Origin of the sequence: Paraburkholderia tropica (assembly GCF_014171495.1) — a bacterium.
Taxonomy (GTDB): domain Bacteria; phylum Pseudomonadota; class Gammaproteobacteria; order Burkholderiales; family Burkholderiaceae; genus Paraburkholderia; species Paraburkholderia tropica.
Map to the genome: position 1 here is coordinate 806,884 of NZ_CP049137.1, position 56,273 is coordinate 863,156.

Here is a 56,273-nt window from a genome sequence, read left to right on the forward strand (position 1 = left end):
GCATCCGTAGCGATACGGAGGCGACGGCAAGGGCAGAGATGCAATGACTGAAACCATGACACAGGCAGATGCCGCGAACGCGGCCGGTACGCGCCAGGCGGGGAATCAACAGGGGAAGCGCGCGTATCTGGAGCTCGACGGCATCACCGTGAGCTTTCCGGGCGTGAAGGCGCTCGACCGCGTGGCGCTCGACGTGCGCGCGGGCGAGGTGCACGGCCTGATGGGCGAGAACGGCGCGGGCAAGTCCACGCTGCTCAAGGTGCTCTCGGGCGTGAACCAGCCGCAGGCGGGCACGTTGAGCCTGAACGGCGTGGAGCAGCGCTTCACGACCACGCGCGCCGCGCTCGACGCGGGCATCGCGATCATCTATCAGGAATTGCATCTCGTGCCCGAGCTGACCGTGGCCGACAACCTGATGCTCGGGCAGTTGCCCAACCGCTTCGGCGTGCTCGACGAGCAGACGCTCGTCAAGCGCGCGATGGCGGAACTTCAGCGGCTCGGCGAGCGCATCGATCCGCGCACGCCGGTGAAGAATCTCTCGATCGGCCAGCGCCAGATGATCGAGATCGGCAAGGCGTTGATGCGCGACGCGCGCGTGATCGCCTTCGACGAGCCGACGAGTTCGCTCTCGGCGCGCGAAACCGAAAACCTCTTTCGCATCATCAACGCGCTGCGCGCGGACGGCCGCGCGATCATCTACGTCACGCACCGCATGGACGAAGTCTACGAGCTGTGCGACCGCGTGACGGTGTTCCGCGACGGCAAGCGCATCGAGACTTTCGATTCGGTCGCCGACCTCGACCGCAATCGGCTGATCGCGGCGATGGTGGGGCGCTCGATCGAGGACGTCTACGGCTATCGCGCGCGCAAGGCCGGTCCGGTGCTGATCGAGGCGAAAGGGCTGATGGGTCCGGGGCTCGCCGAACCCGTGTCGTTCCAGGCGCGGCGCGGCGAGATCGTCGGCTTCTTCGGGCTCGTGGGCGCGGGACGTTCCGAACTGATGAAGCTGCTCTACGGCGCCGAGCGCCCGAGCGCGGGTCACGTCGAACTCGACGGCAAGCGCGTGAATTTCGCGAGTCCGCGCGACGCGGTGCGGGCGGGCATGGCGCTGTGTCCCGAGGATCGCAAGCAGGAAGGCATCGTGGCGATCGCCTCGGTGGCCGACAACCTGAACATCAGCGCGCGCCGCCATTTCAGCCCCGCGCGCTTCCTGCTCGACGCGAAGCGCGAACGCGCGCTGACCGACGACTACATCAAGAAGCTCGCGATCAAGACGCGCAATGGCGACACCGCGATCGGCACGCTCTCGGGCGGCAATCAGCAGAAGGTGATTCTGTCGCGCTGGCTCGCCGAGCGCATCGAAGTGTTCCTGATGGACGAACCCACGCGCGGCATCGACGTGGGCGCGCGCGCCGAGATCTACAACCTGCTGTACGAACTCGCGGAAGCGGGACGCAGCGTGATCATGGTGTCGAGCGACCTGGCCGAAGTGATCGGCGTGGCCGATCGCATCATCGTGATGCGCGAGGGGCGCATCGCGGGCAGCGTCATGAAGGCCGACGCCTCGCCGGACGAACTGATCAAGCTGGCGTTGCCGCGCTAAACCCCTTAATTGACGTTGTTTTCCGGACGCACGCCACCTTACGCAACACGCGGCGAAGCGCGCGTCCGATCCGTAACGATGAACCAGAGATGAGTGAAGCCATGCAGCCACAGGGCACGCCTACCGTCAACGAAGCCGCCGCGCCGATCACGCCCTCGCGTGCGCGCGCGTGGGACATGATCAACAAGTCGGGCATCGTCGTGGTGTTCGTGGTGCTGTTCGCGGTGCTTTCCGCGACGGTGCCGGATTTCCTCACGACCCGCAATATTCAGGGCCTTTTGCTCTCCGTGACGCTGATCGGCTCGATCGCCGTCACCATGATGTTCGTGCTCGCGCTGGGCGAAGTCGACCTGTCGGTCGCGTCCATCGTGGCGTTCTCGGGCGTGGTCGCGTCCACCGTCATCACGCAGTCGCATAGCGTGATCCTCGGCATCGTCGCGGGCGTGCTCGCGGGCGGCGCCGTGGGTCTCGTCAACGGCGTGCTGATCGCGCGCTTCAAGATCAATTCGCTGATCGCCACGCTCGCGATGATGGAAGCCGTGCGCGGTCTCGCCTTCCTCACCTCGAACGGCGACGCCGTGATGATCTCGGAAGAGCGCTTCTTCGATCTCGGCGGCGGCTCCTTCCTCGGCATCTCGTTTCCGATCTGGAGCAACATCATCGGCTTCGTGGTGTTCGGCTTTCTGCTGAAGAAAACCGTGTTCGGCAAGAACGTGCTCGCGGTGGGCGGCAACGGCGAGGCCGCGCGTCTCGCGGGCCTGCCGGTCACGCGCATCAAGATCACCGTGTTCGTGCTGCAAGGACTCGTCACGGGCTTCGCGGGCGTGATGCTGGCGTCGCGCATGAGCCTCGGCGATCCGAAGACTTCGGTCGGCCTCGAACTGGGCGTGATCTCGGCGTGCGTGCTCGGCGGGGTGTCGCTCACGGGCGGCGTGGCGACCATCTCGGGCGTGCTGGTGGGCGTGCTGATCATGGGCGCGGTGCAGGACGCCATGAGCCTCATGAACGTCCCCACGTTCTATCAGTACCTGATTCGCGGCGGCATTCTGCTGCTCGCCGTGCTGTTCGACCAGTTCCGCCGCAGCAAGCGGGCAGTCTGAGCATGACGCACGGCGGCGCACGCATGAACGCCCACCTGAGCAGCGCAGCTTGCTCAGGTCGTTCAGCTCGCTCAGGTTTCGAGCGCCGCGCCGCCGAGTATGGAATTGGCGTCCTGCCGCGCGTTGTCGAGCTGCACCACGCTCGCCTGGCGCGCGGCCAGCGCGTCGCGATGCTCGATCGCCGTGAGGATCGCCTTGTGACGCGGCAGCGACAACGCGTGCGTGTTCGGATGCCGGCTCGTGAACTTGATCGACTCGGTCAGTGCGAGCGACAGCATGTTGCCGATGTAGGCGAGCATGTCGTTGTGCGTCGCGGCCATGATCGCGCGATGGAATTCGAGGTCGGGTTCGAGCAGATCGGTGGCCGTTTTGGCCTGCTCCATGCGCGCGTAGGCCTTGGCGATGCGCACGCGTTCCTCGTCGGTCGCGGAGATGGCGGCGAGCGCGGCGGCCGCCGGTTCGATGATCTGCCGCACCGTGAGCAGCGCGCGGAAGAACTCGCCCTCGGGAATGCTGTTGACGGTCCAGAACAGCACGTCGGGATCGAGCATGTGCCATTCGTCGCGCGGACGCACGATGCTGCCCACGCGCGGCTTCGACACCACGAGACCCTTGGCCACGAGCACGCGCGTGGCTTCGCGCAGCACCGGGCGGCTCACGCCGTAGGTTTCGCACAGGCTGGGTTCGGCGGGCAGACGCTGGCCCGGCAGCAGCGTGCCGCCGACGATCTGCATGCCGAGTTCCTGCACGATGCGCCCGTGCTGGCTCTTGCGTTTCTCTAGATTGCGGTAATCCATATTCGTCCTGCCGGAAGCCCGGCGAGGGGTTCCGATCAGGCGTCCCCCTGTTGTGAGAGCCTACGGCGCGCTGGTAGCGCGCATGGCCCGATATTCCCGCCGCACGATGTCCATGAGCTCCGCCACCGAAGTGAGCGCGCTCTTTTGTTCATAAGTTACACGGCCACGCTGCATCAACATCACGCGATCCGCGATATCGAGGGTCTGCGCATAGTTGTGCATGATCATGATAATGGATAGCCCGCCTTTTTCCTTCAGACGAAGGATCAGGTCGATGATGAGCCCCGCCTCGCGCGCGCCCATCGCGGCGAGCGGTTCGTCGAGCAGCAGGATTTTCGCATTCGAGTGCACGGCGCGCGCCACCGCGATCGCCTGGCGCTGACCGCCCGAGAGCCGTTCCACCGGCAGATCCACCGACGGCACGTGCACGCCGATATCGTCGAGACATTGCGCCGCGCGCTCGCGCATCTGCTTGTGATCGAGCAGCTTGAACGGACCGCGCCGCACCAGCTCGCGGTTCAGGAACATGTTGTGATAGATGCTCAGCGAATTCGCGAGCGCGAGATCCTGATAAACGCATTCGATGCCGAGCGAGCGCGCGTGATCGACGGAACGCAGCAGCGTTTCCTGGCCGTCGATAGAGAGCGTGCCGCCGGTCTGCTGATGAAAGCCCGTGAGGATTTTCACGAGCGTGGATTTGCCCGCGCCGTTGTCGCCGAGCACGCCGAGAATCTCGCCCTTGCCGAGCGTGAGCGACACGCCGTCGAGCGCGGTCACCGCGCCGAAGCGCTTCACGAGCTTGTCGCCGCGCAGCGCGAGCGGCGCGTTGGCCACATCCGTGGCCACGTCCGCGCTGCCCTTGAATGCCTGCGATTCGTCCATCAGCCTGCTCCCCGGCGGCGAATGCGGCCCACGTGGATATTGAAGATCATCGCGGCCAGAATCGCGGCGCCGAGGATGATGTTGAACGTGAACGCGTTGATGCCGATGAGCGTGAAGCCGTCGTTCAGAATGCCGAGCACCGCCGCGCCGATCAGGCCGCCCACGATCGTGCCCGAGCCGCCCGTGAGCGGTGTGCCGCCGATCACGGCCGCCGCCACGGCGAGGAACATGATCTGGTTGCCGCCCGCCTGCGGATCGATCGAGGTGATGCGAAAGCCTTCGAGGATGCCCGTGAAGCCCGCGAGCACGGCGGCCAGCACGAAGTTGCCGAGCCGCAGCCGGTTCACGCGGATGCCGGCCTCGCTCGCGCCGATGGGATTCGCGCCCGCCGCCTGCGTATGCAGACCCCAGCGCGTGTGCCGCAACAGCACGTGCATGACGAAGGCGAGCGCGATCGTCCAGAGGATTTCGCTGTAGCCCCACGCGCCCATGAAGTTCGCGAACCCGGGCGACCCCGGCGTGGCGGCGGGCGTGCCGCGCGACACGGTCAGCGTGATGCCGTTGATGAGGAACAGCGTGCCGAGCGTGGTGACGAAAGAGGGCAGGCGCAGCCACACCGTCACCGCGCCGTTCACGAAGCCGATCACGGCGGCGGCCACGAGCCCGGCGATCACGGCGAGCCACATGGGCGCACCCGCGTCGTTCGCGAACACCATCATGAACGGCGCGAACGCGAACACCATGCCCGCCGAGAGATCGATGTCGCCGCCGATCATCAGCATGATTTCGCCGAACGCGATGATCGCCACCGGCGCGATGAACTGCGAGAGGTTGACGAGGCTCGCGTTGGTGAACAGGAAGTCGTGGTTCGCGAATTCGAACCAGGCGGCCAGCAGCACGGCCACGAGCAGGATGCGCAGCTCGGGCGCCCAGTGCGATGCGAACGAAACCCCCGCGCGTTTCGGCGCGCGGGCGGTATCCAGCTTGCGAGGTTCGTTCACCGTATCCATCACGACTTGATCGCGCCGCTCATCGGCACGATTTGCGGCTTGGTGGTCTTGCCTTCATAACGCGTCGAGGTGTTCAGGTACGGCTCGACGGTCGCCTTCGTCACGAACTTCAGACCCGTGTTGATGTTGGCCGGCCCGACGAGGCCGCCCGAGGCGAGGAACACGAACGCCTCCATCACGGTGTAGAAGCCTTGCACGTAAGGCTGCTGGTCGATGGTGAAATCGAGGAAGCCTTCGTGAATGAGCTGGATCGTGGTGGGCAGCAGGTCGAAGCCGCCGCCGTGCACGCCCTTCGAAGGCAGATTCGATTCCTTCATCACCTGCGCGACGCCCTGCGTGCTGCCCGCATCGACGGCGAACATGCCTTTCAGATCCTGGTGGCCCAGATAGAACGACTTGATCTTCGAGAGTTCTTCGTTGACGGTCGCGCCGGTGGCGACGGTCTGAATGTCGATCTTCTTGCCGGACTTCTTGATGGCGTCGCTCGCGCCGTCCAGACGCGGCTGGATGTTGAGCTGACCCGGCGTGGCGATGAACAGCGCGACCATGCCGCTGTCGATCAGACTGACGATGCGCTCGCCCATCTGATACCCCGACAGATACAGATCCTGGCCGATATACGCGAGACGCGGATTGGTCTTGCCGCGCGGTGCGTCGGCGTTATAGGCGAACACCGGAATGCCGGCATCGAGCGCGGCCTGAATAGGCTTGTCGAAGGCGCTCGGATCGACGATCGGCACGGCGATGGCGTCGGCCTTCGCGGCGATCGCCGAGTTCACGGCACGCACCATTTCGCCCGCGTCGGAGGTGGCCGAGCCGGTCCACTGATAATCCATGCCGAGCAATGAGCAGGCATCCTGAATACCGTACTGCGTGGGCACGAAGAACGGATTCGTCGTGACGTGATTCACGAACACGATCTTCCATTTCTTGTGCGAGGGAAACGCCGCTTCCGCCGCTTGTGCCGACGAAATCAGTCCGCCCGCGCCGCCTGCTGCGCCGAGCAGCGAGAGCGCCGCGCCCAGTCCCGCGCCTTGCATGAGGCCGCGCCGCGCGCTGCTGAACACGCCGCCTGGCGCGCTGTTGTTTGCGCTGTTGTTTGCATTGTCTGCGTTGTCGTTGTTGCCTTGTTTGCCGCTGTGCTCGTCATCCCGTTGCTGCGCCATGTCTTCCTCCGGCTCTCTTCTTCGTGGTCGATGTGGTCGACTGTGCGTCGATCGCGTGCGTGCAGATGCTGGACGGCACCGGGAACTCGCAGACGGTCGGCTTTCACGGCGCAAGCGCGGCGAAAGCACCGAAAGGATCGTGAGCAGGACAGCGGCGCGTGTCGCGTTCAGGCATGTTCGGCAACATGCGTCGTGCGCCGTGCGGTACCGCAAAAAATCTTAGTGCAGCGCTGATGCGCCTCCTAATCCATGTATACCCCTAACTAGTCCGACTATTGGCTTGCAGCGCGCCGGGGCGATCACATGCTGGGACAACACGACGTTCAAGCCAGTGTGTTTCAAGCGCGATGCGGCGGCGGCGGCGCGGCGGCCAGCTTCGCCTGATCGAGCGGCGCGGCCGGTTGCGTGCGCGCGTTGCGCGTGCGCGGCGCGCTGCGTCCGCCGCCGGTCGATTTGCGCCGCGCCGCGTGGCGTTCGGTGGCGCGCTGCATCAGACAGAACGCGCAGAGCAGGGCGCCGATCACGATGCGCGTCCACCACGAACTGAGCGTGCCGTCGAAGGTGATCAGCGTCTGGATCGTGCCGAGAATGCCCACGCCGAACACGGAGCCGATCACGTAGCCCACGCCGCCCGTGAGCAGCGTGCCGCCGATCACCGTCGCGGCGATGGCGTCGAGTTCCATCCCTTGCGCCTGCAAGCCGTAACCCGAGAGCACATAGAGCGTGAACACCACGCCGCCGAGCGCCGAGCAGAAACCGGAGAGCGCATACACGCCGATCTTGGTGCGCGCGACCGGCAGACCCATCAGCAGCGCCGAGCGCTCGTTGCCGCCGATCGCGTAGACGTTGCGGCCGAAGCGCGTGAAATGCGCGATCACGATGGCCGCGGCCAGCATCGCCAGCGCCGTGAGCGAACCGGTTGTGAGCGAGCCGCTGCCGACCGCAATGTTGAATTCGGAGAGCGCGTGAAAGCCGGGGTCGTTGATCTGGATGGATTCGGTCGTGATCAGGAAGCATGCGCCGCGCGCTAGGAACATGCCCGCGAGCGTGATGATGAACGGTTGCAAACGAAAGAAGTGAATCAGCGCGCCCATCGCCGCGCCGTAGAGCGCGCCGCACAGCAGCACGAGCGGCACGACCACGTAGACGGGCCAGTGCAGTTTCTCGGTGCCGACGGCGCACAGAATGGTCGTGAGCGCGACGACCGCGCCCACCGACAGATCGATGCCGCCCGAGATGATCACGAACGTCATGCCGATGGCGACGATCAGCAGGAAGGCGTTATCGACGAGCAGGCCGAACAGCACTTGCAGCGAGAAAAAGCCGGTGTACATCACCGAGCCGAAACCGAACAGCGCGGCGAACAGCACCACGGTCACGACGATGGGCAGCACGCGCGGATCGACGACGCGCGCGACGCCGCGCCGGAGCGCGGCGAGCGGGTTCGAATCGGTGGCTTGCGGAGGGCGGTTCATGCTTGACATCCCCGAAATAGTCCTTGTTTGATGCGGTATTTCATGTGGAGGCCGGTCAGGCGCGCGCCCGGCGGCTCACGGCGAGACGCTTGAGTTGCAGCGCCGCGAAACCGCGCGCGGCCGGCGACTGGATCACGCAGACGCAGAGCACGACAATCGCCTTGACGACGAGCGTCGCCTCGGGCGGCACGCCGATCGAATAGGTGGTGTAGGTGAGCGTCTGGATGATCAGCGCGCCGAGCACCGTGCCCGCGAGGCTGAAGCGCCCGCCCGCGAGCGAGGTGCCGCCGAGCGTCACGGCGAGGATCGCGTCGAGTTCGAGCAGCAGGCCCGCGTTGTTGCCGTCGGCGCTGCGCACGTTCGAGCTGATCAGGATGCCGGCGATGGACGCCGTCAAGCCGCAGAACGCATATGCGCCGAACACCACCGCTTGCGAGGACAGACCCGCGAGCCGCGCGGCGACCGGATTCACGCCGATCGAGCGGATGAAGAGGCCGAGCGCGGTGCGGTTGACGATCAGCACGGTCAGCAGCGTCACGGCGATGGCGATCCACACGGCGCAGGGCACGAGCGCGAAATAGCCGCCGCCCGCGTACAGATAGCCCTTCGCGCCGATGGGGATGATCTGGCCGCCCGTGAGCAGCTGCGCGACGCCGCGTCCGGCCACCATCAGGATCAGCGTGGCGATGATCGGCTGCATGCCCACGAAGGCGACCAGCAGGCCGTTCCACATGCCCGCGGCGAGGCCCACGAGCAGCGCCGCGCCGAACGCCACGCCCACGCGCGAGGGGTCGGCGGCCAGCACTGTGGCGGCCGCCGCGCCCGCGATGGCGACCACGGCGCCGACCGAAATGTCGATGCCGCGCGTGGCGATCACGAGCGTCATGCCGAGCGAGACCACCACGAGCGGCGCGGCGCGCATCAGAATGTCGATGGGTGCGCCGAACAGATGGCCGCCGAGCAGCGTGATGGACAGAAAATTCGCGCGGTGGATCACGTCCACGGCGAACAGCGCGATCAATGTGAGCGCGGGCCACACGAGCGGATGCTTGAGCAGCAGCGAGAGCCACGCGGGCAGTGCGCCGCGTTTGGGCGGATCGATGGGCGGCAGGGTCATCGGCGATCTCCGGCGATGAGGTCGTAGACCTCGTGTTCCGAGCGCTTCGCGCCCGCGAGTTCCGCCACCTTGCGGCGGTCGCGCAGCACGGCGATGCGGTCGCTCACGCGCACCACTTCGCTGATCTCCGACGAAATGAACAGGATGCCCAGCCCTTTCGCGCAGAGCGCGCGCACGCGGTCCATGATTTCGAATTTCGCGGCCACGTCGATGCCGCGCGTGGGTTCGTCGAGAATCAGCAGGCGCGGGTTGGTCGCGAGCCAGCGCGCGAGCAGCACCTTCTGCTGATTGCCGCCCGACAGCAGGCCGATGGGCTGTTCGGCGTCGCGCGCCTTGATGCCCAGTTGCTCGATGTAGTCGTTGGCGAGTTCGCGCTGACGCGCGCGGCTGATCATGCGCCACCAACCGCGCTGCGCCTGTAGTGCGAGCACGATGTTTTCGCGGATCGACAGATCGGCGACGATGCCCTCCTTTTTGCGGTCCTCCGGGCAATAGGCCATGCCGTGGCGCACCGCGTCGCGCGGCGAAGACAGCTTGACGGTCTTGCCGTCGATACGCACGTCGCCCGCATCGGCGCGGTCGGCGCCAAACAGCAGACGCGCCGTTTCCGTGCGCCCCGAACCGAGCAGGCCCGCGAGGCCCAGAATCTGCCCCGGCTGCACTTCGAGATCGAGCGGATTGAGCACGCCGCGTCGCGCCACGCCCTGCGCGGCGAGATAGGGCGCTTGCGCCTGCGCGGCTTCGTTTGGCGTCTCGGCGCGCGGCGGTTCGGGATGCACGAGCCGCTCGCCCGCGTCCTTCAGGCCCACCATCTTCGCGACGAGCGTCTGCACGGGCAGATCGGCTGCGAGATATTCGCCCTCGCGCTCGCCGTTGCGCATCACCGTGATTCGGTCGGAGATCGCGTAGGTCTGCTCCAGAAAATGCGTGACGAACAGAATCGCGATGCCCGACGCCTTGAGCTTGCGCAGCACGTCGAACAGGCGCGCGACTTCGCCTTCGTCGAGGCTCGACGTCGGTTCGTCGAGAATCAGAATGCGCGCGTCCACCGACACCGCGCGCGCGATCGCCACCATTTGCTGCATCGCGATCGGATAGGTGTCGAGCGACTGCGTGACGTCGAGCGAGAGATTGAGTTCGGCGAGCGCCTCGGCGGCGCGACGGTGGATCGACTTCCAGTCGATCAGGCCGCGTTTGCGCGGCTGGCGGCCCGCGAAAATATTCTCGGCGACCGAGAGATTCGGGCAGAGATTGACTTCCTGATAGAGCGTCTGGATGCCCGCCGCCTCGGCCTCCTGCGGCGTGGCGAAACGCACGGCCTGGCCCGCGAGACGGATCTCGCCCGCCTCGGGTTCGTGCACGCCGGTGAGCACGTTGATCAGCGTGGATTTGCCCGCGCCGTTCTGGCCCATTAGCGTGTGAATCTCGCCGGGGAACAAACGAAAATCGACCCGGTCGAGCGCACGCACGCCGGGGAAAGTTCGCGACAAACCGAGGGTTTCGAGTAGGGGCGGGGCGCTCATGGGCAGGAACGGAATGATCCGGAATGATCCGAAGTGCTAATCAAATTCTGCGGATGCTGAAATCGGGCGGCGAGCGGCATTGCGTGTTCAGCGAGCGCCGAAAAAATCCGGGCGCGCATCACGCCATGCACGTGACGCGCGCCGGGCGCGTAACTTCCGCGCTCAATGATCGCTTGCTACCTGGTACAGCCTGCTGCGCTTCAATTTCGCTTCAAACTGGCTACAAACTCGCGTGAAGTTTAGTACTTGCGCGACGGCAGCACTTGCGCCGCCACGTCCATCGGGAACACCGTTTCGTTGGTGACGATGCGTTTGGGCAGCTGCTTGCCCGCGACGATGTCCTTCACCGCCGACATCAGTTGCGGCCCGAGCAGCGGGCTGCATTCCACGTCGACGTTCATCTTGCCCGCGATCATCGCCTCGAAGCCACCCTTGGTCGCGTCGAACGACACCACGCTCACGTCCTTGCCCGGCTTCATGCCGGCTTCTTCCATCGCCTGGATCGCGCCGAGCGCCATGTCGTCGTTATGCGCGTAGACCACGTTGATCTTGTTGCCATACGTCTTGGCGAACGCTTCCATCACCTGCTTGCCGCCCGCGAGCGTGAAGTCGCCGCTTTGCGACGCGATGATCTTGAACTTCGGATCGTTCTTGATCACCTCGATCAGACCGGCATGACGGTCGTTGGCGGGCGCCGAACCCACCGTGCCCTGCAACTCGACGATATTGATCGGGCCGGGGTTGCTCTTGTAGTGATCTTCGAGCCATTTGCCCGCGCGGCGGCCTTCTTCCATGAAGTCCGAGCCGATCATCGTCACGTAGAGCGACTGGTCTTTCACGTCGATGTTGCGGTCCGTGAGAATGACCGGAATCTTCGCGCGTTTGGCTTCCTGCAGCACCGGCTCCCAGCCCGATTCCACGACCGGCGAGAACGCGATCACATCGACTTTCTGCGCGATATACGAGCGAATCGCCTTGATCTGGTTTTCCTGCTTTTGCTGTGCGTCGGAGAACTTGAGATTGATGCCGGCGTCCTTGGCGGCGGCTTTCACCGACACCGTGTTGGCCGTGCGCCAGGCGCTTTCGGCCCCCACCTGCGCGAAACCGAGCGTAATCTGTTTATCTTCGGCGTGGGCGACGCCCGCGGCCATCGAGAAAGCCGCCGCTGCAGCGACGAGCCCGCTCACCATACGTGTAGCGAATTTCATGCGTGTCTCCGATGTGTAGCTCTGTAGTTTTTTAATTCATGGCGCTACACCCGCGTCCATCACGGCCGGACAGTGTCACGAGTATGTTCGCGCCATCCCACGCCGCCGGTTGGAGACCGGCAGCCGTTCGCCTGCAATTTGAATAGCCAAACTATATGCGACGCTATTTGCGGTTTTTATTAGCGTTTTCCCGATCCTCGTGACTTATATAGTCATGCTATTTATGGGACTTTCTCACTAAGTGGGTCACGCCATGAACACTCGCAAGACGCGCCTGCGCTCAGCCGCGTGGTTCGGCACCACGGACAAGAACGGCTTCATGTATCGAAGCTGGATGAAGAACCAGGGCATTCCGGATCACGAGTTCGCGGGCAAGCCGATTATCGGCATCTGCAATACGTGGTCCGAACTTACGCCGTGTAATGCGCATTTTCGTAAGCTCGCTGAACACGTTAAGCGCGGTGTTTATGAAGCGGGCGGATTTCCCGTTGAATTTCCCGTGTTTTCGAATGGCGAATCGAATTTGCGGCCCACGGCGATGTTCACGCGCAATCTCGCATCGATGGATGTGGAAGAAGCGATACGCGGCAATCCGGTCGACGCCGTCGTGCTGCTGGTGGGCTGCGATAAGACCACGCCCGCGTTGCTGATGGGCGCGGCGAGCTGCGATGTGCCCGCCATCGTCGTGACGGGCGGGCCGATGCTCAACGGCAAGCACGAGGGGCGCGACATCGGCTCGGGCACGGTCGTGTGGCAACTGAGCGAGCAGGTGAAGGCGGGCAAGATCTCGCTGCACGAATTCATGTCGGCGGAAGCGGGCATGTCGCGTTCGGCGGGCACCTGCAACACCATGGGCACCGCGTCGACGATGGCGTGCATGGCCGAGGCGCTCGGCGTGTCGCTGCCGCATAACGCGGCAATTCCGGCCGTGGATGCGCGGCGCTACGTGCTCGCGCAGATGTCAGGAATCCGAATCGTTGAAATGGTGTTCGAAGATTTGCGGCTCTCGAAACTGCTTACGCGCGCGGCGTTCGAGAACGCGATTCGCACCAACGCGGCGATCGGCGGCTCGACCAATGCGGCGATTCATCTGAAGGCGATCGCGGGACGCATCGGCGTGCCGCTCGAACTCGACGACTGGACCCGCATCGGGCGCGGCACGCCGACCATTGTGGATCTGCAACCTTCGGGCCGCTTTCTGATGGAAGAGTTCTATTACGCGGGCGGTTTGCCGGCGGTGCTCAGACGTCTCGGCGAAGCGAAGCTGCTGCCGCATCCCGACGCGCTCACGGCGAACGGCAAGACGATCTGGGAGAACGTGCGCGAGGCGCCCAATTTCAACGAGGAAGTGATTCGACCGCTCGGCGAACCGCTGGTGCACGACGGCGGCCTGTGCGTGCTGCGCGGCAATCTCGCGCCGAACGGCGCGGTGCTCAAGCCTTCAGCGGCGACGGCGAAGCTCTTGAAGCATCGCGGACGGGCGGTGGTGTTCGAGAATTTCGACGACTACAAGGCGCGTATCGCCGATCCCGATCTCGACGTCACCGCCGATTCGGTGCTCGTGATGAAGAACTGCGGACCGAAGGGCTATCCGGGCATGGCCGAGGTGGGCAACATGGGCTTGCCGCCCAAGCTGCTCGCGCAAGGCGTGACCGACATGGTGCGGGTCTCGGATGCGCGCATGAGCGGCACGGCGTACGGCACGGTGGTGCTGCACGTCGCGCCCGAAGCGCGCGCGGGCGGACCGCTGGCGATCGTGCAGAACGGCGACTGGATCGAACTCGATTGCGAGCGCGGCACGCTGCGTATCGATATTACGGATGCCGAAATAACTGCGCGGCTCGATGCCTGGTGCGCGGCGCAACAGCCCTTGCCCGCCGATGGCAGCGGTTATCGCAAGCTCTATGTCGAACACGTGCTGCAAGCCGACGAAGGCTGCGATTTCGACTTTCTGGTGGGTTGCCGGGGCGCGGAGGTGCCCCGGCATTCGCATTGAGCGAGGCGTCGCGCGGCGCTGACGCGCCGTGCGCACAAACTTTGATCGTGCCGATTAAAGCTGCTGGATACCCGGAATCGCGACGTCGGGGTTGACGTCGGCGGCGTAATCCACGCCTTCGATACCGAAGCCGAACAGACGCAGGAACTCGGCCTTATAGCCCGCGAAGTCGGTGATCTCGTAGAGATTTTCCGCGCTCACCTGATCCCAGGCGGCCTTCACCTGCGCCTGGATTTCGGGCGCGAGTTCCTTGTAGTCGGCGCGCAGACGGCCTTCGTCGTCGAGCACGGGCGCGGCGTTGTAGAGCGAGTCCTTGTACAGACCGTAGACCTGCTCGATGCAGCCTTCGTGCGAGCCGTTTTCCTTCATCGCGCGGAACAGCAGCGAGAGGTAGAGCGGCATGATCGGAATCGCCGAGCTGGCCTGCGTGACCACGGCTTTGAGCACGGAGACGCGCGCATCGCCGCCGCCATGCGCCGCGAGCTTCTCGCGCATGCCCAGCACCTTCTGGTCGAGATCCTTCTTGGCCGCGCCGATCGAACCGTTCCAGTAGATGTCGTGGGTGATTTCCGCGCCGAGGTACGTGAACGCCGTGGTCTTCGCGCCGGGGGCGAGCACGCCCGCGTCGAGCAGCGCGTCGATCCACATCTGCCAGTCTTCGCCGCCCATCACAGCCACGGTGCCGTCGATTTCCGCCTGCGAGGCGGCTTCGAGCACGGTTTCCTTGACGATTTCCTTGTCGGTGTCGACGCCGCGCATGCGCAGCGTCTTGCCGACCGGCTTGAGCGTCGACGCGTGCACTTCGCCCGTGACCGGGTGCGTGCGGCGCGGCGCGGCGAGGCTGTAGACGACGAGATCGACCTGGCCGAGATCGCGCTTGATCGTCTCGATCGTGGCGTCCTTCACGGCGGTGGAGAACGCGTCGCCGTTGATCGATTGGGCGTACAGGCCCTGTTGCGCGGCGAACTGCTCGAACGCGGCGGTGTTGTACCAGCCGGCGGTGGCGGGGCGCGTTTCGCTGCCTGCGCGCTCGAAGCACACGCCGAGCGTGGCCGCGCCGCTGCCGAACGCCGCCGAGATGCGCGCGGCGAGGCCGTAGCCCGTCGACGCGCCGATCACGAGCACGCGTTTCGGGCCGTTGGCGATGGCGCCGTTGGCTTTCACATATTCGATTTGCTGGGCCACGTTGGCTGCGCAGCCGGCGGGATGCGCCGTCACGCAAATAAAGCCGCGAACGCGCGGTTCGATAATCATCAGACTTCTCCGTCTATCTCAGGTACTTGCAGGGACGGGGCGCATTGTACGCGAGCCAGCGCGGCGCGGCGCGCCAGGCGGGTGTTTATGGGGGCGTTCGGGGCGCGTTGATGGTGCGTTGAGGGCGCGTTGACGGTGCGTTGACGGTGCGTTGAGGGTGCTCCATCGCTTCCCAGCGCTTTCGGGAGCTTTCCGATGCTTGCGCAGGGAAGCCGCGCCAAAACGTGCCGGAACGCGATAGGGCGCGATATCGCTCGACTTGGCGCGATGACAGCGCGATGAAAACCCCCTCAATGCCCCGCCGCGAGCGCCGCAACCGGCGCGCCCAGGCAGCCGAGCCCGGCGAGCGTGGCCTCCAGCGCGGTATCGAGCGGCGTATGCGGCTCGCGGCCGAGCGTGCGCACGAGGCGCGCGTTGTCGAGTTCGAGCGTCTCGCGCCACAGATAACGCATTTCCAGCATCTCGCGCAGCGTGGTCGAAAACAGCGCGCCGATCCAGACCAGCGGCCAGGCGAAGGGCTTGCGGCGCGCGGCGAGCCCGTGCCGTTCGGCGACGCGGCAGAGCGCGGCGGCCATCTGCGTGCCATCGGCGTCGCGGTGGCCTTGCATGTGAAAGCGGGCGAACGGCGCGAGTTCGGCGCGCTGTTCGATCAGTTCGACCATCGTGCGCGCCACATCGGGCACGTAGGCCCACGTATGGCCGATGCCCGGCCGCCCCGGCTCACGCACCGTGCGCACCGGCCGTCCGGGCTGCACCATGCCCTGCGCGAGCCAGCTATTGCCCACGCGCGGACCGAAAAAGTCGCCCGCCCGCACGATGATGGCGCGCGTGCCTTGCGCGGCGGCCGCCTCGATGCGCCGCTCCAACTCCACGCGGATCGCGCCCTTGCGGGTGCGCGGCTGCTGCGGCGCATCCTCGCCGACGCGCGGCAGCGTTTCCGGCCCGAAGTTGTAGACCGTGCCGGGCAGCACGACGGTCGCGCCCACGGCACGCGCGGCGGCGAGCGTGTTGTCGATCATCGGCAGGACGACTTCGGCCCAGCGCTTGTAGCCGGGCGGATTCACCGCGTGGACGATCACCGCGCAGCCCTGCGCCGCACGCAGGACGGCCGCGCGGTCCAGCGCGTCGCCCTCGATCCAGTCGATGCCGTCCGCGTCGCGCGAACCGTGCTCGCCAGCCGCGCCGCCGAGGTTGCGCTTGAGCGCGCGCACCTGCCAGCCCGCGCCGCGCAACTGGCGCGCCACTTCGCCGCCGATGCCGCCGCTCGCGCCCAGCACCAGTGCGGTGCGCGCCGTGTCAGGAATTGCCGCCATTGCCGTTCTCCGTTGTGGATTCGATGGCTGCATTCTGCGCGGTTCGGCGATCATAAAAAATTACCGAAGATGGTCGATCGGCTATACATTTCTGTATGGCCTCGAATCTGAACTGGGAACTCTACCGGACCTTCCTCGCGGTGCTCACCGAGGGCTCGCTCTCGGGCGCGGCGCGCGCGCTCGGCATCACGCAGCCCACGGCGGGGCGACACGTGGTCGCGCTCGAAGCCGCGTTCGGCCAGCCGCTCTTCACGCGCTCGCCCGCAGGCTTTTTGCCGACCGAAGCGGCGCGCGCATTGCGCGGCCACGCCGAAGCCATGCGCTCCACGGCGGCCGCGCTCGAACGTGCGGCGGCGGGGCAAGGCGACGGCATGCGCGGCGTGGTGCGCGTCTCGGCGAGCGAAGTGGTGGGCATCGAAGTGCTGCCGCCGGTCCTCGCGCAACTGCGGCGCACGCATCCCGAACTCGTCGTGGAACTGGTCGCGACCAACCGCGTGCAGGATCTGCTGCAACGCGAAGCGGATATCGCCGTGCGCATGACGCAGCCGCAGCAGGAGATGCTGATCGCGCGGCGGATCGGCGAAACGGAAGTGGGGCTGCACGCGCGCGCCGATTATCTCGACGCCAGCGGCACGCCGCGCACGCTCGCCGACCTCCCGCAGTTCGCGCTGATCGGCTATGACACGGTCACGCCCTTCGTGCGCGAGGCGACGCGCAAGTGGCCGTTCTGGAAGCGCGAGGCGTTCGCGCTGCGCACCGACAGCGACGTCGCGCAGTTCGCGATGATCCGCGCCGGTTGCGGCATCGGCGCGTGCCAGGTCGGCATCGCGCGGCGCGACGCCGCGCTCGTGCGGGTGTTGCCGCGCGCGTTCGCGATCCGCCTGCCGGTGTGGATCACGATGCACGAAGACCTGCGCGGCAATCGCCGCTGCAAGGCCGTGTTCGATGCGCTCGCGAGCGGCCTCGACGCCTATCTTGCGAGCGCGCGGGCGTGATCGCCCGGCTTACGCGTCCGCCTGTACGATGACCGGCTCGCAGCGAATCGGGAAATTGACCGAGTTCGCGACGTAGCACTTCTCATGCGCCGTGTGATGCAGATGTTCGGCGCGCGCGCGGTCGTCGCCGGCGCGGATCGTCACGCGCGGATGCAGCACGATTTCCTTGAAGCGGCCTTCCTCGGCGGTGTCGATCATGGTGCCTTGCGCTTCGTCCACGTAATCGAGCACGGCGATGCCCGCGTCGGCGCACAGATGCAGATACCAGAGCTTGTGACAGGCGCTCGCCGACGCGACGAGCAGATCTTCCGGATTCCAGCGCGCGGCGTCGCCGCGAAACGCGGGATCGGCCGAGCCGGGAATGGCGGGCTTGCCGGCCGATTCGATCAGGTGGTCGCGGTCATAGTCGCGATAGCCGCTCGTGCCGCTGCCGCGATTGCCGGTCCATTGGACTTTCACTGTGTACGTGTGTTCGCCGTGCGCCATTGTCGTTCTCCGTGTGGTCGGGTGGCGCTATTGTCTCATCGACGGATGAATCGGTTGGCGTTGAATTATTTAATTCGGATGCCGTAATAATTTGCGCGATAAAAAACATGCGATATTCACGCGAATCGCCACGATTTTTACGGGATTTTTGCTTGAGGCATGCCGGGGCCGACCCTAGACTTCGGTTCAGCACAACGACAGGAGAGGCCATGTCCACACGCCGAGCCCCGCAAGCTCAAGACGAACGCGACGAGCGCATTGTCTGCACGCCGCCCGGCATGGGCCGTCTGGTGCTGCGGCGCTTCGATCCGCAGCGCGATTCGTGGGAGCAGCTTACGCAACTGTTGCACCGCGCCTTCGCGCGGCTTGCGTCGCTCGGGCTGCATTGCGCGTGCGCGGATCAGGGCGCGGGCGCCACGCGTCAGCGCGCGCTGGCGGGCGATTGTTTCGTGGCGGTGTGCAGCGGGCGGATCGTCGGCACGTTGACCATCGAGGGCCGCGACAGCGCATCGCCCTGTGAGCAGTATCGTTCGCGCGGCGTGGCGTCGGTGCATCAGTTCGGCATCGAGCCGACGTGGCAGAGTCGCGGCATTGGCCGTGCGCTGCTGGCGTTCGCGTCGCACTGGGCCGCCGCGCGCGGCTGCACGCAACTCGCGCTCGACACGCCGTTTCCGGCCGCCGATCTGATTGCGTTCTATCGCGCGCAGGGTTTCAGTCTCGTCGATGTCGTGCGCTTCGCGGGCCGCGGCTACGACAGCGCCGTGCTCAGCAAACCCGCCGCCGCGAATCAGCCGTTCGCGCCGGCGAGGCCCGGCATCCGGTCCATTCGGCCCATTCAGCCGTCCACCGGCTGCGCGGGCGTGGCCAGATTGAGCTGGTAGAACGCGGCGTCGAGCCATCGGCCGAACTTGAAGCCGACTTCCTTGATCGTGCCCGAGTGCGTGAAGCCGAGGCGCGTATGCAGCGCGATACTCGCGGCATTCGTGGCGTCGATGCAGCCCACCAGCACGTGCAGTTCCTTTTCCTGCGCGCGGCGGATCAGCTCGCGCAGCAGGCGCTCGCCGAGCCCGAGGCCGCGCGAGTCGCGATGCACGTAGACGCTGTGCTCGACCGTGTACTTGTTGGCCGGGAACGGGCGGAACGCGCCCCAGCTCGCGAAGCCGAGCAGCGTGCCCGCTTCGTCCACCGCGCCCACGACCGGGAAGCCGTTCGCGCGCTTGACCTCGAACCACGTGCGCATCGCTTCCGGCGCGCGCGGCTTGTAGTCGTACAGCGCGGTCGAATTGACGATGGCGTCGTTCAGAATCTCGAGAATGGCGCCCGCGTGCTCAGCCTCGGTGCATTCGATGAACTTCACGCTGTCGCGCGGCGATTCGGTATTCATAAGGATTCCTGTGCAAGCGTGATGAAAATTCGGCGACGCCGCGCCGTGTCAACTGCCGCGCGCGTCGCAAATGGCGACGAGGTAGCGCGCGGGCAGGGAAGCCGGATTGCTGAAAATCAGCGGCTGGTCGAGCCGCATCGCGAGGCAGTCGCCCGCTTCAAGCGCGTGCAACTGATCGCCGAGTTCGACGTTGAGGCGGCCCTCGAGCAGCCAGACCTGCTGATGAAACACGTGCTCGCGGCTACCGGTTTCATAGGCCACGCGCGCGCCGGGCGGAAAGTCCACTTCGACGAGCTGAATGGGCGAGGGCCAGTTGGCCGGCGAGAGGCTGCGGCGCGTGTAGCCCGATTGCGGGTCGCGCCATTGCGTCTGGGCGTCGCGGCGCGCGAGCGGCTCGGCGGGCGCGGACTCGCTCGCGCCGCCGAACAGGCTCGCCATCGACACGCCGAGGCCCGACGCGAGTTTCTCCAGCACGACCGCCGTGGGGCTGGCCGAACCGCGCTCGATCATCGAGATCATCGAGCGGCTGACGCCGCTGCGCGTGGCCAGCGCTTCGAGCGTGAAGCCGCGCGCCGCGCGCAATTCGCGCACGCGCTGGGCGATGCGCTCGTTGATGCCGGTGTCGGTCGGGCTGTGTTCTGACATAGTGGACGCATTATCCACTAAGTTGGAATTTGTGGTCAATATGCTGGAAATGGGGCGCGGATCAGGCGCGCGGCGCGGCGTGCGCCGCCGCTTCGTCCTCGCGCTTTGCGGCGGAAGGCCCGGATGGCCCGGACGTCTGCGCGGCCTCGACCCAGCGCGCGAACTCGGCGGCGGGCATGGCCTTCGCGTAGAGCCAGCCCTGCGCGAACTGCACGCCGCGCTCGCGCAGATACTCGGCCTGCTGCTCGACCTCCACGCCCTCGGCGATCATCATCAGCCCGAGCTCGTGCGCGATGCCGATGATGTGCGGCACGATCGCGTTCACTTCCGCGCCGGTCGCGAGCGCGTTGACGAAGGCCTTGTCGATCTTGATGCCATCCACGGGCAGGTCCTGCAGATACGAAAGACTCGAATAACCGGTGCCGAAATCGTCGATGAGGATCTTGTGGCCCGCGTCGCGATAACGTTGCAGCACGGGCGCAGCCTCGCTCGCGTCGATGAACGCGCGCTCGATGCATTCGAACCAGATCTGGTCGCGGCGCACGTCGTGCTTCGCGAAGCCGCTTTGCAGCGTTTCCAGCGCGCGTGAGGAAATCAGGTCGTCGCGCGTGAGGTTGATCGACACGTGCAGATCGCGGCGCTTCGCGAGCAGCGCGCCCGCGCCCTCGAACACCGACTCGATCACGCGGTCGGTGATCGCCTGGATCAGACCGAGCGATTCGGCCATCGGGATGAAGCTGTCGGGCGCGATCACGGTGCCGTCGGCGAGCGTCCAGCGCACCAGTGCCTCCGCGCCCACGCAGCGTCCGCTTTGCAGATCGACGATCGGTTGCAGCCACGCCGCGAACTGGCGCCGCCGGATGCCTTCGAGCAGGGCGCTGCGCGGCGTGCGCAGCTTGCGCCGCCAACGCAGCACGAGCCAGGTCAGCAAGCCGCTCGCGAGCAGCGCTGGCGCGGCGAACAGCCTGAGTTGCGCGAACATGTCGGGGCGCACGCGGTCGGCGGGCTCGTAGGCGATCACCGCAATCGGATAGCGGCGCGAGCGCTCGACCACGTAATAGCGTTTTTCGAAAAAAGGCTTGCCCGCTTCGCGCGTGAAGGCGGCCTGCACGAGCTCGGCATTTGCGCGCGGCCAGCGCGCGATGATCGTGCCGTCGCCCGATTCGAGCAGCGCGATTTCGATGGTGTCGTCGAGCGGGACGATGTCGAGATAAAAGCGCGGATCGATCACCACGATATGCGCGCCGAGGCGGATATTCAGCATGCGTATTTCATTGCCGCGTTTGCCGATTTCCGAATGCCACGCGCTGAAGCCGCCGCCATACGACCATTCGGCCGGCGGCAGCGTGCGCTCGACGTTGCCGTGCAGCGACGAGCAGCGGATGGTCTGGCCGTCGGTCCAGGCGACGTTGCGGATGTAGCGGAACTGCTCCTCGGTTTGCCGCAGCGCCTGCAGATGGGCGGGCGTGCACGGCGTGCTGTCGAGACTCGTGAGCGCGTGCAGGGCGGAGACGGCTTCGTTCGTGACGAGTTCGGCGCGCATCAGCGCGCGGCGCGAATATTCGTCGACCTGCTGGCGCTGATTGCGCTCGACGACGGCGTCGGACGCGTACGTCACCGCCGCGAGCGTTGCCGAGAGGGCAAGCGCCACGAGACAGAACGTCGTCAGCGCGGTCAGTCGTCGTTTCATGCGGGGAGCGGACGCGAGGGTGAAGCGTTGCGCCCGATGTTAGCGGTTTTCGCGTTGGGCCGATCCGGCACTGCGCGCCCGCGCACGGGCGCATGATTCGGGCGATTCGTCGCGCATGAATTTGCCTGGCAAAGCAGGCGCGAATTCATGCAGGAATGCGAACACCGCATCGTGCCCTGAATGGTGCCTACGTTTGCGCTCGCATGCCCTCGCTACGCGCCGAGCGTCTGCGGATCGGCGATCACGACGCGGTTGCGCCCGCTTTCCTTCGCGACGTAGAGCCGCCGGTCGGCGACTTGCAGCAGCGGTTCGTAGTGCGCGGGGCCGTCGGCGGGACAGACCGCCACGCCGATCGACACCGTGAACGGAATCGCTTCCGGATGCGCCGCGCTCGCGGGCCCGGCGAGATGTTGCGCGTGCACCTCGACCGCGAGTCGCACGCGCTCGGCCACGGCGCTGGCGGTCGCGAGATCGGCGCCCGGCAGCAGCGCCGCGAATTCCTCGCCGCCGAGACGCGCGGGCACGTCCACGCCGCGCAGGTTCGCGCGCAGGATCTGCGCGAGCAGCGTGAGCACGGCGTCGCCGGCTGCGTGGCCGTAGCGGTCGTTCACGCGCTTGAAGTAGTCGATGTCGAGCATCAGCACGGCGAGCGCGGAGCGATCGGACGCGGCGCCTGCATTCGCCATGTTCGCGTCCTGCGTGTCACGCGTATCGTCGGCGCGCTGCGCGCGTTCGACGGTTTCGGCAAACGCCTCCTGAAAGCGGCGGCGATTCGCGAGGCCCGTGAGCGGGTCGCTGCGCGCGAGCGTTTCGAGTCGTCCGCTCGCCTCCACATAATTGCCGAAGATATTCTTGACGATAAAAAGCGTGCCGACGAGCAGCAAGACCAGCACGGCCCACGCGGCGATCAGCGGGCTGCTGAATACGCGGCGCGCGGCGGCGAGCGTGAGTTCGCGGTCGTCGGTGGCGGCCATCAGCATCCAGTGCGTCTGGCCGATGCGCTGATACAGCAGGTAATCGCCGCGCCGCTCGATATAGCCCGAGCCACGCTGCATCCAGCGCCCGGTGGAGTCGCGCGCGATCTGCAGCAGCGCGAGGCTGAAACGACGCGGGCGTTCCTCGGTGAGCACGCCGTTGCGAAAGTAGACCACGTTGCCGTTATTGTTCAGGAGGCCGAATTCAACCGGCGGCGCGTTTTCCAGTACGTCGCCGGGGTCGGCCGTCGCCAGTTGCAGCGAGAGCAGACGCGACTGCGTGATGTCCATGACCACCGCGCCGCGAAAACGGTCGTTCAGATAAATGGGCGCACTGAGCGTGGAGATGGCCTCGCCTTTTTGCAGGCCCGTATAGACCGGCGTCCAGAGCACGTCGCGCGATGGATTGCGGTCGGGAAGCTGGCCGCGATAGTAGTTCATGCTGCTGAAGCGGCGCAGCAGCGCGGGCACGCTCATGCCGTGCTGCTCGGGCGAGATCACGAAGACGCCGTTCGTCGAGATGAAGGCGACGGTGCTCTGCACGGCGTCGGCGTGCTGGCTGATGTCCACGAGCGGACTGATCGCGCGGGCGAGCGCGATGTCGCCGGGCAGGTCGACGTCGTCGCGATGAAAACCGGGCAGCCCCGCGAGCGTCGCGGCGTTGGTGCCGAACACGGGCGGACCGTTCACTTCGCCGGTCGTCTGCCAGGCGACTTGCGTGCTGGCTTGCAGCGCGCGCTGCACGGCGGGGTCGAGCATGCTGCCGCGCGCCTCGGGCGCGGCGGCGAGCACGTGTTCGGCGTAATTACGCAGGAAGGTCAGGCGGCGGCGCTCGGCTTCGATCAGCGCGTCGACGCCCACGGCGCGCACCTGCAGATCGCGCAGACGGCTTTGCAGGTCGTAGCGCGTCATGTTGTAAAGCTGGCGCAGGCCGACGAGCGCGACGAGCAGCATCGCCACGCCAAAGCAGAGCGTGACCACGAGATGCGGCCGCTTCATGATCATGCTGGAGAGAACGCGCACCGACGTGCGGTTCGCGGTGTCCTGCGCGCTGCGCTGCATCGTGCCCGGCCCCTTCGGAGATGTGCCTGTCTGCGGGAATGCGCGGCGTCAAGCATAGCATCGGGTCGCGGCGCGGGCTTGGTGCGTGACGTGGCCGAACGCGCCCGGCTTGACGGCTTCAGTCGCGTCCGGCGTGCTGCGCCAGCGCGACGAACTGCCGAAGCGTCGCCGAGGTATCGCCTTCGCGCCAGCCGAGCGAGAGCTTCGCGCTCATGCGCACGCCGGTCACGTCGAGATAGCGCACGCCCTTGACCTGCACCTGCGCGATGGCCGCGGGCACGATCGACACGCCGAGGCCCGCCGCCACCAGATTCACGACCGACGCGATCTGCGGCGCGGGCTGCGCGAGCCGCGGACTGAAGCCAGCTTCGGCGCACGCGCGCACGATTTCCTCGTTCAGCGTGATGCCCGCGGGTCCGGGCACCAGCACGAAGGGCTCGTTGGCGAGTGCGGCCAGCGGCAGCCGCCGCCGTGCGGCCAGCGGATGCGCCGAGGGCAGCACGATCTTCATCGGCTCGTCGGGCAGGCGCTGGACCGCGATGCCGTCCAGCTCGGTCAGCGTCGTGCGGCCGGGGCGGAAGAACACGGCATCGTGACGGCCTTCGGCGAGACCTTGCACGAGGATCGGCGTGTTGGCTTCGTCGAGCGTGAGCTGCACGGCGGGGAAGCGCTGCGTGTAACGCTGGATCAGCGTGGGCACGAGCGGATTGAACGCCGCCGAGCCGGTGAAGCCGATGCGGATCTGTCCCGACTCGCCGCGCGCCGCGCGTTGCGCGGCCTGGGCGGCGCGCGTGGCGTCGTCGAGCACGCGGCGCGCCTCGACCAGAAACGCCTCGCCTGCCTGCGTGAGCGCGGCGCCTTGCGGCGTGCGCACGAACAGCTCGACGCCCAGCTCGCGTTCGAGACTCTTGATCTGCTGGCTCAGCGGCGGCTGGCCGATGCCGAGCTTTTCGGCGGCGCGGGTGAAGTTGCGTTCGGCGGCGACGGCCACGAAATAGCGCAGATGACGGAGTTCCATGCGATGCCTCGGGTTCCGGTGGGCGTGCTCAGGCGTGACGCGCGTGACGGATGTGCTGGCGAGCCAGTGCTAAAACATATCGCGTTAGCCAGTTCCATATATTGGACAGTATAACGACGCGGCGGGACAATTTGCCTCGTCATTGCAGCTTGCCGCGAGGCCCCGTCATCATGAACACCCAATTCGCCGCGACGCGCCGCGCGTCGCCGGCCGCTTCATCCGCACCTTCGCCAGCCTCCACCCGCACGGGCGTCGATCCCGGCTCGTCCGCGTACCGGCGCATCAGCATCGCGTTGTTTCTCGCCGGTTTTGCGACGTTCTCGCTGCTCTATTGCGTGCAGCCGCTGCTGCCCGTGTTCGCGAGCGAGTTCCATATCGGCGCGGCACAAAGCTCGCTCGCGCTCTCGCTCTCGACGGGCCTGCTCGCGATCTCGATCCTCTGCGCGGGCGCGTTGTCCGAGCGCGTCGGACGGCGCGGTCTGATCTTCGTATCGATGACACTGGCCGCGCTCTTCAACGTGATCGCCGCGCTCGAACCGTCGTGGCACGGCATTCTGATCGCGCGCGCCTTCGAAGGCTTCGCGCTCGGCGGCGTCCCGGCGGTGGCGATGGCATATCTCGCCGAGGAAATCTCCGCGGGCGGCCTCGGTCTTGCGATGGGGCTGTACGTGGGCGGCACCGCGTTCGGCGGCATGATCGGGCGCGTCGGCATGAGCTGGCTCGCGGAGCATCTGTCATGGCGCACGGCCATGCTGACGATCGGGGTGATCGACGTGATCGCGGCGCTGGCGTTCTTCGCGCTGCTGCCCGCGTCGCGCCACTTCGTGCGCCGCGCCGATCTGAGCCCCGCGCATCATGTCGCGCTGTGGCGCAAGCATCTGTCCGCATCGACGCTGCCTGCCGTGTTCGCCACCGGCTGCCTCGCGATGGGCGTGTTCGTGACGGTCTACAACTATGCGGGCTTTCGTCTGCTCGCGCCGCCGTTCGATCTGAGCGCGACGCAAACCGGCATGATCTTCTGCGCGTATTTCGCGGGCATCGTGGCGGCGTCGGCGGCGGGCGCGCTCGCGGATCGCTGCGGACGCGCGCCGGTGCTGATCGGCGGCGTGATCGTCGCGGCCGTCGGGCTGGCGCTCACGTTGTCGAGCGCACTGGCGCTGGTGGTGATCGGCATCGTGGTGCTGACCGTGGGCTTCTTCACGACGCATTCGGTCGCGAGCGGCTGGGTCGGGCAACTCGCGGACGGCGCGAAGGGGCACGCCACGTCGCTCTATCTGCTGGCGTATTACCTGGGATCGAGCGTGCTGGGTTCGTGGGGCGGCTGGTTCTGGCAGAAGGGCCAGTGGCCTTCGGTGGCGGGTTTTGCGTTCGCGTTGCTGGCGGCGTGCGGCGCGCTGGGCATCGTGATCGCACGCAGACAGGCGCTCGCTCGCGCGCCAATCTGAAGCCGCGAATCATAACGAGCATCGCCGATGCAAACAGGCGCGCGCCGGCTTCACCGGCTGCGCGCTTTTTTTATTCACGCGAACCTCACGAGAACTTCACGAGGACTTCACGCGGCCCAAGCCGAACAGCGGATCACGCTGCAGAAGTTGCCTGCGTGGAAATGCGGGTCCTTGTCGGCGAGCACGTCGGCCTTCACGTTGCCGAAAGTCGTCTCGGGCTTGTGCTTGATGCCGTCGTAGAAGGTCTGAATGATGTCTTCCTTGAAATGCGGCGTGCGCGGATGCGCGTGCACCACGGCGTCGCGCTCGGCGTGGCTGTACTCGTGATACGTGAGGCCGAGCACGTCCATTTCGACGCCCGCCGTCACCAGCGCGATCACCGGATGCATGTGCTGAGGGATGCCAGGCGTGGTGTGAAGCGCGATGGACGTCCACACGAGATCGATATCCTGTTGCGAGATGCCGCGCGCGCGCAGGAAGTCGCGCGCCGCGTTCGCGCCGTCCACCTCGAAGCGCTCGTGCGCGCTGCTGTGCGCGTGCGTGAGGCCGACGTCGTGGAACATCGCGCCCGCATAGAGCAGTTCGCGGTCGAACTTCAATTCGCGCTTGAGGCCCGCGAGCGCGCCGAAGTAATACACGCGGCTCGAATGGTTGAACAGCAAGGGCGATTCGGTATCGCGCACGAATTCGGTGATTTCGCGCGCAAGCTGGCTATCGGGGATGGCAACGTCTGCGAGTTCGAGGCTCATGGCGGGACTCCGTCGGGTGGGTGTGGAAGTCATTGTGGACTGTGCTAGCATTGTCTTGATTCGACTGAGAGCGTCGATTTCTGCCATTTCACGCGGAATCAGGACATAGCGCCCGCGTGCCCTCCGGAGCCCGATCTTCATGCCCAGAATCGTTGCCATTCTCGCGCTGCCCGGCGTGCAGCTGCTCGACGTGAGCGGCCCGCTCGACGTCTTCGCCCAGGCCAATACGGAGTCGGGCCGCGCGTTCTACGACCTGCGCGTGATCGCGTGCCGCGCGGGCCCGATCCGCAGTTCGTCGGGCGCGCGTCTGCTGCCCGACGCGGTGGCGGGGCAGACGACGGAGCGCATCGACACCTTGCTCGTCGCCGGCGCGCCCGACGCCGCCACCCAGCAGCTCGCGCCGCGCGTGCGCGACTGGCTGCGCACCACGGCGGCGCGCTCGCGGCGCTTCGGCTCGGTCTGCACGGGCGCGTTCGCGCTGGCCGCGAGCGGCCTGCTCGAATCGCGTCGGCTGACCACGCACTGGGCGTCCGTGGACGCGCTTGCGCAGGCGTGTCCCGGCGTGGTCATCGAGCCCGATTCGCTCTACGTGCGCGACGGCAAGCTGCGCACGGCGGCGGGCGTGACGGCGGGGCTCGATCTCGCGCTGGCGCTCGTTGAGGAGGATCTCGGGCGCGAGATCGCGCTGCGCGTGGCCAGTCAGCTCGTGATGTTCTTCAAGCGGCCCGGCGGCCAGCTGCAATTCAGCCGCAAGGGCGAGACGCAGCCGGCCGGGCGCTCGGCGTTACAGGAATTGCAGCGCTGGGTGGCGGCGAATCCGGAGTTGCCGCATCGCGTGCCGGAACTGGCCGCGCGGGTGAACCTGAGTCCACGCCATTTCGCGCGGCTCTTTCAGGCCGAAGTGGGCGTGACGCCCGCCGCGTGGGTGGAGACGGCGCGCGTCGACGCGGCGCGCGCGCTGCTCGACACGCAGGACGAAGCGCCCAAGCGCGTGGCCGCGCGCTGCGGTTTCGCGAACGCCGACATGCTGCGCCGCGCCTTCCTCAAACACGTGGGCGTGACGCCCGCCGAGTACCGCCGCCGCTTCGCGGGCGCGGCGCACGCGGCGGCATAAAAGGCCGTTTATCGCGAACCTGACCCGTCGCGCATCAAAGCGCCAGCCCGCGGGGCATCCGGCGCGTGGAACGCGGGAATATTTCATACAGAAGGCGACGATCCCGGCGATAATCGCGGAGTTCGAACGGCGCGCGCCGTGGCCGATGCGGCGTGCATGAAGGCGGCGGGCCCGGCCCGCGAGCGAGATTCCGGGGCACCGCTCGAAGCGGCTCAATGGCGCAATCCGGCACGCAACCGAACTCGCAATCGAACTCGCAAGCGAACTCGCAGTCAGGCACGCAGTCAATTACGCAATCAGGCAGCAAACGGAACGGGCCGCACGGGGATATCCCGTCAACGGGAGACGCGGCCAGGGCGCCACGCGCGAACGCGCATCGTCGCGCGGCATCACGCCGGGGCGTGCATGATGCGCGTACGGAGCGGGCGCGAAGGTTGCGCAGGAAACGATGTGCGATGCAGGCTGAGTCCGCGCCGTGCGCCGTTCAGCAAAAACAAAAACCCACGCGACATATTTTTATGTACTCGATCTTGCCCGCGTTCGTGTCCGCGTTGTTTCTCGGATTCGGCGTGTACGTACTGCTGACGGAAGGCGTCACGCGGCTCTCGGTGCCGTTCGCATCGATGTGCGCGACCACCTTCGTCTGGCAAGGCACGTGGGCATTCCTGTTCCAGACCTCGGACCCCGAACTGGCGGGCGTGCTGGTCAAGTTCGGTTATCTCTTCATCCTGTTCCTGCCCACCACGTTCTATCACTTCGTGATCGAAGTGAGCGCGCGGCGCAGCGAACGGCCGTTGCTGCTCGCGTCGTACGGGCTGAGCGTCGTGCTCGCGATGCTGCTCGCGGTCAGCGACGAAGTCGTGTCGGGCTACGGCACGTTCTTCTTCGGCAAGTATCCGCATGCGGGACTGCTGCATCCGCTGCACGTCGCGCAGACCGTGCTGCTCGCCTTGCGCAGCGGCTGGCTGCTGCTCTCGGCGCGACGCCAGACCGAGGCGCGCGACCGCCGCAAGCTGCTCGATCTGTGCCTGCTGAGCCTCGGGCTCTATGGCGTGGCGGCGACCGATTACGCGGTCAATTACGGCATCGCGTTCTATCCGGTGGGCGCGGTGTTCATCGCCGTGAGCCTCGGTATTCTCGCCGTCACCATCGTGCGCTACGGGCTCATGCGGCCGTATCTGCTCGCCGCCACGGTGGCGCATGAAGTGGCCACGCCGCTCGCGGCCATCGGCATGCATGCGGAGGAAATCGGCAACGTGCTGCCCGAACTCATGCGCGGCTATCAGCTCGCGGTGCAGCACCAGCTTTGCGTCGATGGACTGTATCCGGGGCAGTCGGAACGTTTGTCGACGCTGGCCACCTCGATCCGCCGTCAGGTCGACAGCACCAGCACGGTGGTCGAGATGTCGCTGGCGTCGTTCACGCTCGACCGGCTCGACCGGCGCAGCTTCGAGGCCTTTCCGATCCGCTCGTGCGTCAACGCGGCGCTCGAGCGCTTTCCGTTCCGGCCCGGCGAACGCGAGATGGTGCAGGTCGAGGCCATCGATCCGCAACTGTGCTTTTCGGGCTCCGATTCGCTGGTCGTGTTCGTGCTGTTCAATCTGCTGAAGAACGCGCTGTTCGCGATTCACGCGGTGGGCGCGGGGCGCGTGGAGATCAGCGCGGCGAGCGAGAACGGCTACTGCGTGCTGCGCTTCACGGACAGCGGCCCGGGCATCGCGCCCGATGTGCTGCCGCATATCTTCGAGCCGTTCTATTCGACCAAATCGCACGGCAAGGGCGCGGGCATGGGGCTGGCGTTCTGCCGCCGCGTGGCCGACGCGCTGGGCGGCACGATCGTCTGCGAGTCGGTGCCGGGGCTCGCGACCACCTTCACGCTGCAACTGCCCGAGCCGGGTTCCCCGGCGGACCGCGCGCTGCACGAGTCGCCGGGGAAGCCCCGCCGCACGGCGGGGCAGGACTACGCGGGCTGAGCGTATCCGGCAGTTTCTACCGGATGACCGCCTGCCTCGGTTTCAGACAGCATGCCGCCGCGTTGCCGCTTTCCTGGCGCGGCGAACGAAGCACCGGACGCGCTCAATTCGCGCTGGTCGGCAGAACGAGCTCGTATTCCTTGACGCGCTCGATGATCCCCGGCGGGAAACGGCGAATCCGCTTGTCGGTGCCGGCAAAGAGAATCTGCTGGTAGCCGAGCGAAACGGGCCGTCCGTCCACGCAAAAGCGGAACACGAGATAGGCCGAGCATTGGCGCACCTGGAAGGTGTTCATGTAGCAGTCGACGCGCTGAAACGGAAACGTCTCCTGCACATATTCCTGATGCGCGCGCTTCGTCACGAAGACGCCGCCCGCCGCGAGCAGATTGTTATGGATGCATTCGTGGAACCAGCGCTCGCGGCAAATGCCCTGCCACTCGAAATAGCGGGCGAAATACGTGTTCATGAAAGCATTCGAGTCCTTGAGATAAATATCGATGACGTGATGGAAAGTCTTGCTCGGCTTAGCCTCCATGATTTCGTCGGAAAATCCGTTGGCGCCACGGGAGAGCACTGCGGGGATCGATTCACGGGCATTCATGCGATTGACTCCAGATCGGAATGGCCGCTTGCGGCGGCCGCGCATGTCTTCGATGTTTGAAGACATGCCCCCAATTCTGTGCGCGTTCCCCGGCAGCCAATACCGCTGTGGCCACATACTCGAGGCGGCGCTCGAAGGTTTGGCTGGATTGGCGCGCAATGGCGATGCGCGCAAACGTTTTCTGCGCGATCGCGCATGGAGCCGGGGTTGTGGCGTCGGCGCAGCGGCGTGGCCTGGCTCTGGCCGAATGGTTGCCGAGTGCGCCCGCGAGGCCCCATAATCACCGGGCGGCGGCAAGGCGGTGCAGCTTGCCGTAATGCCGGAGCCCGCGCGAGGCTCCTGCCGCCATCGCATCTGTTCTTCGAGCACGAGACGTGAAAGCGCGGCGCATGACGGCGCGTTCACCGAGGCAAATACATGAGTTCCATCGTCAGACAGCCGGTTTTTTACCCCGTATCCGTGGTCTTTCTCGACGACAGCGCGGATTTCCTGCACGCGTTGCGCGGTCTCTTTCCGAACCTGCCCACGCATCATTTCTTCACCTCGCAGCAAGAGGCGCGTGCGTTTATCGAACAGCGCGGCGCGCGCGGCGTGGCCCATAGCCCGATGTCGGGCGAGGCGTGGTCGGAATTCGAAAAGAAAGGCGGCAATGCGCTCGGTCACGACGCGCTCGCCGACGCCTCGCGCTTCGAGGAAGTGGCGGCCATCGTCGTCGATTACGACATGCCGGGCCAGGACGGCCTCGAATTCCTCGACTCGGTGAAGGACGTGAACTGCACGCGCATCCTGCTGACCGGCACCGCCGACGAGTCGCATGCCGTGGACGCCTTCAACGCGGGCCTCATCCACTTCTACCTGAAGAAGTCCGACCCGGGCATGACGCGCAAGCTCGCGCACGCGCTCGCCAACGCGCAGCAGAAGCATTGCGCGGGGCGCGGACATATCGGCGTGCACGGCGTGGGCGCGATCTACGCCGACCGGCGCACCAACGACGCATTGCATGCGCTCGCGCAGCGCGAACGGCTCGTCGAATACTACTGGCGGCCCGAGCAGAACGCCGTGCTCACGTTCGACGCGTCGGGCAATCCGGGCGTCTTTCTCGCGTGGGACGCGCACGACTGGGACGCGCAATGCGACGTCGTGACCGACGAAGGCGGTCCGTCGGCGCTGCGCGAGGAAATGGAAGGGCGGCGCATCATGCCGGTGTTCTGGCCCAACGAGGCGTACCGTCCGGGCATGGCGCGCGTGGAGTTCGCCGAGCCGCAGCCGCTGCCGGGTTCGCCCGACGCGCACTATAGCTGGACGCGCATCGAAGGCGTGGAGCTCGCGCAGGAGTGCGTGACGTTCGCGCAATGGATGCGTTCGCGGCGCGAGGCATGAGGTATCGATCCGCTCGATGCGGACGATAAAAAAGGCGCACGCCGTGAAGCGTGCGCCTTTTTTTATGGGTGTTTTGCGTTGATCGCGTGAGCGATTCGTGAAGCGCTCACGCGAGACTTAAAAGGCTTAAAACGTTTCCCAGTCCTCATCGCTGCCCGCAGTCGCGGCGACGGGCGAGGGCGAGGAGGCAGGCGAAGCAGCCTTCGTTGCGCCGACGCTTTTCGCGCTCGCAGCGAGATTCGGACGCTTCAGCACTTCGTTCGATTTCGCGGTTTGCGGGGCTGGCGTGGCTTGCACGGATTTCGCGGATTTCCCGCCAACCGGCGCGCTGCGAACCGCTTGCGCACCGCGTGCCTGGCGTGCGGGCTGCGTTGGCGTTGTCGGCGCGCTCGCGTGCATCGCCGTCTGCGAGCCGATGCGGAACACCGCCACCACGTCGCGCAAACCGTTCGATTGCGCGGCCATCGACTGCGCCGCCGCCGACGCTTCTTCTACCAGCGCCGCGTTCTGCTGCGTGACTTCGTCCATCTGCGAAACGGCGCGGTTCACCTGCTCGATGCCCGTGTGCTGCTCCTCGGACGCCGCCGCGATCTCGCCCATCAGATCGGCCACGCGGCGCGCCTGCTGGACCACTTCGTCGATCGTCGAACCTGCTTCGTCGACGAGCTTCGAGCCTTCGACCACCTGCGCGACCGACTGCCCGATCAGTTCCTTGATTTCCTTCGCCGCGCCCGCGCTGCGTTGCGCGAGTGTGCGCACCTCGCCCGCGACCACCGCGAAACCGCGTCCCTGTTCGCCCGCGCGCGCCGCTTCCACGGCGGCGTTCAGCGCGAGAATGTTGGTCTGGAACGCGATGCCGTCGATCACGCCGATGATCTGCTCGACGCGCTTCGAGGTTTCCGAAATATCGTGCATGGTCTGCACCACGCGGCGCACCACGTCGCCGCCGCGCGCCGCCACGTCCGACGCGTTGACGGCGAGCGTGTTGCCCTGGCGCGCGTTGTCGGTGTTGTGCTTCACCGTGGTCGTGAGCTGCTCCATGCTCGCGGCGGTTTCCTGCAGCGAAGCGGCCTGCTCCTCGGTGCGCGAGGAAAGATCGAGATTGCCCGCGGCGATCTGCTGCGCGCCCGTGGTGATCGATTCCGCCGAAGTCTGAATGCGCTGCACCGTATCGACGAGCTGACGCTGCATCTGGCTCATCGCATGCAGCAGGCTGCGATCGTCGCCGCTCGCGACCTGCACGCGCGCCGTGAGATCGCCCGAGGCGATGCGCTCGCAAATGTCGGCCGCATAATCGGGCTCGCCGCCGAGGCTCGCGCGGATGCTGCGGATCAGCCAGAACATGCCGAGCGTGAGCGCCGCGCCGATCAGCATCACGAGCGCGAGATTGCGCAGCAGCGAGGCGAAGAAGGCATCGTCGATATCGTCCACGTAGACGCCCGTGAACACGTGCCAGTCCCAGTCGGGCACCACGTCCGCATAGGTGATCTTGCCGACCGGCTTGCTGTGGCCCGGCTTGGGCCAGACGTAGGTGCTGAAGTGATTGCCGCCCGCCGACGAACTCTTGACGATCTCCGCGGCGACCGGCGTGCCGTTCGGATCGGTCATGTTCGCCTGGCTCTTGCCTTCGAGTTCGGGCTTGGGCGGCACGAGCAGCGCGAGCACCGCGCTGTCGTAAATGCCGAAATAGCCGCTCTGGTCCGCGCCGTAGCGCATGCCGCGCAGCGCGGCGATGGCCTGGCGCTTGGCCTCGTCGACGGACAGATGGCCCGCCGCCGCTTCTTTCTGGAAGTAAGCGACCGTGCCGAGCGCGGTCTGCGTCTGCTGCGCGAGCGACGCCTTGCGGTCTTCGAGCATGCCGGTGCGCGTCATGATCGCGTTGACCACGACCAGCACGATGAGGGCGATCCACAACAGCGCGACGATGCTCCACGCCTTCTGTTTCAACGATAGTCGCTTCACGTTTTCTTGATTTCCCGTGCGGCTCCAGATGGAGCGGTCTCCGTTCCGTGGCGGGCCGGCGCGATCGCGTGCGTCGCCGGCGCCAGGTGCATGGCGGGAAGGCGATGCATGGCCGCCTTCCCGACCTGTTTATCGGCGCGCCGGATGGGAACTGAAGGCGCGCGATGCGCCGCGCATGACATTTCGCAAATCGTTTGCGATCTTCCGGATCGGCGCCATTTTTAGGGACGAAACGTTTGCCGTGCCGAATTCGGCGGCGCATTCAGGCAGCCGCTTCGATCGCCTCGATCAGCGCTTTCAACACGCTTTCGATCGCCGACGACAGGCGCCGCTCGCGCATGGTCGTGATGCAGAGGCTGCGCTGGCTCAGCTCGGGTTCGTCGATGGGGCGCGCGACCAGCGCGAGATCGTCGCTCAGATGCTGGAGGCCCGCGAGCGAGAGGCGGCTGCCGAGCGTGATGGCGTTCGCGAGCGCGGCGAATGCATGCAGCGCGCTCGAATTGTTGCTCGTGAGGATCGGCGCGAGCTGGACGCCCTGGCGCGCGCAGCATTCGTCGAGCAGCTGACGCGCGGTGTTGCCGCGTTCGAGCAGCGCGACCGGATAGTCGCGCAGATCGGCGAGCGTGAGCGACGCGCGTTGCGCGAGCGGATGCGCCGGATTGAGCAGCGCGCAGACGCTCGCGCGCGCGGTGTATTCCACGTGCACTTTCGCCGGATCGCCGCCCGAAAACGCGAGGCCGAGATCGACTTCGCCCGCCGCGACCCAGTGCTCGACCTGAGCGGGCGTGCCGGCGCGCAACATGAACTGTACGTGCGGCACGGCCGCGTGATGGCGCGCGAGCACGCTCGGCAGGAACGAGCGCGTGAAGCCCTCGGTGCAGCCGACGCGCACGATGCCGCGTCCGAGCGCCTTGGCGGCGGCGATTTCGGCGAGCACGGCGTCGCCTTCGAGCAGCGCGCGGCGCGCATGCGCGGCGAGGCGCTCGCCGGACTCCGTGAGCACCATGCCGCGCGGCATGCGCTCGAACAGCGGCGTGCCGACGTCCTCTTCGAGCTTGCCGATCTGGCGGCTGATGGCCGAGACGGCGACGTGCAGCGTCTGCGAGGCGGCGGCGAGCGAGCCGGTGCGCGCGACCTCGACGAAATAGCGCAGGGCGATGCCGTGCAGCATGACGAACTCTCCGGGATGCGATCGATGTGTGCGTTGCCTTTTCGGCAATGCTATCCGCAAAATTTGAAATTGTTGCGAATTTTTGACGTTCCTAGACTGCTTTCATTCCGCATCCGCGAAACGCTTTGATCGACGCTCGATCGACATGAAAGGAGACTCCGTGAACGCTCACCTCAACGCTCACGTCAAGGCCGATGAAACGTCGGGGCAACGCCAGCAGGCCATCGACGCCGCGCTGCGCCACTTCGATTCCGGCGACTTCCTGCGCGACCTCGAACGCCGCGTGGCGTTTCGCACCGAAAGCCAGAATCCCGCTCAGGCCGATGCGCTGCGCGCCTATCTGAGCGACGAGATCGCGCCCGCGCTCGCGCAACTGGGCTTCACGAGCCGCCTCGCGGCGAACCCGGTGAACGCGCGCGCGCCGTTTCTGATCGCCGAACGCATCGAAAACCCCGCGCTGCCGACCGTGCTGACCTATGGCCACGGCGACGTGGTGCGCGGCTACGACGACCAGTGGCGCGCGGGCCTCGCGCCGTGGCGCGTGAGCGTGGAGGGCGACCGCTGGTACGGACGCGGCTGCGCCGACAACAAGGGCCAGCATTCGGTCAACTTCGCGGCGCTGGCGGCGGTGCTGGCCGCGCGCGAGGGCAAGCTCGGCTACAACGTGAAGGTGATCTTCGAAACCGGCGAGGAAATCGGCTCGCCGGGCCTCGACGCAGTCTGCGCCGCCGAACGCGACGCGCTGGCCGCCGACGTCTTCATCGCGTCCGATGGTCCGCGTGTGAGCGCGCAGCGCCCGACGATCTTCCTCGGCTCGCGCGGCGGCGTCACGTTCGAGCTTCTGATCGATCTGCGCGAGGGCGCGCATCACTCGGGCAACTGGGGCGGTGCGCTGCGCAATCCGGCCATCGTGCTCTCGCATGCGATTGCCAGCCTCGTCGACCGGCACGGCGCGATTGCCGTCGAAGGGCTGCGTCCGCCGCCTGTGCCCGCAAGCGTGCGCGCGGCGCTCGCCGACATCGAACTGGGCGGCGACGACAACGCGCCTGCCATTGACGCCGATTGGGGCGAACCGGGCCTCACGCCCACCGAACGCGTGATCGCCTGGAACACGCTCGAAGTGCTCGCGTTCAAGGCCGGCAATCCCGATGCGCCCGTTAACGCGATTCCGCCGCGCGCGCAGGCGACCTGCCAGTTGCGCTTCGTCGTGGGCACCGATTACCGGCGCGTGGGCGAGCATCTGGAGGCGCATTTCGCGCGGCTCGGCTTTCCGGAAGTGCACGTGCGCGTGATGCAGACGGCGGCCGCCACGCGTCTCGATCCGGACGACGCGTGGGTGCATTGGGCGCTCGATTCGCTGCGCGCGAGCACCGGCAAGAAGCCCGCGCTGCTGCCGAACCTCGGCGGCACGGTGCCGAACGATGTGTTCGCCGAAACGCTCGGCCTGCCCACGCTGTGGGTGCCGCATTCGTATCCCGCGTGCGCGCAGCACGCGCCGAACGAGCATCTGCTCGGCAGCGTCGCGCGCGAGTCGCTCGCCGTGATGGCGGGACTCTGGTTCGACCTCGGCGCGGATGCGCAGCGGCTCGCGGCGCGTTCCGCGAGCGCTGCGGATCACGCCGCCCGCTAGCCGTCATCGTCACTTTTTGCCTGCGCCGCGCGCGCCCAACATCATGTCCACGAAACGCACGCCCAGTCTCATGCAGCTCGTCGTCGCCACCTCGGTCGGCAACGCGCTCGAATGGTTCGACATCGCCATCTACGGCTTTTTCGCGGTCTTTATCGGCAAGCACTTCTTTCCGGCCGCGAACGAGACCGCCTCGCTGTTGCTGACTTTCGGCGCGTTCGGTGCCTCGTATCTCGTGCGCCCGCTCGGCGGCATGGTGCTGGGCGCATACGCCGACAAACGCGGCCGCAAGGCGGCGCTGATGCTCTCCGTGAGTCTCATGATGCTCGGCACGGCGATCATCGCGCTGGTGCCCGACTACGCGTCGATCGGCGTGGCCGCGCCGTTGCTCGTGCTGGCGGCGCGCCTCGTGCAGGGCTTCTCGGCGGGCGGCGAATTCGGCGCGTCGACGGCGCTGCTGATCGAACATGCGCCGCATCGGCGCGGCTTTATCGCGAGCTGGCAGTTCGCGACGCAAGGGCTCGCGACCTTGCTGGCGGCGTCGTTCGGCTACGGCCTCGCGAAGACGATGGCGCCCGCCGATCTCGCCGCGTGGGGCTGGCGTCTGCCGTTCTTCTTCGGCTTGCTGATCGGCCCCGTGGGGCTGTATCTGCGACGCTTTCTTCAGGACGCCGAGGACTTCACGCAGGCCGAGCACAGCACATCGCCCGTGCGCGCCGTGCTCGCGCAGCAAAAACGTCTCGTGCTGACCGCGATTGGATTGCTGACCGTGTCGACGGCGGTGAACTATCTGCTGCAATACGTGCCCACGTTCGCGATCCGCGAGCTGCATCTGCCGGCGACCACGGGCTTTGCGGCGACCATGCTGGGCGGCGTGATCCTCACGGTGGTCACGCCGTTCGCGGGCCACGTCTCCGATCGCATCGGCCGACGCCGCCAGATGACGTGGATCGCGCTCCTGTTCGCCGTGAGCGCGTACCCCGGTTTCGTGTGGGCCACATCCAGCGGCAGTGCGTTCGCGCTCTATGTGCTGATCGCCTGGCTCGCGCTGCTCAAGTCGATCTACTTCGGCGCCTTGCCCGCGCTGATGGCCGAAATCTTCCCGGCCGCCACGCGCGCGACCGGCATGGCGATCGGCTACAACGTGGGCGTGACGGTGTTCGGCGGCTTCACGCCCGCCATCGTCACCTGGCTGCTGGGCGCGACCGGCGACAAGAGCGCGCCGGGCTACTACCTGATCCTCACGGCGATCATCAGTCTCGGGGCGCTCGCGTGGGTGAGCCGCGTGCCGATGGAGCCGCTGCCGCGCCGCGCGGCGGCGTGATGAGCGTGCGTTGCACGCAGCGTGGTTCGTGCACGATGCACGCGCCGAACGCGGACTTCACGCTGTCACCGCCGATGTGTTAGGTTGTCCGACGATGCGCGCGACGGCGCGGGCCAGCGCCCGTGCCGCGCGGCGAGAGGACAGGGCATGCAGACAACCGAACTCACCGACTGGAATCAGTTCATGGCGCTCACCACGCAACTCGACGGGTGGGCGTTTCGCGGGCAACAGAATGCCCAATGGCGGCTGGAAAGCTCGCTGTCACGCTATATGCGCGACTATGTGGGCGACCACGACGAATGGCGCTCGCGCGAGGAACGCGCGATTCGCGTGTTTCGCCGCAAGGCGCATAACTTTCTCGCCCATCCGGCGATTCTCGAAGACGACCTGCGCTGCCTCGCGCTGATGCAGCATCACGGCGCGCCCACGCGTCTGCTCGACTTCACCAAGAGCCCGTTCGTGGCCGCGTTCTTCGCGCTCGAACGCGCGACCGGCGACGCGGCCGTCTACGCGCTCAACACGCCCGCGCTCTGGAACAATCGCGCGCGTCCGAAAACCGATCCCGTCCTCACGCGCGACGTGATCGATCCGCGCGTGCCCGGTCATTTCGAGCGCTATTTCTTCTGCAATACGAATGAAATTCTCTGGTCCGGCGAGCCGACCGAAATGGACGACCGGCTGGTGGCGCAGTCGGGCACGTTCGTGGTGCCGGGTGTGATCGACAAGCCGTTGCAGGCGATTCTCGATGGCTACGAGAGCAACGAAGAACTGCTGCATCAGATCGTGCTGCCCGCGCGCATCCGCATGGACGCCATGAAGTGGCTCTACCGGATGAATATCACCAACGCCTCGCTGTTTCCCGGCCTCGACGGGCTGGCGCGCTCGATTGGCGTGGAGCTGGAGATTGTCTGGTCGGGGATGAGTCAGGCGCAATAAAGCGTCGCTCACGCCGGACACACCAGCCCCACTCCCGGCTCCAGCAGATTGCGCAGCGTCTGCAGCGAGACCGGCCGCGAGAACCAGAAACCCTGCGCTTCGTCGCAGCCGAGTTCGCGCAGCCGCTGCGCCTGTTCGGCGGTCTCGATGCCTTCGGCGGTCACGCTCAGTTCGAGCGCGTGGCCCATCGAGATGATCGCGCCCACCAGCGCGTCGCTGCGCGCGTCGGCGCCCATCTTCGCGATGAACGAGCGGTCGATCTTGAGGCGGTTCAGCGGCAGACTCGCGAGCCACGCGAGACTCGAATAACCGGTGCCGAAATCGTCGACGGCCACTTCGATACCAAGCGCGCGCAACGCATGCAGCGTGCGCACGGTGCGTTCGGTGTCGGTCAGCAAGAGACTCTCGGTGATTTCGATTTCAAGCTGCTCGGGCGCGATGGCGGCCTTTTCCAGCGCGCGTTCGATCTGTTCGAGCAGGCGCGGATTGGCGAACTGCTGCGGCGACACATTCACGCCCACCTTCGTGGCGGTGCGCGCGAGGCGCTGCAACTGGCCGGTCTCGCGGCAGGCCGTATCCATGACCCACGCGCCGATCGAGTCGATCAGCCCGGCCTGTTCGGCCACGGGAATGAATTCGGCGGGGCTCACGAGGCCATGCACCGGATGCCGCCAGCGCAGCAAGGCTTCGGATTGCAGAATATGTCCGGTCTTCAGGCAGACGCGCGGCTGATAATGCAGAAAGAATTCGCGGGCGTCGATGGCGCGCCGCAGCGCCTGTTCGAGTTCGAGCTGACGCGTGGCGCGCGTTTCCTGCGCGCGCACGAAGCGGCATAGCTGGCCGCGTCCGGCGCGCCGCGCTTCCGACACGGCCACGCCCGCACGGCGCACGAGCGTGGCGGCATCCGCGCCATCGGCGGGAAAGCGCGCCGCGCCCACGCTCATGGTCGCGCCGCGCGTGGGCTGTGCGCCGTCCGTGCGCGCGAACGCGTCGATCAGCTGCTGCGCGAGCGGGCTCGCATCGTCGCCGTGACCGGGCAGCGCGATCGCGAACTGGTCGCCGCCAATCGAGCCGACCACGCTCTCGCTGCACTCGGCCTGCACGAGCCGCCGCAGGCGTTCGCCCGCGTATTCGAGTACGAGATCGACGCCGTCGGGACCGAGCGTTTCGCGCGTTTTCTGCAGATCGTCGATCTCGACCACGAGCACGGTGAGCGCCGTGTCCGCGCGCCGGCAGCGCGCGAGCGAGAGATCGAGCCGTTCGAGAAACAGATCGCGATTGGGCAGGCGCGTGGCGCGGTCGTGATACGAGACGTACCAGAGCCGCGCCTCGGCCTGCGAGTGACGCGTGGTGTCGACGGCAATGCCGATGTAGTGCGCGTCGAGCGCGCCCGGCAGCGGTGCGAGCGCGAGCGAGACCGGCACGCGCGTGCCGTTGCGCTTGACGTAGGCCCATTCGCCCTGGAATCGCTCGATGCCGTGCGCGCCCTGCGCGCCCTGCGCGCCGTTGGCGTCGTTGAGCGGTCCGGCGCGGCGCACGAGTTCGGCGGGATCGTGCAGGGCGATGAATTTGCGCTGGCCGATCAGGTCCTGCGCGCGATAACCGGTGAGCTGTTCGTACGCGGGATTCACGCGTGCGAAGACGCCATCGGCGCGGCACAGAAACGCGCCGAAGGGCGCGGCAAGAAAGGCCGTTTCGTAGACGGTGGGCGTGCTCATCGAAGTCGCGTGGTCGGTGCCCGCGCGCGCCGCAATCCGTGACTGCGCCGCGCGCCGTGCTTGTGGTTATGCGCTTCATTCAAGCAGGAGCCATGCCACGGCGCGGCGGCATCCGATGCGCGCGCAACGGCCCGATTACGTTCCCGCGCGCGTGGGGGTTACGTAACGCGGCGCGCGTGTCGCGTGACGGCGTTACGTAACATCGGTAACGTCGGTAACGTCGGGCGAGCGTGTCGCGTGCGGGCGTGTGTGCGCGTGTGTGCGCGTGTGTTACGACGCCTCGGGAACCGGCAGATTCAGACCGGGCGCGAGCCGCGTGGCCTTGAACTCCGTGACCGCGTAGGTGGCGAGTTCCTGCTGCGCGAACGGATCGGCGGCGAGGATCGTGTCGAGACGCGCGCGATCCATATTCGACGCGACGATCACGCCGCCGTCGCGCGGCAGCTTCGGCCCGGCGGCGATGAAGTTGCCGGCGGCGAACTGCGCGTCGAGATAGACGCGGTGCGCGGGCAGGGCGTCGTCGATGCGTTCGTGCGAGACGCAATAAGTGAGGGTGACGATGTACATGATGATTTCGTGACAGTGAAGGACAGCGGTTCAGGCGGCGCGCGCGTGACCGGCGAGACCTCGCAGCGCCGCGTACTGCAGCAGCATGATGGTCTTCCCATCCACGATCTCGCCGCGCTCGATCATCGCCAGCGCCTCGCCGAGCGGCAGTTCGAGCACGTCGAGATCCTCGCCTTCCTCCGCGATCCCGCCGCCCTCGCCGGTGCGCAGCGACGCGTCGTATTCGCCGAGATAGAAGTAGAGCTTCTCCGTGACCGAGCCGGGGCTCATGAACGCCTCGAACACCTTGCGCAGATTGCGCACGCGATAGCCGGTTTCCTCCTCGACTTCGGCGCGGATGCGCGCCTCGGGCGAGGCGTTGTCGAGCAGGCCGGCGGCCGTTTCGATCAGCATGCCGTCGTGGCCGTTGACGAACGCGGGCATGCGGAACTGGCGCGTGAGCACGACGTTGCCGGTCGCGGGATCGTGCAGCAGGATGGTCGCGCCGTTGCCGCGGTCGTAGGTTTCGCGGCTCTGGCGCTGCCAGGTGCCGTCGCGGCGCTGGTAGTCGAATGTGACTTTCTTCAGCACGTACCAGTTGTCGGACAGCACGGTGGTATCGACGATGCGGATGCGGTCGCGGGTGGCGGTCATGGGCGTCTCCTGAGGCGGTTTTCCGGCATTTTGGGGGCGCGGCTCGGCGTGCGGGCAGCACGAATCCGGCGCGATCTGCTTCGCATGGTAACGTGCAGACTCGTGCAAATTCAAGAAAATTCGTGCAAATGTGCGGATCGACGCGACGCGCTTATCGCCCCCGATTCGCGCGGCCGCCGGCAGCACCCGCTTTCACACGCCCCTTCGCCGCAGCCGTCTCCGTCGTGCCCGTCACCTCGTCGTGCTGCGCGCGCACGATCTCGATCAGCCGCCGCGCGGCGGGCGACAGATAGTCGTCGTTGCGATGCACGACGCCGAACTCGCGCGTCATCGTCGTGACCGGATTCGGCAGTTCGACGAGCGCGGGCGTGAAGCGGCCCGCCTCCAGATTGCGCCGCGAAATAAAGCTCAGCAGGCCGGTTTCGGCGATCAGGCGCGGCACCGCCGCGATCGAACTCGTCATCACGGCGGCGCGCGGCGCGGGCAGGCCGTGGGCCGCGAACACCGCTTCGAGCCACTGCCGCGTGGCGACCGATTGCGCGGGCAGCACCCAGCCGCACGCCGACATCGCTTCGAGCGTCGCCCGCTTGCCCGCGAGCGGATGCGTGGCGCTGGCGGCGACCACCACGTCGTCGGCGAGGATGGGGATCTGCACGAGTGCGTCGTCGTGGCGGCCGAGCGGGCCGATCACCACGTCGAGCTGGCGCTTGCGCAAGGCGTCCTGCAGCACGTCGTTCATGCCGATCTGCAGTTCCACCACCACGGCGGGCGCTTCTTCGTGCAGCACGCGGCACGCCGTCGGCATGATGAATTCGGCGATGGTGGCCGCCGCGCCCACCTTCACCAGCCCCGAGAGCCCCGCGCCGAGCGTCGCGATTTCGCGCTGCGTCTCGTCGAGCGTGCGTTCGACGAGACGCACGCGCTCCTGTAGCAGCCGCCCGGCGTCGGTCAGGCGGATGCCGCGTCCGCTGCGCTCGAACAGCGCCGCGCCGTAGTTCTGTTCGAGCCGGTCGATGCACTTGGACAGCGCGGGCTGGGTGACGTGCAGCGCCTCGGCGGCGCGCCCCAGATGGCCGAGTTCGGCCACTTTCGCGAAATACATCAGGTCGCGGACCTGCAGATTCATGACCATGGCGACTGCCTTCCGGCGCGTGCGCCGCGAGGGAAATTCATAGCTGACAGGAATGGGAAGATGAAAAATCGAAAATAGACATTATGAGTCGAGGTGTCAACAATGACGACAGGAAGCAGGCGGCCACCGACCAGGCGCCCGCCTTCGAGATCATCAAGGAGACACCCGATGTCGTATCGCATTCTCGTCACCGCGCCGCGTCTGGCGCCCGCGGGGCAGCGCGTGCTGGCCGCCGCCCAGTGCGAGACCGTCTATATCGACGACGCCCAGGACGCCGCGCAGGTCGCGCGCATTCTCGCCACGCAACCCATCGACGCGGTCATCTCGCGCACGGTCGAGCTGAGCGGCGCGGCCATCGCCGCCTGCCCGACGCTGCGCGTGATCTGCAAGCACGGCGTGGGCGTGACCAATATCGACGTCGACGCCGCCACGCAGCGCGGCATTCCCGTTTTCACGACGCCCGGCACGAACACGCATTCGGTCGCGGAACTCGCGATCGGCCTGATGCTGGCCGCGGCGCGCAAGCTCAACTTCTTCGACAGCGAACTGCGCGCGGGCCGCTGGACCCGCACGGGCGACGGCCGTCAACTGCATGGCCGCACGCTCGGTCTCGTCGGTTACGGGCAGATCGGCAAGCGCGTCGCGGCGATCGCGCATGCGCTCGGCCTGCACGTGCGCGCCTTCGATCCGGTCGCGAAGCAGGCCGACGCGCAGCCGTTCGTCACGCTCGAAACGTCGCTCGACGCGCTGCTCGCGCAGGCCGACGTGCTGAGCCTGCATTGCCCCGTCAACGCGCACACGCGCAATCTGCTCGACGCCGCGGCGATCGCGCGTCTGCCCGATGGCGCGATCGTCGTCAACACGGCGCGCGGCGAACTGATCGACGAAGCGGCGCTCGTGGCCGCGCTGCGCAGCGGCAAGCTGGCGGCGGCGGGCCTCGACACCTTCCGCCACGAACCGCTGCCCGCCGACGATCCGCTCGCCGCGCTGCCCAACGTCGTGCTCACGCCGCACGTGGGCGGCTCGACGCCCGACGCGCTCGACGCCGTGGCCGTGTCCGCCGCCGAAACCTGCCTGCGTTTTCTGCGCGGCGAGGCGGTCGATGCCGCCGCCTGCGTGAACGGCGCCGTGCTTCAGAATCCTCACTCAGATCTCAAGGTCATCGCATGAACTCCCTTCAGGACCGGGCCGGCTGGCCCGCAGGTTTCTTCGTCGGCCAGCGCACTTCGCTGCCCAGCGCCGCGCAGATCGAAGCGTTCCGCAGCGTGCCGGTCGCGCACGCGGGCGACTGCATGGGCCGCAGCACGGGCGCTTACGGCCTGAGCGCCTATCACCATTCGGTCACGCTGACGATGTGCGGCCCGGCCATCACGGTGCGCGTGCGTCCCGGCGACAACATGATGATCCACAAGGCGATCGAGCTGGCGCAGCCGGGCGACGTGATCGTCGTCGATGGCGGCGGCGATCTGACCCAGGCGCTGATCGGCGGACTGATGCGCACCTCGGCGCTCACGAAGAAGATCGGCGGCTTCGTGATCGACGGCGCGATCCGCGATCTCGCCGAATGGGCCGAAGGCGGCATGCCGGTCTACGCGCGCGGCCACACGTTCCGTGGCCCGAGCAAGGAAGGCCCGGGCGAGGTGAACGTGCCGATCGCGTGCGCGGGCATGGTCGTGAATCCCGGCGACCTGATTCTCGGCGACGCGGACGGCGTGATCGCCGTGCCGGTCGACCGGCTCGACGCGCTGCTGCCGCTGGTGCGCGCCCACGCGGACAAGGAAGACACGATCCGCGCGACCAACGCGGCGGGCAGCGCGGACCCGGAACGCTTCAACGCGCTGCTGCGCAAGAAGGGCTGTCCGGTTTAAACGACGATCGGTCGAACGCAGCGACACCAAAAAACAAGACAGGAGACAAGGCCATGCAATCGAGCACCCCCGTCGCCGGCGCGCGTGACGTTCATGACGCGCGCACGGCGGCCGATGTGCCGCGTGCCTCGGAGGGCGCGCACGAAGTCCCTCGCGCGTATGCCGCGCCCGAGGCCCACGCGCGCCAGATCTCGGCGCGTCTCGACCGGCTGCCGCCCAGCGCGCCCGTGTGGCTTCTGATCGGCGCGCTCGCGCTTGGCGGCTGGTTCGAGATCTACGACATGTTCCTCACGGCCTATATCGGCCCGGGACTCGTCAAGGCCGGCATCTTCACGAAGACGACGGCCTCGCTGTTCGATCTCGGCGGTCTCGGCGCGTTCGTCGCCGCGCTGTTTCTCGGGCTCTTTATCGGCACGATCGGCGTGGCCTTTATCGCGGACCGGCTCGGCCGCCGCCGCGTGTTCGTCGGCGCGCTGCTCTGCTACACGTTCGCCGCCGTGATGATGTCGCTGCAGGACGCGCCCGGCTGGATCGTGTTCTGGCGCGTGATCGCGGGCATCGGCGTGGGCGCGGAACTCGTGACCATCGACGCCTACGTCTCCGAGTTCGTGCCCGCGCGTCTGCGCGGCCGCGCTTTCGCCTTCGTGCAGGCGATCCAGTACACGTCGATTCCCACCATCGCGTTTCTGTCGTGGCAACTCGTGCCGATCGCGCCGTTCGGTCAGGACGGCTGGCGCTGGGTCGTGTGGATCGGCTGCTCGGGCGCGGTGTTCGTCTGGCTGATTCGCCTGGGTCTGCCGGAAAGCCCGCGCTGGCTGATCCAGCACGGCCGCGTGGCCGAGGCCGAAGCGATCGTCGCGCGGCTGGAAAAGCGCATCGAGCGCGCGACGGGCAAGCCGCTGCCGGTGGCCCGCGTCGAGCCTGTCCAGAACGTTGCGCACGCAACCGTATCGGCGGAGAACGACAGCCCGTGGAACGCGCGCTATCGTCGCCGCACGATCATGCTGCTGGTGTTCAACTTCTTCCAGTCGATCGGCTATTACGGTTTCGCGAGCTGGGTGCCGACGCTGCTCGCCGAAAAAGGCGTGACGCTCACGCACAGCCTCTGGTATTCGTTTCTGATCGCCATCGCGAGTCCGCTCGGGCCGCTGCTGTCGATGCTGATCGCCGACCGCGTCGAACGCAAATGGCTGATCGTGGGCGCGTCGGCCGCGATGGCCGTGCTCGGCATCGTCTTCGCGCAGCAGCGCGAGCCGATGCTGCTCGTCGCGATGGGCCTGCTGATGACGCTGGCGGGCAACTGCATGACGTTCTCGTACCGCACCTACCAGGCCGAGCTGTTCCCGACGCGCATGCGGGCGCGCGCCATCGGCCTCGTCTATTCGGCGAGCCGCATCAGCGCGATGCTCTCGGGCTTCCTGATCGGCTTCTTCCTGCGTCACCTGGGCGTGCCCGGCGTGTTCGCGCTGATCGCCGGATCGATGTTCGTGGTGATGCTCACGATCGGCCTGTTCGGCCCGCGCTCGCGCGGCCTGAGCCTCGAACAGATCTCTGGTTAATCTCGCCTTGCCTGAGGGCACCGCATGTTCTATCTCGATGAACCGCCGCGCGTCGTGCCGACGCGCGTGTTTTCCACGATGCCGGCGCGCTTTCGCCAGACCGGCGTAAGCTCGGCCTGGGCCAACGCCAACAAGGCGGGGCAGAGCGTCGACAGCTTCCTCGAAGGTCCGGCGTTCGACGCGCAAGGGCGGCTTTATGTCGTCGATATTCCGTTCGGCCGCATCTTTCGCATTGAAGGTGGCGAGGGCGGCGGTGAACGCGACTGGACGCTCGTCGCGCAATACGAAGGCGAGCCGAACGGCCTCAAGTTCCATCCGGACGGCCGCATTCTGATCGCCGATTACCGCAACGGCGTCATGCAGCTCGATCCGCAAAGCGGACGCGTCGAGCCGCTGCTGACCTCGCGTAACGGCGAGTCGTTCAAAGGCTGCAACGACCTCGCGATCGCCGCGAACGGCGACATCTATTTCACCGATCAGGGACAGACGGGGCTCCAGGATCCCACGGGCCGCGTCTACCGTCTGCGCGCCGACGGCCGCCTCGACTGCCTGCTCTCGAACGGCGTGAGCCCGAACGGACTCGTGCTCGATCCGTCGGGCCGCGTGCTGTACGTGGCGATGACGCGCGACAACGCCGTCTGGCGCGTGCCGCTGCTCGACAATGGCGGCACCGCGAAAGTCGGGCGCTTCTGCTCGCTGTTCGGCACGAGCGGCCCCGACGGTCTGGCGATGGACGAAGCGGGCAACCTCTACGTCGCGCACGCGTCGCTCGGCCATGTGTTCGTGTTCGCGCCGAACGGCGCGTGCATCGCGCGCGTGAAATCGTGCGCGGGCGAGACGGTGACCAATCTCGCCTTCGGCGGCCACGAACGCAGGCAGATCTTCATCACCGAATCGAAGAGCGGCAATGTGCTGGTCGCCGACGCGATCGCGCCCGGCATCGCCTTGCCGCGCGTGGCCTGATCCGCAGCGAGGAGCGCGCCATGACCGCCGCCTTCAGCCTGAGCGACTATCCGCTCGCCAACCATTCCGCACCGCGCACGGGCACGTCGTCGCCGATTCCGCGCCGTCTCGCGCGCGTGCTCTCGCTCGCCGACTTCGAGGTCGCGGCGCGTCGCCATCTGCCGCGCCCGATCTTCGCCTACGTGAGCGGCGGCTGCGAAACCGACCGCTCGCTGCGCGAGAACCGCGCCGCGTTCGAGGCGTACGACTGGGTGCCGCGCGTGCTTGTCGACACCTCGCAGCGCACGCTCGACACGACGCTGTTCGGCCACAGCTATGCCGCGCCGTTCGGCATCGCGCCGATGGGGATCAGCGCGCTCTCGGCGTATCGCGGCGATCTGATCCAGGCGCAGGCGAGCGCGCTCGCGAACCTGCCGATGATCATGAGCGGGTCGTCGCTGATCCGCATGGAGGAGATCGCGCAGGCGAATCCGCAGGCGTGGTTCCAGATGTACGTGCCGGGCGAGCCGAAGACGATCGCGGCGCTCGTGGACCGCGTCGCGCAAGCGGGCTTTCGCACGCTGGTGCTGACCGCCGACGTGCCCGTGTCGGGCAATCGCGAGAACAATCTGCGCGCGGGATTCTCGACGCCGCTGCGTCCCGGCCCGCGTCTCGCGTGGGATGGGCTGACGCATCCGCGCTGGCTGTTCGGCACCGCGCTGCGCACGCTCTGGCGTCACGGCATGCCGCACTTCGAGAACTCGCGCACCACGCGCGGCGCGCCGATTCTCTCGTCGAACGTGCTGCGCGACTTCGGCGCGCGCGACCATCTGAGCTGGGAGCATTTGCGGATGATCCGGCAGCGCTGGCGCGGCACGCTGGTGCTCAAGGGCATTCTCGATCCGGACGACGCGCGCCGCGCCCGCGAACTCGGCGTGGACGGGCTGATCGTGTCGAATCACGGCGGACGTCAACTCGACGGTTCGATCGCGCCGCTGCGCGCGTTGCCGCGCGTGGTGGCGGCCGTCGACGCGGATTGTCCGGTGATGATCGATAGCGGCTTCCGACGCGGCGGCGACGTGCTGATGGCGCTGGCACTCGGCGCACGTGCCGTGTTGATCGGCCGTCCGTTCAATTACGCCGGCGCGGTGGCGGGGCAGGCGGGGCTGCTGCACGCGTTCGCGATCGTCGCGGCGGAAATGCGCCGCAATATGGCGCTGCTCGGCGTGACGCGTGCCGACGAAGTCGATGCGAGCCGCTTGCGGCGGCGCGGCGAGTGAGGCGTTGCTGACGCGCGCGGCGCTCAGGTGAGGTTCAGGCCGCCGTCCGAGAGCAGAATCTCGCCCGTCAAATAATCCGAGGCGACGAGCAGCGACACCGCCTGCGCGATGTCCTCGGGGCTGGCGGCGCGGCGCATCGGCGAGCGTTCTCGCCAGAGTGCTTGCGCCTGCGTCCACTGCGCGGTGAGCGGGGTATCGACGAGACCGGGCGCGACGGCGTTCACACGCACATCCGGCGCGAGCGTGAGCGCGAGCAGACGCGTGACGTGGTTCAGCGACGCCTTGCTCGCGGCATAGGGAATCGACGCGCCCTTGGGGCGCACGCCCGCATGCGAACTCACGTTGACGACGCAACCGGCCTTGCCGCGCGCGGCGGCTTCGCGCAGCATCGGCAGCGCTTCGGTGACGAGCCGGAACGGCGCGACCACGTTCACCTCGTTCAATTCCTGCCAGACCTCCGGCGTGGCCGCGGCGAGATCGTCGTGCGGGATCACGCGGCTGATGCCCGCGTTGTTGACCAGCACGTCGAGGCGGCCCCAAACCGCAGCGGCTTCGCGGATGAGGCAGGTTCGATCGGCGTCGTTGGCGAGATCGGCTTGCACGTAGGCCGCGTTGCCGAGTTCGCGGGCCATCGCCTCGCCCGTTTCCGCCGAGCTGCGGGAATGCAGGATGACTGAATAACCGTCGGCGTGAAGGCGGCGCGCAATGGCCGCGCCGATGCCGGAGGTCGAGCCCGTGACGAGGGCGACGGGTTGCGGGGTTTTCATCGGGAATGCTCTGGACAAGGCCGGTCGATTCGTATCAGCGGACGATTGTCGGTGATTCGGCGGGTGGTGTCACGCGATGCACACGCACACTCGAATGCGCACGGGCGAGCCGCCGCTCGCCCGCTTTCAGACGGCTTCCAGTCTTATTGCAGATTGCACACCTTGCGCGACACGAGTGCGCGATCGTACGCCGCGAACCATCCGGTCGTCTCGCGCGTGAACAGCGCGGTCAGGAAGAGCGCGATCACCATGAGTCCGGCGATGAAATACAGCGCCGTGTTATAGCCGCTCGCGTTGCCGAGACCGCCCCCGCGTTGATGAGCGCGCCGATCACGAACGGACCGAAGCCGCCGAGATAGATGCCCACGTTGATGATCGACCCTGCGATGCCGGTCGTGCCCGGTTTGGTCGAATCGAATGCAATCGCGTATACGAGCGTATAAGGCGCATTCAGCGCGAAGCCCGCGAATAGCTGAATCGCGACGAGCGTGCCGAGACTCACCGACGAATACTTGAACAGCAGCATGCCGACCGTCAGCCAGACAAACAGGATCATGAGGCACAGCTTGCGGCCGAGCCGGTCCGAAATCCATCCCCAGACGATCTGGCCGATGCCGCCCGTGATCGTGAACAGCACGCTATACGCGGCCGCTTCCGCGAAGTTGTAGTGTGCGACGAACGCGAGATATTGCGGCAGCCAGAAGCTGATCCCGAAGTAACCGACGATCGCGAGCAGCGAGATCAGACCGATCACCGAGATGTTCGGATTGCGCATCGCGACGCCGAACGAACCGGGAGGCGCGCCCGCGCCGTGTTCGAGATCGGGCGACAGCGGCGGCGTTTCGCCGATGCTCTGGACGTGCGCGTGGAACTGGTCGTAGCGCTTCGCGTTGCAATAGATCCAGTACCACGCGAACACGACGATCATCGGAATCGGAAACAGCAGGAACGCGAGACGCCAGTTCTGCGGACCATACACGCTGAGCAGTCCGCTGATGGCGAAACCGCCGAGCAGCGAGCCCCACGGAAAGCCGGTGTGGTGAATGCCGAGTGCGAGGCCGCGGCGTTCCTTCGACCACCATTCGGCGAGCGACGTGACTTCGATCGATTCACCCGCGCCGCCAAATGCATGCGAGAGCACCTGCATCGCGATGAGCACGCCGATCGAGGCGGTCAGGACGGTCACGCCGGAGAGGCAGGTGAACAACGTATAGCCGATGACGATCGGCAGATGCCGGTACTTGCGTCGCCAGCCGTGGCCGCCTTTGTCGGCCCATATCATCGTCGGGATGGCGATCAGCGCCGTCGACATGGTGATGATCGTCGCGTAGAGACCGATGGTCTGCGCGCTCGTGCCGAATTCCTTGGTGATCGACGGCAGCACCGCGAACAGCATGCTGCGCGAATTCGCATCCATCGCGTAGACCAGCCATAGCAGCAGCAAGGCCATCCATGATTGCGGCGCGACCGCGCGCCGTTTTGCGGGTGAGGCGACGCGCGCCGGCGCCAGCCCCTTATCTGCCGTTTCCATACCCAACCTCCTGAATGATCTCTGACGAATCGTGAATTCGCGTGTTGTTTGAATGTTATGAAGCGCTTCAAATTTGGCGGCGGCTAACGCGGCGGATGGGCTCGGTTATGCGTCGATATGAAGCGCTTCAATTGTGATCCTGGAAAAATGCAATTGGTATAGAGGGTTTTCCCTGTGCGTTGGAAATGGCGCGTAATTGATGGGTATTTCTTGACATCTCGAACCGGATGCGCAATTCTGAAAGCGCTTCAAATTTATCCGATGAGTAGCCGTGATGACGAATCGGGGTCGCCCACGCGGCGCAGCGTCAGACGAATTTATAGCGTTTCATAACCGATCGGGCGGCAAGACGGATGCCGACCCCGGCAACTTATTCCCTGGAGGAGCGTCACATGGCGCAAGCAGAGACGACGCAAGGCCGCGCGTATGCGGTCAACGGCACGGAGCTTTGGGTGGAAGACACGGGCGAGCAGGATTTGCCGGTGATTCTCTGTCTGCATTCGTGCTTTCTCGACAACTCGATGTTCGACGGTCTGGTCGAAGCGGCGGCGGGCAAATTCCGTGTGGTTCGACCGGATTTTCGCGGGCAGGGCAAGAGCCGGTATCACGATGTCGACATCATCACGATGGACGAGTGCGCGGACGATATCGCCGCGCTGATCGACCGGATGGCGCTGCGCGACATCAACGTCATGGCGCAGTCGATGGGCGGCGACGTCGCATTCCGCCTCATCGCGCGCGACCAGGCGCTGTTTCGTTCGCTGATCGTCGCGGGTTCGTCCGCGTGCGGCGAGCCGCCGGGGCAGGGTGCGCAATTCGCACAGTGGGTGGTCGACGCGGGCGAGCGCGGATTCACCGGCGATGTGCTCGAACTGACGATGGTCGTGATGTTCGGCAAGACCACGCGCGCGAATCCCGACAAGCAGGCGCTCGTGGGCTTCTGGCGCGAACGCATTGCCGCGCTGCCGAAGACGTTGCGCCCGGCGATGAAGGGCGTCATGCATCGCGAGACTTCGGTGCCGCTGCTGGCGTCGATCCGCATTCCGGTGCTGATCATCAATGGCGAAGAAGACATGCCGCGTCCGCCCGCCTGGTCGGACGAGATGAAGCGCGAGTTGCCGAATTCGCGCCTGATGCGTCTCGCGAAGATCGGCCACAGCCCGACGCTCGAAGCGCCGGACGTGGTGCTGCCCGCGATCGTCGACTTCTTCACGACGCCGCGCGTCTGAAGGCGCGGGTCGGCGCGGTGCAGCGCCGTCGTTCGCAGCGCGCTCGCGATGCTCGTGCGCGGGCCGCACGGCCGACGGCGAGGCGGCAGCCGATTCAGGCCGTCATCACGCCGCCGATTTTTCGTTGCAAATATGAAGCGCTTCAAATAAACTTCATCGAGTTCTTTTCGCATCATGCGGATTGGGTTAGGTTAAATATGAAGCGCTTCATATTCACTCTCTTGCGATTTACCCGTTAATTCTGGAGTCTTTATGTCGTCACTACTCGAACGCCGGCCCGACGAGCAGGCCATTCCGTATGCGCTGCCGCAGGTTCCGTTCATGTCGCCGGACCTCGTGCACCTTGGCGTGCTCGATCAGTGGTTGAAGGACGACGCGCTGTGGGTGCCCACCACGGCGACGGTCTCGTTCAAGCCGCTGCTGTTCAGCGCGAGCCAGGGCTATTACGTGAATCTGCTGCGCGTGCGGCAATCGGGGGTGTTGTCGCGGCACCGGCATACCGGCCCGGTTCACGCGATCGTGCTGAAGGGGCGCTGGTACTACCTCGAACACGACTGGATCGCGGAGCAGGGTTCGTACGCGCACGAGCCGGCCGGCGAGACGCACACGCTGTACGTGCCGGAAGGTGTCGACGAGATGATCACGTGGTTCCACGTGACGGGCGGCTACACCTACGTGGACCCGCAGGGCGTGGCCGTGGGTTACGAGGATGTGTTCACGAAGATCGAGGCCGCGACGCGCCACTACGAAGCGTCGGGCCTCGGCGCCGACTATGTGAAGCAGTTCATCCGCTGATCGGCCGGCCTCGGCGCGGGTTCAGGCCTTTCGCGCCGCGCGCTTGCGTGACGGCGCCGGACGCGCCGGTGCCTTCCCGAGGCTTTCGCGCAGCACGATTTCGCAGGCAACGGTAGCCGGATCGTCGAATTTGCGCTGCTCGGCCATGCCGACGATACGGCGCGCCGCGAGTACGCCGATTTCCTTGGTGGGCACGCGGATGGTGGTGAGCGGCGGATTCATGAGCGCGGCGAGTTCGATGTCGTCCATGCCGGTGATCGAGAGATCTTCCGGCACACGCAGGCCGAGCACGCCGCATTCGTACATCGCGCCGATGGCTTGCAGGTCGGCATGGCAGATGAGCGCCGTGGGCCGCTGCGCCATGGCGGCGAGGCGGCGCACCGCGTCGCGGCCGCCTTCGAGCGAGAACGGTTCCTCGATCACGCAGTCTTCCGTGAGTTCGAAGCCCGCCTCGCGCATGGCGTCGGCCGTTCCGGCCACGCGTTGCACCGCGCGCGGATTGTTCGCGCGCGTGCCGCACACCACGGCGATGCGCTCGTGGCCGCGCGCGAGCACTTCGCGCGTCATGTCGTAAGTGGCTTGCCGGTTGTCGAAACCGATGCACTCGCCGTAACGCGATTCGCCGATCTGCCAGGTCAGCACGAGCGGGATGCGGCGCTGGCGCATGAGGTCGAACACGCGGTCTTCATGCGAGGTGCCGACCAGCACGACGCCGTCGACGCCGCGTTCGACCACCGCGCGCACCACGTCGTATTCGCGCTCCGGCTTGTATTCGTGGATCGCGAGCACGACCTGGTAATTGAGGCCCCAGAGCGTTTGCTGAAGCGTTTGCAGCGAGTCGACGAACGCCGGGTTGTACATCGTGGGATAGATCGCGCCGATCGTGTGCGTCTTGCGCGACGCGAGCGCGCGCGCCGCGCCGTTGCTCACATAGCCGAGCTGCTCGACCGCGCGCTTCACCAGGGCGAGCGTCTTGGGCTTGACCTGGTCGGGGACGGAGAGCGCACGCGACGCACTTCCCAGCGACACGCCGGCAAGTTTCGCGACGTCTTCGAGGGTCGGGCGGGGCGGATCGGATTTCGTCATGGAGTTCGGCGGCGCCAGCAAGGAAACAGTCGTTCACTATTGTGCCTTACGGGTAAACGTTCGTGTTGACAAACCTCAAACCGGACTCAATAATTGAAGCGCTTCAAATATGGATTGATCGAGCAATGTGCGAATAATCGCGCAGGAGAAACGAGGCGATTCAATTCATACGAACAAAAAATGAAGCGATTCATATTCGACATGGAACACATGCCGCGTGGGCCGCGAAGCCGGCGCGGCCGGACGAATGGAGGAGACGCATGAGACATCAGGATCGCGTGGTGCTGGTCACGGGCGCGCTGGGCGGCATCGGTTCGGCGATCGTCGAGCGCTATCTGGCGGAAGGCGCGCGCGTCGGGATCGTCGATCTCGACGCGGCGGCGGGCCGCGACCGGGCCGCCGGATGGACGCGTGCCGGCGGCCGCGTGCATTTCGCCGCCGCCGACGTCGGCCGCTACGACGACTGCGCGCGCGCACTGGCCGAAGTGTCCGCCGAACTCGGCGACGTCGACACGCTGGTGCTCAACGCCGGCATTTCGCCGAAGCACAACGGCGCGCCCAGACGCATCTACGAAATGAGCGAAACGGAATGGGCGCGCGTCGTCGACGTGAACCTGAACAGCGCATTTCATTTCAGCCGCGTCGCGTCGCCCGCGATGGTCGCGCGCGGATTTGGACGCATCGTGACCATGTCGTCGGTGGCGGGCCGGGCGTACCTCGATATCGTCGGCGCGCATTACAGCGCCACCAAGGGCGCGCTGATCGCCTTGACGCGTCATCTTGCGGGCGAGCTCGGGCCGCACGGCATCACCGTGAACGCGCTCGCACCGGGGCGCATCGACACGCCGCTGCTGCGCACGGTGTCCGGCGACGCGAATGCGGCGGTGGTCGAGGCGACGCCGTTGCGCCGCCTCGGCACGCCCGACGAGGTGGCGTCGGTGAGCGCGTTTCTGACCTCGGCGGACGCGAGCTTCGTCACCGGCCAGGTGATCGACGTCGCGGGCGGCTGGTTGATGACCTGATGGCCTGTCCTGGGAGCGCACCATGTTGAGAACCGTCGGTTTCCCCGGCCAGTACACCCAGGGCCCGGGCGCGCTCGATGCGCTCGGCGAGCAGCTTGCGCGCGCCGGCTTCGCGCGCGCCGTGGTGCTGTGTGATGCGGCCGTCGGCGAGTCGCTGTGGCCGCGCGTCGACGCCTCGCTGCGTCGCGCCGGACTCGACGCGCATCGCGCGATGTTTCCGGGCGAATGCACGAAAGGCGCGATTGCGGATCTCGCGAACCGCGTGCGTGCGTTCGTGCCGGACGTCGTCGTCGGGCTGGGCGGCGGCAAAGCGATCGACTGCGCGAAAGGCGTGGCGATGGCGCTCGACGCGCAGGTTGCCGTCTGCCCGACGATCGCCTCGAACGATGCCCCGACGAGCCGCCTGATCGTGCTCTACGACGACGATCATCGCGTGGTCGGCGTGGACTATCTGAGCCGCAATCCCGTGCTCGTGCTGGTCGATACCGACGTGATCGTGCGCGCGCCCGTGCGTTTTTTCGCGGCGGGCATCGGCGACGCGATCAGCAAGCGGTTCGAGGCGGCGCAATGCTGTGCGTCGGGCGGCCATAACTCGTTCGGCACGCCGCCGCTCGATACCGCGCTGCGCCTTACGAACATGGTGTACGACGTGCTGATGAGCGATGGCCGTGCGGCCTGCGCGGCCGTCGCCGCGGGACGGCTCGACGCGACGGTCGAACGCGTCGTCGAAGCGACCGTGCTGCTGAGCGGCGTCGGATTCGAAAGCGGCGGCTTGTCGCTCGCCCATGCGCTGATTCGCGGGCTCACGGCGATCCCGTCGATTTCGTCGATGCTGCATGGCGAGCTGGTCGCGTTCGGCACGCTCGTGCAGATGGAAGCCGAAGGACAAAACGATCAGGATATCGAAGCATTGATCGAATTGCTTGTGGCGGTGGCGCTGCCCGTGACGCTGCGCGAGCTGGGCCAGCGCGATGCGCTCACGCAGGCCGAGCGGGACACGATTGTCGACGCCACGCTGGCCGCCGCGTACAGCCGCCACATGACGCCGCCGCTGACGGCCGGGCGCCTTGCGCGCGCGCTGCACGACGCGGACCGGCGAGGCGAAGCGGCGCTGCGGCGACGCGCCGCCACCACGATTGCGCCGGTCGACGCGCCCGGCCTCGT

At 66.7% G+C, this 56,273-nt stretch carries 49 protein-coding genes (1 of these 49 running past the window's edge); 22 read left to right on the plus strand and 27 right to left on the minus strand.

Annotated features, from left to right (window positions below; translation table 11 throughout):
• Positions 1 to 43: 43 nt before the first annotated feature.
• The gene (araG, locus tag G5S35_RS34055; protein WP_074983293.1) at positions 44 to 1,603 is read left to right on the plus strand and encodes an L-arabinose ABC transporter ATP-binding protein AraG; all 1,560 of its coding nucleotides are present in this window, start codon (positions 44 to 46) and stop codon (positions 1,601 to 1,603) included.
• Between the two features lie 89 nt (positions 1,604 to 1,692).
• Positions 1,693 to 2,703 carry an L-arabinose ABC transporter permease AraH gene (gene araH / locus G5S35_RS34060; protein ID WP_065064750.1) on the plus strand — a complete coding sequence of 337 codons (1,011 nt, stop codon included), beginning with the start codon at positions 1,693 to 1,695 and terminating at the stop codon, positions 2,701 to 2,703.
• A 71-nt stretch (positions 2,704 to 2,774) separates the two neighbouring features.
• Here the strand turns inward: araH and G5S35_RS34065 are convergent, their stop codons facing one another.
• The 7 genes from G5S35_RS34065 to G5S35_RS34095 all read right to left on the minus strand — a co-directional run bounded on the left by G5S35_RS34065 (position 2,775) and on the right by G5S35_RS34095 (position 10,673).
• Positions 2,775 to 3,500 (minus strand): FadR/GntR family transcriptional regulator, encoded by a 726-nt coding sequence (locus tag G5S35_RS34065; protein WP_074983290.1) that lies wholly within the window; start codon positions 3,498 to 3,500, stop codon positions 2,775 to 2,777.
• A 60-nt stretch (positions 3,501 to 3,560) separates the two neighbouring features.
• Positions 3,561 to 4,382 carry an ATP-binding cassette domain-containing protein gene (locus G5S35_RS34070; protein ID WP_074983288.1) on the minus strand — a complete coding sequence of 274 codons (822 nt, stop codon included), beginning with the start codon at positions 4,380 to 4,382 and terminating at the stop codon, positions 3,561 to 3,563.
• Positions 4,382 to 5,392, minus strand: a complete 1,011-nt coding sequence (locus G5S35_RS34075) for an ABC transporter permease (protein WP_183040059.1) — start codon at positions 5,390 to 5,392, stop codon at positions 4,382 to 4,384. Before G5S35_RS34075 ends, G5S35_RS34070 begins: the two co-directional genes overlap by 1 nt.
• Positions 5,392 to 6,558: a sugar ABC transporter substrate-binding protein gene (locus tag G5S35_RS34080; protein ID WP_124261525.1), complete on the minus strand. Its 1,167-nt coding sequence runs from the start codon at positions 6,556 to 6,558 to the stop codon at positions 5,392 to 5,394. The genes G5S35_RS34075 and G5S35_RS34080 overlap by 1 nt, the downstream gene beginning before the upstream one ends.
• A gap of 338 nt (positions 6,559 to 6,896) precedes the next feature.
• Complete coding sequence (gene yjfF, locus G5S35_RS34085) at positions 6,897 to 8,033, minus strand: galactofuranose ABC transporter, permease protein YjfF (RefSeq protein WP_065063804.1); 1,137 nt, start codon at positions 8,031 to 8,033, stop codon at positions 6,897 to 6,899.
• Between the two features lie 55 nt (positions 8,034 to 8,088).
• The gene (locus tag G5S35_RS34090) at positions 8,089 to 9,150 is read right to left on the minus strand and encodes an ABC transporter permease (protein ID WP_065063806.1); all 1,062 of its coding nucleotides are present in this window, start codon (positions 9,148 to 9,150) and stop codon (positions 8,089 to 8,091) included.
• Positions 9,147 to 10,673 (minus strand): sugar ABC transporter ATP-binding protein, encoded by a 1,527-nt coding sequence (locus G5S35_RS34095; RefSeq protein WP_176081360.1) that lies wholly within the window; start codon positions 10,671 to 10,673, stop codon positions 9,147 to 9,149. Before G5S35_RS34095 ends, G5S35_RS34090 begins: the two co-directional genes overlap by 4 nt.
• Positions 10,674 to 10,696: 23 nt before the next feature.
• On the opposite strand from G5S35_RS34095, the gene G5S35_RS34100 reads away from it, so the two are divergent.
• Positions 10,697 to 10,909: a hypothetical protein gene (locus tag G5S35_RS34100; RefSeq protein WP_124261527.1), complete on the plus strand. Its 213-nt coding sequence runs from the start codon at positions 10,697 to 10,699 to the stop codon at positions 10,907 to 10,909.
• Between the two features lie 3 nt (positions 10,910 to 10,912).
• Here the strand turns inward: G5S35_RS34100 and G5S35_RS34105 are convergent, their stop codons facing one another.
• Entirely contained in the window at positions 10,913 to 11,863 is a 951-nt protein-coding gene (locus G5S35_RS34105; protein WP_373681598.1) for an ABC transporter substrate-binding protein, read from the minus strand.
• Between the two features lie 271 nt (positions 11,864 to 12,134).
• Between G5S35_RS34105 and G5S35_RS34110 the strand changes: the two genes are divergently transcribed.
• A complete protein-coding gene (locus G5S35_RS34110) occupies positions 12,135 to 13,877 on the plus strand; it encodes an IlvD/Edd family dehydratase (protein ID WP_183040060.1) in 1,743 nt (580 codons plus the stop codon).
• Positions 13,878 to 13,931: 54 nt separating this feature from the next.
• Here G5S35_RS34110 and fabV read toward each other — a convergent pair whose 3' ends face one another.
• Both fabV and G5S35_RS34120 read right to left on the minus strand, forming a co-directional pair.
• Positions 13,932 to 15,131 carry an enoyl-ACP reductase FabV gene (gene fabV / locus G5S35_RS34115; RefSeq protein ID WP_183040061.1) on the minus strand — a complete coding sequence of 400 codons (1,200 nt, stop codon included), beginning with the start codon at positions 15,129 to 15,131 and terminating at the stop codon, positions 13,932 to 13,934.
• A 290-nt stretch (positions 15,132 to 15,421) separates the two neighbouring features.
• Positions 15,422 to 16,444 carry an NAD-dependent epimerase/dehydratase family protein gene (locus tag G5S35_RS34120; RefSeq protein ID WP_183040062.1) on the minus strand — a complete coding sequence of 341 codons (1,023 nt, stop codon included), beginning with the start codon at positions 16,442 to 16,444 and terminating at the stop codon, positions 15,422 to 15,424.
• A gap of 95 nt (positions 16,445 to 16,539) precedes the next feature.
• Between G5S35_RS34120 and G5S35_RS34125 the strand changes: the two genes are divergently transcribed.
• Complete coding sequence (locus tag G5S35_RS34125) at positions 16,540 to 17,439, plus strand: LysR family transcriptional regulator (RefSeq protein ID WP_065063818.1); 900 nt, start codon at positions 16,540 to 16,542, stop codon at positions 17,437 to 17,439.
• Between the two features lie 9 nt (positions 17,440 to 17,448).
• Here the strand turns inward: G5S35_RS34125 and G5S35_RS34130 are convergent, their stop codons facing one another.
• A complete protein-coding gene (locus tag G5S35_RS34130) occupies positions 17,449 to 17,925 on the minus strand; it encodes an OsmC family protein (RefSeq protein WP_183040063.1) in 477 nt (158 codons plus the stop codon).
• A 209-nt stretch (positions 17,926 to 18,134) separates the two neighbouring features.
• On the opposite strand from G5S35_RS34130, the gene G5S35_RS34135 reads away from it, so the two are divergent.
• The gene (locus G5S35_RS34135) at positions 18,135 to 18,806 is read left to right on the plus strand and encodes a GNAT family N-acetyltransferase (protein ID WP_408583092.1); all 672 of its coding nucleotides are present in this window, start codon (positions 18,135 to 18,137) and stop codon (positions 18,804 to 18,806) included.
• Here G5S35_RS34135 and G5S35_RS34140 read toward each other — a convergent pair.
• The 5 genes from G5S35_RS34140 to G5S35_RS34160 form a co-directional block, all read right to left on the minus strand.
• Positions 18,761 to 19,309, minus strand: coding sequence for a GNAT family N-acetyltransferase (locus G5S35_RS34140; protein ID WP_074983274.1), 549 nt, complete (start codon positions 19,307 to 19,309; stop codon positions 18,761 to 18,763). The genes G5S35_RS34135 and G5S35_RS34140 overlap by 46 nt on opposite strands.
• Positions 19,310 to 19,357: 48 nt before the next feature.
• Positions 19,358 to 19,954 carry a helix-turn-helix domain-containing protein gene (locus tag G5S35_RS34145; protein ID WP_183040064.1) on the minus strand — a complete coding sequence of 199 codons (597 nt, stop codon included), beginning with the start codon at positions 19,952 to 19,954 and terminating at the stop codon, positions 19,358 to 19,360.
• A gap of 61 nt (positions 19,955 to 20,015) precedes the next feature.
• A complete protein-coding gene (locus tag G5S35_RS34150) occupies positions 20,016 to 21,644 on the minus strand; it encodes an EAL domain-containing protein (RefSeq protein ID WP_183040065.1) in 1,629 nt (542 codons plus the stop codon).
• 212 nt (positions 21,645 to 21,856) lie between these two features.
• Entirely contained in the window at positions 21,857 to 23,680 is a 1,824-nt protein-coding gene (locus tag G5S35_RS34155; RefSeq protein ID WP_124261532.1) for a diguanylate cyclase, read from the minus strand.
• Positions 23,681 to 23,798: 118 nt separating this feature from the next.
• Positions 23,799 to 24,698 (minus strand): LysR family transcriptional regulator, encoded by a 900-nt coding sequence (locus G5S35_RS34160; RefSeq protein WP_065063832.1) that lies wholly within the window; start codon positions 24,696 to 24,698, stop codon positions 23,799 to 23,801.
• A 170-nt stretch (positions 24,699 to 24,868) separates the two neighbouring features.
• On the opposite strand from G5S35_RS34160, the gene G5S35_RS34165 reads away from it, so the two are divergent.
• Entirely contained in the window at positions 24,869 to 26,143 is a 1,275-nt protein-coding gene (locus G5S35_RS34165; protein WP_074983267.1) for an MFS transporter, read from the plus strand.
• Between the two features lie 107 nt (positions 26,144 to 26,250).
• Here the strand turns inward: G5S35_RS34165 and G5S35_RS34170 are convergent, their stop codons facing one another.
• Positions 26,251 to 26,892, minus strand: a complete 642-nt coding sequence (locus tag G5S35_RS34170) for an HD domain-containing protein (protein WP_065063836.1) — start codon at positions 26,890 to 26,892, stop codon at positions 26,251 to 26,253.
• Positions 26,893 to 27,031: 139 nt separating this feature from the next.
• On the opposite strand from G5S35_RS34170, the gene G5S35_RS34175 reads away from it, so the two are divergent.
• Entirely contained in the window at positions 27,032 to 28,006 is a 975-nt protein-coding gene (locus tag G5S35_RS34175; RefSeq protein WP_074983265.1) for a GlxA family transcriptional regulator, read from the plus strand.
• 518 nt (positions 28,007 to 28,524) lie between these two features.
• Positions 28,525 to 29,979: a sensor histidine kinase gene (locus tag G5S35_RS34180; protein ID WP_065063840.1), complete on the plus strand. Its 1,455-nt coding sequence runs from the start codon at positions 28,525 to 28,527 to the stop codon at positions 29,977 to 29,979.
• A 103-nt stretch (positions 29,980 to 30,082) separates the two neighbouring features.
• Here G5S35_RS34180 and G5S35_RS34185 read toward each other — a convergent pair whose 3' ends face one another.
• Positions 30,083 to 30,580: an acyl-CoA thioesterase gene (locus G5S35_RS34185; RefSeq protein ID WP_065063843.1), complete on the minus strand. Its 498-nt coding sequence runs from the start codon at positions 30,578 to 30,580 to the stop codon at positions 30,083 to 30,085.
• A 417-nt stretch (positions 30,581 to 30,997) separates the two neighbouring features.
• On the opposite strand from G5S35_RS34185, the gene G5S35_RS34190 reads away from it, so the two are divergent.
• Positions 30,998 to 31,960 carry a response regulator gene (locus G5S35_RS34190; RefSeq protein WP_183040066.1) on the plus strand — a complete coding sequence of 321 codons (963 nt, stop codon included), beginning with the start codon at positions 30,998 to 31,000 and terminating at the stop codon, positions 31,958 to 31,960.
• 126 nt (positions 31,961 to 32,086) lie between these two features.
• Here the strand turns inward: G5S35_RS34190 and G5S35_RS34195 are convergent, their stop codons facing one another.
• Positions 32,087 to 33,922 carry a methyl-accepting chemotaxis protein gene (locus G5S35_RS34195; protein ID WP_234775132.1) on the minus strand — a complete coding sequence of 612 codons (1,836 nt, stop codon included), beginning with the start codon at positions 33,920 to 33,922 and terminating at the stop codon, positions 32,087 to 32,089.
• Positions 33,923 to 34,184: 262 nt separating this feature from the next.
• A complete protein-coding gene (locus G5S35_RS34200) occupies positions 34,185 to 35,093 on the minus strand; it encodes a LysR family transcriptional regulator (RefSeq protein ID WP_074983261.1) in 909 nt (302 codons plus the stop codon).
• Positions 35,094 to 35,253: 160 nt separating this feature from the next.
• Between G5S35_RS34200 and G5S35_RS34205 the strand changes: the two genes are divergently transcribed.
• From G5S35_RS34205 to G5S35_RS34215, 3 genes are all read left to right on the plus strand, one after another.
• Entirely contained in the window at positions 35,254 to 36,723 is a 1,470-nt protein-coding gene (locus G5S35_RS34205) for a M20 family metallopeptidase (protein WP_237181799.1), read from the plus strand.
• A 43-nt stretch (positions 36,724 to 36,766) separates the two neighbouring features.
• Positions 36,767 to 38,044, plus strand: coding sequence for an MFS transporter (locus G5S35_RS34210; protein WP_183040068.1), 1,278 nt, complete (start codon positions 36,767 to 36,769; stop codon positions 38,042 to 38,044).
• A gap of 147 nt (positions 38,045 to 38,191) precedes the next feature.
• Positions 38,192 to 38,980, plus strand: a complete 789-nt coding sequence (locus tag G5S35_RS34215) for an FRG domain-containing protein (RefSeq protein WP_065064190.1) — start codon at positions 38,192 to 38,194, stop codon at positions 38,978 to 38,980.
• Positions 38,981 to 38,988: 8 nt separating this feature from the next.
• Here the strand turns inward: G5S35_RS34215 and G5S35_RS34220 are convergent, their stop codons facing one another.
• From G5S35_RS34220 to G5S35_RS34235, 4 genes are all read right to left on the minus strand, one after another.
• Positions 38,989 to 40,698 (minus strand): putative bifunctional diguanylate cyclase/phosphodiesterase, encoded by a 1,710-nt coding sequence (locus G5S35_RS34220; RefSeq protein ID WP_183040069.1) that lies wholly within the window; start codon positions 40,696 to 40,698, stop codon positions 38,989 to 38,991.
• Between the two features lie 270 nt (positions 40,699 to 40,968).
• Entirely contained in the window at positions 40,969 to 41,265 is a 297-nt protein-coding gene (locus G5S35_RS34225; protein WP_065063853.1) for a YciI family protein, read from the minus strand.
• A gap of 30 nt (positions 41,266 to 41,295) precedes the next feature.
• Positions 41,296 to 41,898: an NUDIX domain-containing protein gene (locus G5S35_RS34230; RefSeq protein WP_176081370.1), complete on the minus strand. Its 603-nt coding sequence runs from the start codon at positions 41,896 to 41,898 to the stop codon at positions 41,296 to 41,298.
• 151 nt (positions 41,899 to 42,049) lie between these two features.
• On the minus strand, positions 42,050 to 43,024 hold the full coding sequence (locus G5S35_RS34235) for a LysR family transcriptional regulator (RefSeq protein ID WP_181440970.1): 975 nt from the start codon (positions 43,022 to 43,024) through the stop codon (positions 42,050 to 42,052).
• Between the two features lie 174 nt (positions 43,025 to 43,198).
• Here G5S35_RS34235 and G5S35_RS34240 point away from each other — a divergent pair, with 174 nt between their 5' ends.
• Genes G5S35_RS34240 through G5S35_RS34260 form a run of 5 tightly spaced genes read left to right on the plus strand, consistent with a single transcriptional unit; the run spans position 43,199 to position 48,679 of the window.
• Positions 43,199 to 44,200 carry a hydroxyacid dehydrogenase gene (locus tag G5S35_RS34240; protein ID WP_183040070.1) on the plus strand — a complete coding sequence of 334 codons (1,002 nt, stop codon included), beginning with the start codon at positions 43,199 to 43,201 and terminating at the stop codon, positions 44,198 to 44,200.
• Positions 44,197 to 44,898, plus strand: coding sequence for an RraA family protein (locus tag G5S35_RS34245; RefSeq protein ID WP_074983252.1), 702 nt, complete (start codon positions 44,197 to 44,199; stop codon positions 44,896 to 44,898). The genes G5S35_RS34240 and G5S35_RS34245 overlap by 4 nt, the downstream gene beginning before the upstream one ends.
• A 53-nt stretch (positions 44,899 to 44,951) precedes the next feature.
• Positions 44,952 to 46,457: an MFS transporter gene (locus G5S35_RS34250; protein ID WP_080180247.1), complete on the plus strand. Its 1,506-nt coding sequence runs from the start codon at positions 44,952 to 44,954 to the stop codon at positions 46,455 to 46,457.
• A 24-nt stretch (positions 46,458 to 46,481) separates the two neighbouring features.
• The gene (locus G5S35_RS34255; RefSeq protein WP_074983250.1) at positions 46,482 to 47,420 is read left to right on the plus strand and encodes an SMP-30/gluconolactonase/LRE family protein; all 939 of its coding nucleotides are present in this window, start codon (positions 46,482 to 46,484) and stop codon (positions 47,418 to 47,420) included.
• A gap of 20 nt (positions 47,421 to 47,440) precedes the next feature.
• The gene (locus tag G5S35_RS34260; protein WP_183040071.1) at positions 47,441 to 48,679 is read left to right on the plus strand and encodes an alpha-hydroxy acid oxidase; all 1,239 of its coding nucleotides are present in this window, start codon (positions 47,441 to 47,443) and stop codon (positions 48,677 to 48,679) included.
• A gap of 23 nt (positions 48,680 to 48,702) precedes the next feature.
• On the opposite strand, the gene G5S35_RS34265 is transcribed toward G5S35_RS34260, so the two are convergent.
• Both G5S35_RS34265 and G5S35_RS34270 read right to left on the minus strand, forming a co-directional pair.
• Complete coding sequence (locus tag G5S35_RS34265; protein ID WP_183040072.1) at positions 48,703 to 49,446, minus strand: SDR family NAD(P)-dependent oxidoreductase; 744 nt, start codon at positions 49,444 to 49,446, stop codon at positions 48,703 to 48,705.
• A 244-nt stretch (positions 49,447 to 49,690) separates the two neighbouring features.
• A complete protein-coding gene (locus G5S35_RS34270; protein ID WP_202035031.1) occupies positions 49,691 to 50,977 on the minus strand; it encodes an MFS transporter in 1,287 nt (428 codons plus the stop codon).
• A gap of 392 nt (positions 50,978 to 51,369) precedes the next feature.
• Here G5S35_RS34270 and G5S35_RS34275 point away from each other — a divergent pair, with 392 nt between their 5' ends.
• Both G5S35_RS34275 and G5S35_RS34280 read left to right on the plus strand, forming a co-directional pair.
• Entirely contained in the window at positions 51,370 to 52,206 is an 837-nt protein-coding gene (locus G5S35_RS34275) for an alpha/beta fold hydrolase (RefSeq protein ID WP_183040073.1), read from the plus strand.
• A gap of 252 nt (positions 52,207 to 52,458) precedes the next feature.
• Positions 52,459 to 53,001 (plus strand): 2,4'-dihydroxyacetophenone dioxygenase family protein, encoded by a 543-nt coding sequence (locus G5S35_RS34280; RefSeq protein ID WP_183040074.1) that lies wholly within the window; start codon positions 52,459 to 52,461, stop codon positions 52,999 to 53,001.
• 21 nt (positions 53,002 to 53,022) lie between these two features.
• Here the strand turns inward: G5S35_RS34280 and G5S35_RS34285 are convergent, their stop codons facing one another.
• Complete coding sequence (locus tag G5S35_RS34285) at positions 53,023 to 54,087, minus strand: LacI family DNA-binding transcriptional regulator (RefSeq protein WP_183040075.1); 1,065 nt, start codon at positions 54,085 to 54,087, stop codon at positions 53,023 to 53,025.
• 260 nt (positions 54,088 to 54,347) lie between these two features.
• Here G5S35_RS34285 and G5S35_RS34290 point away from each other — a divergent pair, with 260 nt between their 5' ends.
• Together G5S35_RS34290 and G5S35_RS34295 are read left to right on the plus strand one after the other, a co-directional pair.
• Positions 54,348 to 55,109, plus strand: a complete 762-nt coding sequence (locus tag G5S35_RS34290) for an SDR family oxidoreductase (protein ID WP_065063873.1) — start codon at positions 54,348 to 54,350, stop codon at positions 55,107 to 55,109.
• A 22-nt stretch (positions 55,110 to 55,131) separates the two neighbouring features.
• Positions 55,132 to 56,273 carry the 5' portion of a glycerol dehydrogenase gene (locus G5S35_RS34295; RefSeq protein ID WP_183040076.1) on the plus strand. It continues 4 nt past the right edge of the window, so only the first 1,142 of its 1,146 coding nucleotides appear in the window; its start codon is at positions 55,132 to 55,134; its stop codon lies beyond the right edge, outside the window.

Excerpts from the sequence above, each read along its gene's own strand:
- araG (WP_074983293.1), top strand. The coding sequence starts at position 44 with ATGACTGAAACCATGACACAGGCAGATGCCGCGAACGCGGCCGGTACG.
- araH (WP_065064750.1), top strand. The coding sequence starts at position 1,693 with ATGAGTGAAGCCATGCAGCCACAGGGCACGCCTACCGTCAACGAAGCC.
- G5S35_RS34065 (WP_074983290.1), bottom strand. The coding sequence starts at position 3,500 with ATGGATTACCGCAATCTAGAGAAACGCAAGAGCCAGCACGGGCGCATC.
- G5S35_RS34070 (WP_074983288.1), bottom strand. The coding sequence starts at position 4,382 with ATGGACGAATCGCAGGCATTCAAGGGCAGCGCGGACGTGGCCACGGAT.
- G5S35_RS34075 (WP_183040059.1), bottom strand. The coding sequence starts at position 5,392 with ATGGATACGGTGAACGAACCTCGCAAGCTGGATACCGCCCGCGCGCCG.
- G5S35_RS34080 (WP_124261525.1), bottom strand. The coding sequence starts at position 6,558 with ATGGCGCAGCAACGGGATGACGAGCACAGCGGCAAACAAGGCAACAAC.
- yjfF (WP_065063804.1), bottom strand. The coding sequence starts at position 8,033 with ATGAACCGCCCTCCGCAAGCCACCGATTCGAACCCGCTCGCCGCGCTC.
- G5S35_RS34090 (WP_065063806.1), bottom strand. The coding sequence starts at position 9,150 with ATGACCCTGCCGCCCATCGATCCGCCCAAACGCGGCGCACTGCCCGCG.
- G5S35_RS34095 (WP_176081360.1), bottom strand. The coding sequence starts at position 10,673 with ATGAGCGCCCCGCCCCTACTCGAAACCCTCGGTTTGTCGCGAACTTTC.
- G5S35_RS34100 (WP_124261527.1), top strand. The coding sequence starts at position 10,697 with ATGATCCGAAGTGCTAATCAAATTCTGCGGATGCTGAAATCGGGCGGC.
- G5S35_RS34105 (WP_373681598.1), bottom strand. The coding sequence starts at position 11,863 with ATGGTGAGCGGGCTCGTCGCTGCAGCGGCGGCTTTCTCGATGGCCGCG.
- G5S35_RS34110 (WP_183040060.1), top strand. The coding sequence starts at position 12,135 with ATGAACACTCGCAAGACGCGCCTGCGCTCAGCCGCGTGGTTCGGCACC.
- fabV (WP_183040061.1), bottom strand. The coding sequence starts at position 15,131 with ATGATTATCGAACCGCGCGTTCGCGGCTTTATTTGCGTGACGGCGCAT.
- G5S35_RS34120 (WP_183040062.1), bottom strand. The coding sequence starts at position 16,444 with ATGGCGGCAATTCCTGACACGGCGCGCACCGCACTGGTGCTGGGCGCG.
- G5S35_RS34125 (WP_065063818.1), top strand. The coding sequence starts at position 16,540 with ATGGCCTCGAATCTGAACTGGGAACTCTACCGGACCTTCCTCGCGGTG.
- G5S35_RS34130 (WP_183040063.1), bottom strand. The coding sequence starts at position 17,925 with ATGGCGCACGGCGAACACACGTACACAGTGAAAGTCCAATGGACCGGC.
- G5S35_RS34135 (WP_408583092.1), top strand. The coding sequence starts at position 18,135 with ATGTCCACACGCCGAGCCCCGCAAGCTCAAGACGAACGCGACGAGCGC.
- G5S35_RS34140 (WP_074983274.1), bottom strand. The coding sequence starts at position 19,309 with ATGAATACCGAATCGCCGCGCGACAGCGTGAAGTTCATCGAATGCACC.
- G5S35_RS34145 (WP_183040064.1), bottom strand. The coding sequence starts at position 19,954 with ATGTCAGAACACAGCCCGACCGACACCGGCATCAACGAGCGCATCGCC.
- G5S35_RS34150 (WP_183040065.1), bottom strand. The coding sequence starts at position 21,644 with ATGAAACGACGACTGACCGCGCTGACGACGTTCTGTCTCGTGGCGCTT.
- G5S35_RS34155 (WP_124261532.1), bottom strand. The coding sequence starts at position 23,680 with ATGCAGCGCAGCGCGCAGGACACCGCGAACCGCACGTCGGTGCGCGTT.
- G5S35_RS34160 (WP_065063832.1), bottom strand. The coding sequence starts at position 24,698 with ATGGAACTCCGTCATCTGCGCTATTTCGTGGCCGTCGCCGCCGAACGC.
- G5S35_RS34165 (WP_074983267.1), top strand. The coding sequence starts at position 24,869 with ATGAACACCCAATTCGCCGCGACGCGCCGCGCGTCGCCGGCCGCTTCA.
- G5S35_RS34170 (WP_065063836.1), bottom strand. The coding sequence starts at position 26,892 with ATGAGCCTCGAACTCGCAGACGTTGCCATCCCCGATAGCCAGCTTGCG.
- G5S35_RS34175 (WP_074983265.1), top strand. The coding sequence starts at position 27,032 with ATGCCCAGAATCGTTGCCATTCTCGCGCTGCCCGGCGTGCAGCTGCTC.
- G5S35_RS34180 (WP_065063840.1), top strand. The coding sequence starts at position 28,525 with ATGTACTCGATCTTGCCCGCGTTCGTGTCCGCGTTGTTTCTCGGATTC.
- G5S35_RS34185 (WP_065063843.1), bottom strand. The coding sequence starts at position 30,580 with ATGAATGCCCGTGAATCGATCCCCGCAGTGCTCTCCCGTGGCGCCAAC.
- G5S35_RS34190 (WP_183040066.1), top strand. The coding sequence starts at position 30,998 with ATGAGTTCCATCGTCAGACAGCCGGTTTTTTACCCCGTATCCGTGGTC.
- G5S35_RS34200 (WP_074983261.1), bottom strand. The coding sequence starts at position 35,093 with ATGCTGCACGGCATCGCCCTGCGCTATTTCGTCGAGGTCGCGCGCACC.
- G5S35_RS34210 (WP_183040068.1), top strand. The coding sequence starts at position 36,767 with ATGTCCACGAAACGCACGCCCAGTCTCATGCAGCTCGTCGTCGCCACC.
- G5S35_RS34215 (WP_065064190.1), top strand. The coding sequence starts at position 38,192 with ATGCAGACAACCGAACTCACCGACTGGAATCAGTTCATGGCGCTCACC.
- G5S35_RS34220 (WP_183040069.1), bottom strand. The coding sequence starts at position 40,698 with ATGAGCACGCCCACCGTCTACGAAACGGCCTTTCTTGCCGCGCCCTTC.
- G5S35_RS34225 (WP_065063853.1), bottom strand. The coding sequence starts at position 41,265 with ATGTACATCGTCACCCTCACTTATTGCGTCTCGCACGAACGCATCGAC.
- G5S35_RS34230 (WP_176081370.1), bottom strand. The coding sequence starts at position 41,898 with ATGACCGCCACCCGCGACCGCATCCGCATCGTCGATACCACCGTGCTG.
- G5S35_RS34235 (WP_181440970.1), bottom strand. The coding sequence starts at position 43,024 with ATGAATCTGCAGGTCCGCGACCTGATGTATTTCGCGAAAGTGGCCGAA.
- G5S35_RS34240 (WP_183040070.1), top strand. The coding sequence starts at position 43,199 with ATGTCGTATCGCATTCTCGTCACCGCGCCGCGTCTGGCGCCCGCGGGG.
- G5S35_RS34245 (WP_074983252.1), top strand. The coding sequence starts at position 44,197 with ATGAACTCCCTTCAGGACCGGGCCGGCTGGCCCGCAGGTTTCTTCGTC.
- G5S35_RS34250 (WP_080180247.1), top strand. The coding sequence starts at position 44,952 with ATGCAATCGAGCACCCCCGTCGCCGGCGCGCGTGACGTTCATGACGCG.
- G5S35_RS34255 (WP_074983250.1), top strand. The coding sequence starts at position 46,482 with ATGTTCTATCTCGATGAACCGCCGCGCGTCGTGCCGACGCGCGTGTTT.
- G5S35_RS34260 (WP_183040071.1), top strand. The coding sequence starts at position 47,441 with ATGACCGCCGCCTTCAGCCTGAGCGACTATCCGCTCGCCAACCATTCC.
- G5S35_RS34265 (WP_183040072.1), bottom strand. The coding sequence starts at position 49,446 with ATGAAAACCCCGCAACCCGTCGCCCTCGTCACGGGCTCGACCTCCGGC.
- G5S35_RS34270 (WP_202035031.1), bottom strand. The coding sequence starts at position 50,977 with ATGGAAACGGCAGATAAGGGGCTGGCGCCGGCGCGCGTCGCCTCACCC.
- G5S35_RS34275 (WP_183040073.1), top strand. The coding sequence starts at position 51,370 with ATGGCGCAAGCAGAGACGACGCAAGGCCGCGCGTATGCGGTCAACGGC.
- G5S35_RS34280 (WP_183040074.1), top strand. The coding sequence starts at position 52,459 with ATGTCGTCACTACTCGAACGCCGGCCCGACGAGCAGGCCATTCCGTAT.
- G5S35_RS34285 (WP_183040075.1), bottom strand. The coding sequence starts at position 54,087 with ATGACGAAATCCGATCCGCCCCGCCCGACCCTCGAAGACGTCGCGAAA.
- G5S35_RS34290 (WP_065063873.1), top strand. The coding sequence starts at position 54,348 with ATGAGACATCAGGATCGCGTGGTGCTGGTCACGGGCGCGCTGGGCGGC.